General features: G+C 44.3%; 58 protein-coding genes and 3 pseudogenes (1 of these 61 running past the window's edge). 26 read left to right on the top strand and 35 right to left on the bottom strand.

Going from position 1 to position 57,671, the window contains the following annotated elements; all coding sequences use genetic code 11:
* Positions 1–52 precede the first annotated feature (52 nt).
* The 3 genes from AB4405_RS14675 (at position 53) to AB4405_RS14685 (ending at position 3,134) form a co-directional block, all read left to right on the top strand.
* Complete coding sequence (locus AB4405_RS14675) at positions 53–1,492, top strand: hypothetical protein (protein ID WP_372061523.1); 1,440 nt, start codon at positions 53–55, stop codon at positions 1,490–1,492.
* A gap of 175 nt (positions 1,493–1,667) precedes the next feature.
* Positions 1,668–2,576 (top strand): hypothetical protein, encoded by a 909-nt coding sequence (locus AB4405_RS14680; RefSeq protein ID WP_372061524.1) that lies wholly within the window; start codon positions 1,668–1,670, stop codon positions 2,574–2,576.
* A gap of 27 nt (positions 2,577–2,603) precedes the next feature.
* Complete coding sequence (locus AB4405_RS14685; RefSeq protein ID WP_372061525.1) at positions 2,604–3,134, top strand: GNAT family N-acetyltransferase; 531 nt, start codon at positions 2,604–2,606, stop codon at positions 3,132–3,134.
* A gap of 110 nt (positions 3,135–3,244) precedes the next feature.
* Here the strand turns inward: AB4405_RS14685 and gltS are convergent, their stop codons facing one another.
* From gltS to AB4405_RS14700, 3 genes are all read right to left on the bottom strand, one after another.
* The gene (gltS, locus tag AB4405_RS14690) at positions 3,245–4,459 is read right to left on the bottom strand and encodes a sodium/glutamate symporter (protein ID WP_372061526.1); all 1,215 of its coding nucleotides are present in this window, start codon (positions 4,457–4,459) and stop codon (positions 3,245–3,247) included.
* 375 nt (positions 4,460–4,834) lie between these two features.
* Positions 4,835–5,404, bottom strand: coding sequence for a hypothetical protein (locus AB4405_RS14695; protein WP_372061527.1), 570 nt, complete (start codon positions 5,402–5,404; stop codon positions 4,835–4,837).
* A gap of 226 nt (positions 5,405–5,630) precedes the next feature.
* Entirely contained in the window at positions 5,631–6,398 is a 768-nt protein-coding gene (locus AB4405_RS14700) for a lipid-binding SYLF domain-containing protein (protein WP_372061528.1), read from the bottom strand.
* Between the two features lie 231 nt (positions 6,399–6,629).
* On the opposite strand from AB4405_RS14700, the gene AB4405_RS14705 reads away from it, so the two are divergent.
* Positions 6,630–6,713 carry a hypothetical protein gene (locus tag AB4405_RS14705; RefSeq protein ID WP_372061581.1) on the top strand — a complete coding sequence of 28 codons (84 nt, stop codon included), beginning with the start codon at positions 6,630–6,632 and terminating at the stop codon, positions 6,711–6,713.
* Between the two features lie 23 nt (positions 6,714–6,736).
* Here AB4405_RS14705 and AB4405_RS14710 read toward each other — a convergent pair.
* Positions 6,737–7,159 (bottom strand): annotated as a pseudogene (locus tag AB4405_RS14710) (class I SAM-dependent DNA methyltransferase); the annotation flags it as partial.
* Between the two features lie 180 nt (positions 7,160–7,339).
* Between AB4405_RS14710 and AB4405_RS14715 the strand changes: the two are divergent.
* Both AB4405_RS14715 and AB4405_RS14720 read left to right on the top strand, forming a co-directional pair.
* Positions 7,340–8,218 carry a LysR family transcriptional regulator gene (locus AB4405_RS14715; protein WP_372061529.1) on the top strand — a complete coding sequence of 293 codons (879 nt, stop codon included), beginning with the start codon at positions 7,340–7,342 and terminating at the stop codon, positions 8,216–8,218.
* A gap of 392 nt (positions 8,219–8,610) precedes the next feature.
* Positions 8,611–9,339, top strand: coding sequence for a cation transporter (locus AB4405_RS14720; protein WP_372061530.1), 729 nt, complete (start codon positions 8,611–8,613; stop codon positions 9,337–9,339).
* Here AB4405_RS14720 and AB4405_RS14725 read toward each other — a convergent pair.
* Together AB4405_RS14725 and yddG are read right to left on the bottom strand one after the other, a co-directional pair.
* Entirely contained in the window at positions 9,336–9,980 is a 645-nt protein-coding gene (locus tag AB4405_RS14725; RefSeq protein ID WP_157933692.1) for an START domain-containing protein, read from the bottom strand. The two genes, AB4405_RS14720 and AB4405_RS14725, sit on opposite strands and share 4 nt — an antisense overlap.
* An 85-nt stretch (positions 9,981–10,065) precedes the next feature.
* Complete coding sequence (gene yddG, locus AB4405_RS14730) at positions 10,066–10,980, bottom strand: aromatic amino acid DMT transporter YddG (protein ID WP_372061531.1); 915 nt, start codon at positions 10,978–10,980, stop codon at positions 10,066–10,068.
* Positions 10,981–11,185: 205 nt separating this feature from the next.
* Here yddG and AB4405_RS14735 point away from each other — a divergent pair, with 205 nt between their 5' ends.
* Complete coding sequence (locus tag AB4405_RS14735) at positions 11,186–12,718, top strand: phospholipase D family protein (protein ID WP_372061532.1); 1,533 nt, start codon at positions 11,186–11,188, stop codon at positions 12,716–12,718.
* A gap of 126 nt (positions 12,719–12,844) precedes the next feature.
* Here AB4405_RS14735 and AB4405_RS14740 read toward each other — a convergent pair whose 3' ends face one another.
* The 3 genes and pseudogenes from AB4405_RS14740 to AB4405_RS14750 form a co-directional block, all read right to left on the bottom strand.
* Positions 12,845–14,011: a MalY/PatB family protein gene (locus AB4405_RS14740; RefSeq protein WP_372061534.1), complete on the bottom strand. Its 1,167-nt coding sequence runs from the start codon at positions 14,009–14,011 to the stop codon at positions 12,845–12,847.
* Positions 14,012–14,180: 169 nt separating this feature from the next.
* Positions 14,181–14,606: a GNAT family N-acetyltransferase gene (locus AB4405_RS14745; RefSeq protein WP_372061535.1), complete on the bottom strand. Its 426-nt coding sequence runs from the start codon at positions 14,604–14,606 to the stop codon at positions 14,181–14,183.
* Between the two features lie 187 nt (positions 14,607–14,793).
* Positions 14,794–15,033: pseudogene (locus AB4405_RS14750) on the bottom strand (AraC family transcriptional regulator); the annotation flags it as partial.
* Here AB4405_RS14750 and AB4405_RS14755 point away from each other — a divergent pair.
* A pseudogene (locus AB4405_RS14755) lies at positions 15,033–15,467 on the top strand (hypothetical protein); the annotation flags it as partial. The pseudogenes AB4405_RS14750 and AB4405_RS14755 sit on opposite strands and share 1 nt — an antisense overlap.
* A 178-nt stretch (positions 15,468–15,645) precedes the next feature.
* Here AB4405_RS14755 and AB4405_RS14760 read toward each other — a convergent pair.
* The 5 genes from AB4405_RS14760 to AB4405_RS14780 form a co-directional block, all read right to left on the bottom strand.
* On the bottom strand, positions 15,646–16,545 hold the full coding sequence (locus AB4405_RS14760) for a multidrug transporter (protein ID WP_372061537.1): 900 nt from the start codon (positions 16,543–16,545) through the stop codon (positions 15,646–15,648).
* A gap of 132 nt (positions 16,546–16,677) precedes the next feature.
* Entirely contained in the window at positions 16,678–17,382 is a 705-nt protein-coding gene (gene phnR, locus AB4405_RS14765) for a phosphonate utilization transcriptional regulator PhnR (RefSeq protein ID WP_372061538.1), read from the bottom strand.
* A 62-nt stretch (positions 17,383–17,444) separates the two neighbouring features.
* Positions 17,445–19,133: a putative 2-aminoethylphosphonate ABC transporter permease subunit gene (locus tag AB4405_RS14770; RefSeq protein WP_372061583.1), complete on the bottom strand. Its 1,689-nt coding sequence runs from the start codon at positions 19,131–19,133 to the stop codon at positions 17,445–17,447.
* 45 nt (positions 19,134–19,178) lie between these two features.
* On the bottom strand, positions 19,179–20,324 hold the full coding sequence (locus tag AB4405_RS14775; RefSeq protein WP_372061540.1) for a putative 2-aminoethylphosphonate ABC transporter ATP-binding protein: 1,146 nt from the start codon (positions 20,322–20,324) through the stop codon (positions 19,179–19,181).
* Positions 20,325–20,515: 191 nt separating this feature from the next.
* Complete coding sequence (locus AB4405_RS14780) at positions 20,516–21,523, bottom strand: putative 2-aminoethylphosphonate ABC transporter substrate-binding protein (protein WP_372061541.1); 1,008 nt, start codon at positions 21,521–21,523, stop codon at positions 20,516–20,518.
* Between the two features lie 313 nt (positions 21,524–21,836).
* On the opposite strand from AB4405_RS14780, the gene phnW reads away from it, so the two are divergent.
* The 4 genes from phnW (at position 21,837) to AB4405_RS14800 (ending at position 27,018) form a co-directional block, all read left to right on the top strand.
* Positions 21,837–22,940, top strand: a complete 1,104-nt coding sequence (gene phnW / locus AB4405_RS14785) for a 2-aminoethylphosphonate--pyruvate transaminase (protein WP_372061543.1) — start codon at positions 21,837–21,839, stop codon at positions 22,938–22,940.
* On the top strand, positions 22,940–24,313 hold the full coding sequence (locus AB4405_RS14790; RefSeq protein WP_372061544.1) for an aspartate aminotransferase family protein: 1,374 nt from the start codon (positions 22,940–22,942) through the stop codon (positions 24,311–24,313). The genes phnW and AB4405_RS14790 overlap by 1 nt, the downstream gene beginning before the upstream one ends.
* Complete coding sequence (gene phnX / locus AB4405_RS14795; protein WP_372061545.1) at positions 24,306–25,154, top strand: phosphonoacetaldehyde hydrolase; 849 nt, start codon at positions 24,306–24,308, stop codon at positions 25,152–25,154. The genes AB4405_RS14790 and phnX overlap by 8 nt, the downstream gene beginning before the upstream one ends.
* 583 nt (positions 25,155–25,737) lie before the next feature.
* Positions 25,738–27,018 carry a hypothetical protein gene (locus AB4405_RS14800; RefSeq protein WP_372061546.1) on the top strand — a complete coding sequence of 427 codons (1,281 nt, stop codon included), beginning with the start codon at positions 25,738–25,740 and terminating at the stop codon, positions 27,016–27,018.
* Positions 27,019–27,150: 132 nt separating this feature from the next.
* On the opposite strand, the gene AB4405_RS14805 is transcribed toward AB4405_RS14800, so the two are convergent.
* The 6 genes from AB4405_RS14805 to AB4405_RS14830 all read right to left on the bottom strand — a co-directional run bounded on the left by AB4405_RS14805 (position 27,151) and on the right by AB4405_RS14830 (position 31,877).
* A complete protein-coding gene (locus tag AB4405_RS14805; RefSeq protein WP_372061547.1) occupies positions 27,151–27,546 on the bottom strand; it encodes a DUF2061 domain-containing protein in 396 nt (131 codons plus the stop codon).
* A 236-nt stretch (positions 27,547–27,782) separates the two neighbouring features.
* Positions 27,783–28,199, bottom strand: coding sequence for an RbsD/FucU domain-containing protein (locus AB4405_RS14810; RefSeq protein ID WP_102468015.1), 417 nt, complete (start codon positions 28,197–28,199; stop codon positions 27,783–27,785).
* 46 nt (positions 28,200–28,245) lie between these two features.
* On the bottom strand, positions 28,246–29,010 hold the full coding sequence (locus AB4405_RS14815; protein ID WP_102468016.1) for an SDR family NAD(P)-dependent oxidoreductase: 765 nt from the start codon (positions 29,008–29,010) through the stop codon (positions 28,246–28,248).
* 11 nt (positions 29,011–29,021) lie between these two features.
* Positions 29,022–29,984, bottom strand: coding sequence for a TRAP transporter substrate-binding protein (locus AB4405_RS14820; RefSeq protein ID WP_372061548.1), 963 nt, complete (start codon positions 29,982–29,984; stop codon positions 29,022–29,024).
* A gap of 15 nt (positions 29,985–29,999) precedes the next feature.
* Positions 30,000–31,313: a TRAP transporter large permease gene (locus AB4405_RS14825; protein ID WP_372061585.1), complete on the bottom strand. Its 1,314-nt coding sequence runs from the start codon at positions 31,311–31,313 to the stop codon at positions 30,000–30,002.
* Between the two features lie 48 nt (positions 31,314–31,361).
* On the bottom strand, positions 31,362–31,877 hold the full coding sequence (locus AB4405_RS14830; protein WP_241903081.1) for a TRAP transporter small permease: 516 nt from the start codon (positions 31,875–31,877) through the stop codon (positions 31,362–31,364).
* A gap of 452 nt (positions 31,878–32,329) precedes the next feature.
* Here AB4405_RS14830 and AB4405_RS14835 point away from each other — a divergent pair, with 452 nt between their 5' ends.
* Entirely contained in the window at positions 32,330–33,343 is a 1,014-nt protein-coding gene (locus tag AB4405_RS14835) for a substrate-binding domain-containing protein (protein ID WP_372061549.1), read from the top strand.
* Positions 33,344–33,454: 111 nt separating this feature from the next.
* Here the strand turns inward: AB4405_RS14835 and AB4405_RS14840 are convergent, their stop codons facing one another.
* A complete protein-coding gene (locus AB4405_RS14840; protein WP_372061550.1) occupies positions 33,455–33,610 on the bottom strand; it encodes a hypothetical protein in 156 nt (51 codons plus the stop codon).
* Between the two features lie 34 nt (positions 33,611–33,644).
* On the opposite strand from AB4405_RS14840, the gene AB4405_RS14845 reads away from it, so the two are divergent.
* Positions 33,645–34,169, top strand: coding sequence for a gluconokinase (locus AB4405_RS14845; protein ID WP_372061552.1), 525 nt, complete (start codon positions 33,645–33,647; stop codon positions 34,167–34,169).
* A gap of 179 nt (positions 34,170–34,348) precedes the next feature.
* Here the strand turns inward: AB4405_RS14845 and AB4405_RS14850 are convergent, their stop codons facing one another.
* Positions 34,349–34,789 carry a PACE efflux transporter gene (locus AB4405_RS14850; RefSeq protein WP_372061553.1) on the bottom strand — a complete coding sequence of 147 codons (441 nt, stop codon included), beginning with the start codon at positions 34,787–34,789 and terminating at the stop codon, positions 34,349–34,351.
* Between the two features lie 127 nt (positions 34,790–34,916).
* Between AB4405_RS14850 and AB4405_RS14855 the strand changes: the two genes are divergently transcribed.
* Complete coding sequence (locus tag AB4405_RS14855; protein ID WP_372061554.1) at positions 34,917–35,831, top strand: LysR family transcriptional regulator; 915 nt, start codon at positions 34,917–34,919, stop codon at positions 35,829–35,831.
* A 121-nt stretch (positions 35,832–35,952) separates the two neighbouring features.
* On the opposite strand, the gene AB4405_RS14860 is transcribed toward AB4405_RS14855, so the two are convergent.
* The 3 genes from AB4405_RS14860 to AB4405_RS14870 all read right to left on the bottom strand — a co-directional run bounded on the left by AB4405_RS14860 (position 35,953) and on the right by AB4405_RS14870 (position 40,590).
* Positions 35,953–38,175, bottom strand: a complete 2,223-nt coding sequence (locus AB4405_RS14860; RefSeq protein WP_372061555.1) for a heparinase II/III family protein — start codon at positions 38,173–38,175, stop codon at positions 35,953–35,955.
* Positions 38,156–38,728 (bottom strand): acyltransferase, encoded by a 573-nt coding sequence (locus AB4405_RS14865; protein ID WP_372061556.1) that lies wholly within the window; start codon positions 38,726–38,728, stop codon positions 38,156–38,158. Before AB4405_RS14865 ends, AB4405_RS14860 begins: the two co-directional genes overlap by 20 nt.
* Positions 38,729–38,811: 83 nt before the next feature.
* A complete protein-coding gene (locus tag AB4405_RS14870; RefSeq protein WP_372061558.1) occupies positions 38,812–40,590 on the bottom strand; it encodes a sodium:solute symporter family transporter in 1,779 nt (592 codons plus the stop codon).
* 179 nt (positions 40,591–40,769) lie between these two features.
* Here AB4405_RS14870 and AB4405_RS14875 point away from each other — a divergent pair, with 179 nt between their 5' ends.
* Entirely contained in the window at positions 40,770–41,687 is a 918-nt protein-coding gene (locus AB4405_RS14875; protein ID WP_372061559.1) for a LysR family transcriptional regulator, read from the top strand.
* An 87-nt stretch (positions 41,688–41,774) separates the two neighbouring features.
* On the opposite strand, the gene AB4405_RS14880 is transcribed toward AB4405_RS14875, so the two are convergent.
* Positions 41,775–42,155: a hypothetical protein gene (locus AB4405_RS14880; RefSeq protein ID WP_372061560.1), complete on the bottom strand. Its 381-nt coding sequence runs from the start codon at positions 42,153–42,155 to the stop codon at positions 41,775–41,777.
* A gap of 133 nt (positions 42,156–42,288) precedes the next feature.
* Between AB4405_RS14880 and AB4405_RS14885 the strand changes: the two genes are divergently transcribed.
* The 3 genes from AB4405_RS14885 (at position 42,289) to yghU (ending at position 44,647) form a co-directional block, all read left to right on the top strand.
* Positions 42,289–42,699 (top strand): XRE family transcriptional regulator, encoded by a 411-nt coding sequence (locus AB4405_RS14885; protein ID WP_372061561.1) that lies wholly within the window; start codon positions 42,289–42,291, stop codon positions 42,697–42,699.
* A 230-nt stretch (positions 42,700–42,929) separates the two neighbouring features.
* Entirely contained in the window at positions 42,930–43,607 is a 678-nt protein-coding gene (locus tag AB4405_RS14890) for a glutathione S-transferase family protein (RefSeq protein WP_372061562.1), read from the top strand.
* Between the two features lie 173 nt (positions 43,608–43,780).
* The gene (yghU, locus tag AB4405_RS14895; RefSeq protein WP_372061563.1) at positions 43,781–44,647 is read left to right on the top strand and encodes a glutathione-dependent disulfide-bond oxidoreductase; all 867 of its coding nucleotides are present in this window, start codon (positions 43,781–43,783) and stop codon (positions 44,645–44,647) included.
* A gap of 219 nt (positions 44,648–44,866) precedes the next feature.
* Here yghU and AB4405_RS14900 read toward each other — a convergent pair whose 3' ends face one another.
* The 4 genes from AB4405_RS14900 to ulaR form a co-directional block, all read right to left on the bottom strand.
* Positions 44,867–45,682, bottom strand: a complete 816-nt coding sequence (locus AB4405_RS14900; protein WP_372061565.1) for a Cof-type HAD-IIB family hydrolase — start codon at positions 45,680–45,682, stop codon at positions 44,867–44,869.
* Complete coding sequence (locus tag AB4405_RS14905; protein WP_102468032.1) at positions 45,672–45,917, bottom strand: hypothetical protein; 246 nt, start codon at positions 45,915–45,917, stop codon at positions 45,672–45,674. Before AB4405_RS14905 ends, AB4405_RS14900 begins: the two co-directional genes overlap by 11 nt.
* Before the next feature lie 216 nt (positions 45,918–46,133).
* The gene (gene ulaG, locus AB4405_RS14910) at positions 46,134–47,201 is read right to left on the bottom strand and encodes an L-ascorbate 6-phosphate lactonase (RefSeq protein WP_102468033.1); all 1,068 of its coding nucleotides are present in this window, start codon (positions 47,199–47,201) and stop codon (positions 46,134–46,136) included.
* A gap of 123 nt (positions 47,202–47,324) precedes the next feature.
* The gene (ulaR, locus tag AB4405_RS14915; protein WP_102468034.1) at positions 47,325–48,080 is read right to left on the bottom strand and encodes an HTH-type transcriptional regulator UlaR; all 756 of its coding nucleotides are present in this window, start codon (positions 48,078–48,080) and stop codon (positions 47,325–47,327) included.
* 339 nt (positions 48,081–48,419) lie between these two features.
* On the opposite strand from ulaR, the gene AB4405_RS14920 reads away from it, so the two are divergent.
* From AB4405_RS14920 to AB4405_RS14950, 7 genes are all read left to right on the top strand, one after another.
* Positions 48,420–50,210 carry a PTS ascorbate-specific subunit IIBC gene (locus tag AB4405_RS14920; RefSeq protein ID WP_372061567.1) on the top strand — a complete coding sequence of 597 codons (1,791 nt, stop codon included), beginning with the start codon at positions 48,420–48,422 and terminating at the stop codon, positions 50,208–50,210.
* 117 nt (positions 50,211–50,327) lie between these two features.
* Positions 50,328–50,789 (top strand): PTS sugar transporter subunit IIA, encoded by a 462-nt coding sequence (locus AB4405_RS14925; RefSeq protein ID WP_102468036.1) that lies wholly within the window; start codon positions 50,328–50,330, stop codon positions 50,787–50,789.
* A 9-nt stretch (positions 50,790–50,798) separates the two neighbouring features.
* A complete protein-coding gene (locus AB4405_RS14930; protein ID WP_372061569.1) occupies positions 50,799–51,497 on the top strand; it encodes an L-ribulose-5-phosphate 4-epimerase in 699 nt (232 codons plus the stop codon).
* Between the two features lie 109 nt (positions 51,498–51,606).
* Positions 51,607–52,446, top strand: a complete 840-nt coding sequence (locus AB4405_RS14935; RefSeq protein WP_372061570.1) for a Cof-type HAD-IIB family hydrolase — start codon at positions 51,607–51,609, stop codon at positions 52,444–52,446.
* A 5-nt stretch (positions 52,447–52,451) separates the two neighbouring features.
* Positions 52,452–53,099 carry a 3-keto-L-gulonate-6-phosphate decarboxylase UlaD gene (locus AB4405_RS14940; RefSeq protein WP_372061571.1) on the top strand — a complete coding sequence of 216 codons (648 nt, stop codon included), beginning with the start codon at positions 52,452–52,454 and terminating at the stop codon, positions 53,097–53,099.
* A gap of 11 nt (positions 53,100–53,110) precedes the next feature.
* On the top strand, positions 53,111–53,992 hold the full coding sequence (locus tag AB4405_RS14945) for an L-ribulose-5-phosphate 3-epimerase (RefSeq protein ID WP_372061572.1): 882 nt from the start codon (positions 53,111–53,113) through the stop codon (positions 53,990–53,992).
* Positions 53,993–54,165: 173 nt separating this feature from the next.
* Complete coding sequence (locus tag AB4405_RS14950) at positions 54,166–54,597, top strand: hypothetical protein (RefSeq protein WP_372061574.1); 432 nt, start codon at positions 54,166–54,168, stop codon at positions 54,595–54,597.
* 31 nt (positions 54,598–54,628) lie between these two features.
* Here the strand turns inward: AB4405_RS14950 and catB are convergent, their stop codons facing one another.
* From catB to AB4405_RS14975, 5 genes are all read right to left on the bottom strand, one after another.
* Positions 54,629–55,273 (bottom strand): type B chloramphenicol O-acetyltransferase, encoded by a 645-nt coding sequence (catB, locus tag AB4405_RS14955; RefSeq protein WP_372061575.1) that lies wholly within the window; start codon positions 55,271–55,273, stop codon positions 54,629–54,631.
* A gap of 30 nt (positions 55,274–55,303) precedes the next feature.
* Entirely contained in the window at positions 55,304–55,762 is a 459-nt protein-coding gene (locus AB4405_RS14960) for an N-acetyltransferase family protein (protein ID WP_372061576.1), read from the bottom strand.
* An 84-nt stretch (positions 55,763–55,846) separates the two neighbouring features.
* Positions 55,847–56,293 carry a GNAT family N-acetyltransferase gene (locus tag AB4405_RS14965; protein ID WP_372061577.1) on the bottom strand — a complete coding sequence of 149 codons (447 nt, stop codon included), beginning with the start codon at positions 56,291–56,293 and terminating at the stop codon, positions 55,847–55,849.
* Positions 56,294–56,523: 230 nt separating this feature from the next.
* Positions 56,524–57,369: a sugar phosphate isomerase/epimerase gene (locus AB4405_RS14970; protein ID WP_102468044.1), complete on the bottom strand. Its 846-nt coding sequence runs from the start codon at positions 57,367–57,369 to the stop codon at positions 56,524–56,526.
* Positions 57,359–57,671, bottom strand: partial view of a triose-phosphate isomerase gene (locus tag AB4405_RS14975; protein ID WP_372061578.1) — the 3' end only. The gene runs 479 nt beyond the window's last position; only the last 313 of its 792 coding nucleotides appear in the window; its start codon lies beyond the right edge, outside the window — the gene reads right to left on this strand; it ends in the stop codon at positions 57,359–57,361. Before AB4405_RS14975 ends, AB4405_RS14970 begins: the two co-directional genes overlap by 11 nt.

The raw sequence follows: 57,671 nt of genomic DNA on the forward strand, positions 1-57,671 counted from the left end.
CTTCGTAATCTTGCCCTGAAGGGAAGCAGATTACAACGAAGAATGGCTCGTTATGGTGGCACCCGATCATGGATTTAATCGCCAGAAAGATAATGGTTCTGTTGACTGTGCGCATGGTTCACAAGATATCGATGCAAAAAAAATCTGGATTGCTTCTAACCAAAGTGAGCAATTGAATAAACAGTTTACCCGCCCATTGCAACAAGTCGGCGACCGAGATAAAGACGGTATCTACCGTTACCCAGCACAAACCGATGTCGCGCCAACCTTAATGACCTGGCACAATATCACTATGTTGCCGGAGTGGGAGGTTGAAGGTACACCACTTATCGGAAACATCGGGGTTAGAGGGCTGTTTACCGAATATGAGCAAGACTCGAATACCGTAAAAATCCTGTTTACCCCATCCAATAATCTTCCTGTTCAAATATTGGTGAAGGGCGAAGAAATCGCACTACTCGATGATCTTACGGCCGATGAGCTGTATACCTTTGAATACACACCGAGTCATCTTGAACCTGGTAACCATCAAATTGCCTACACCTTAGTTAATAACGCCATTCCTAAAACGACCACCACCAGCATCACTATTATCGACGACTCAGATTTTGATGAACTTCCATTTTCATCAATTGAAGCTCTGTATAGCTTCAACGGTGAACTCACGGAAAATAGCATCACTGGCGGGCATAATTTAGAGAAAACGGGCGATCCAAGCCTATCAAGTGTGACAGGAAAATTTGACACGGCACTTTATCATATTCGCAATTTCAACAATGACTTACTGTTTGATGATTCGATAACAAACACGGATAAGTTTACGATTTCTTTGTGGTTTGCTGGCGATGGAACATCCTATGACCCTGCTATCTTAACCAATAAAAAATGGTCGTCTTCTGCCGACGGCATGATTTTAGCGCAGCTCAATGATAGCTTGAAACTACAAGTTGGAATGGACGGCGAAGGAAGTTGTTGTTTTGTGCAACTCCCCTATGTTCCTACCACAAGCACCGACAACATCCAATGGAACTTACTGGTGCTGAGTGTCGATAAAACCGCGCCATGGACGAATGGTGATGGGTTCGGCGTTATGACAATGGGGGTTTATGGCACAGATGAAAAACTGCAGTACGGAAGTGTCGACTTAACAGGCGACAGAAACAACACCATTCACACTGGCCTACAGTGGTTAATCAATAATGACCATGCACAGTCGCACAATAATGGGCATGCTGCACTTATCGACGAACTGGTCATATGGACCGACACCACGTTCTCTCCTGGTGACGTCGTCGCTCTAGGGTCATCTGAGCTATCCGTCATAGAGAAAATTAAAACACCTAGCTCCCTTGCTTTACCCCAATCTCATCGACTGTCTGATATCGACTACCTAGGTGAAAACCCGAACCTGTCAGAAGCAGACAAGCTGACTGAAGCATTTTGGCAACGCCGCCGTCAAATGGAAGAATTACGCGCTGTACTAAGCCTATAAGATAACATCTCGCACCGCACTCTGCAGTTGGAGTGCGGTGCGTTATTGGTGCACTTTATACCGAACCAAGTAAAGAACTAGAACCATTTCACAAGCTCAGCAGATAATTGATTTACTCAACAAAAATCATCCGTTATGTTGGTAAAACTATGACGTTGTAATGGATGTGAAAGACATGGAAAAAATCACCGCATTATCTCGAATTCTGTTTGCGATCGCCTTGGTTGCACTCGCAGCTTCGATATACACATTTACCCAAGAAGCGAGACAACTTCGCACTGAGCTACCCGCTCTTCTTGCCCAAGTCGATACCACCGCCCAACGTATCACCCCTGTCGTGGAACAAATCAATCAACTTCAAGCCATTGTGCCGTCAATTTTGGCACAAAGCGCCGAATACCAGCGGTTAATTCCTGAAGTATTAACCCGTGTTGATGACATTAATCAGCAACTACCCATCATTATTAAAGAAGTTGAACAAGTCCGTGGTGCAATTCCACCAATTTTGGCACAAAGCCAGTCATGGAATGAATCGTTGCCGAGTATCCTAAAACAAGTGGACAAAACGAACACAACCGTTCGTCAAACAAATCAACAAATCGGTAAAGTAAACCAACAAATCCCAGATATTTTAGGTGAAAGTGCCGCGCTCAGAAAAGAAGTACCCGTGATCATCACTCAAGCTGAAGAATTAGTTTCTCAAGCTGAGCAAGCCGGGCGAGATGCCAGTAAAGGGGCGGTATCTGGTGTTATTGGCGGCATACTTAACTCTCCTTTCCAGTTAGTCGATAGAATTACCGATGTTTCTTCTGAAACCTTAGGGCTTAAACAAGACCAAAGCTATACCGATGAGGACCGCGAAAAACACAAAGTCGCGCTCACACAACTGATGAAAGCCCCAAAAAAAGGACGAACGACAACCTGGTCTAACTCACGATCGGGTAATAATGGTGAAGTGACGATTCAGTCCGTCACACAAAATAACAATACGTCTTGTTATAGCGTGTTAAGCCGCCTTAATATCGCAAGCGGACCAGACAAAGGGACGCACAATGTGGTCACTGAAAAATGCCTTGAGAATTAGACCTAAATGACAGAAGGAATGTAGGCGATGACGGTCTATTATGTGCTAGATAAACACGTCGATGAGGCGTTAGATAAGCAGCTTATCACGTTGCTAGGGACCTGTTTCACTAAGCCCAGTGATGTACGGTTTAAAACACAACGTTATTTCAACGAAATGCCCACCCACCGCTGGTACATCAAAGATGAGGAGGGTAACCGTGTTGTTGCCCATCTCGCCGTTCACGAAAAGAGTGTCTTCGTAAACCAAGAAGCGATTGCTATTTCTGGTGTAGCAGAAGTATGTGTGCATCCTGATTATCGATCACGTGGTTATGTCAAAACCATGCTTGACCATTCCCATCAGGCTATGCAGAAAAAAGGGATGCAATATTCCGTGCTTTTTGGCCGCGATGAGGTGTATTCATCAGGTGGCTATACCCGTGTTACCAATTTATTTCTAATGGATAAATCAAGGTTAACTCCAGGAACCAGCCTATCAGCAATGGTTCGTTCTTTGCGCCCTGATGCACGCCAGTGGCCAATTCAACGCGTTGAATTAACTGGATTAACTTTCTAGCACGGCTGATATTGTGTTGTGCGGCTAAAATGCACCGCGGAGGACGTCGCACTTTAACCAATTCATGGGGTATTAATCAACCGTGGCGGCACTCATCAGCGGTGACGACCCTATAGGCCGACAAAAAAGCTAATGACAAGTGCGTTGATTAAATCGACAAAAAAACCACAGACAAGCGGCACGACAATGAACGCTTGAGGACTCGCGCCATAACGGTTAGTGACGGCGGTCATATTGACGATCGCAGTGGCCGTTGAGCCAAGCGTAATGCCTCCAAAGCCGGAGCTCACCACAACAGAATCGTAATTTCTCCCCATAGCGTAATAGACAACCAACACAGTAAACAGCAGAGAAATTAAGATTTGAATTGTCATGATGACAGAAATATAACCGAATAAGCCGTCTAAGTCCCAAATACGCAAACCCATAAGCGCCATCGTCAAAAACATGCCCAAACAAATATCAGAAATCATCGCTAACCCTTTACGACCTTGCGCGATTTTCTCTTGCGTCCTGCGTTTTTTAAACAAAGCTCGACCAATGTTTCCAACTAATATACCGGAGATCAAACAGCTGACAAACATCGGTAACTTCAGTCCCAAAGCGTCGATGACTTCACTCAAGCTGTAACCTAACATTAAGGTTACGTTGAGTATCAACCACGCCCACAGCACCCCATAATGACTCAACTCACTTCGTGTTTCGTGTTCTTGGAAAGCACCAACGGTGACATCTTGTTCATTAGAGGGCTTAATTTTGTGTTTACTGAGCAAGTAGTTTGCAATCGGTCCACCGATGACACACGCTGCGATTAGACCCACCGTATTAGAGGCTACGCCAAGCTCCAGTGCATTAGTGATACCAAACTCTTCGACAAAGGTTGGCGCCCACGCAAGTGTGGTCCCTACACCACCAATAAGACTGACCGAGCCCGATAATAATCCCGCTTTTGCATCCAAACCAAAGCCAGAAGCAACCGCCATTCCGACCACGTTTTGCAACACAATAAAACTGGCGGCAAGCGCGAGCAGAATGAACAACGGACGCCCACCATTCATCAAGGTTTTGAAGTCGGCTTGAAGCCCAATGCCAGCAAAAAAATACAGCAGTAAAAAATCTCTCACGTCGAGGCTAAACGTAATTTGAATGTCAAAAAGATAGTAAAGCGCTGCAACACTCGCGGCACAAACAAAGCCACCAATAACAGGTTCGGGTAACGAGTACTTTCTCAATATTTCAGAGCGTTCAATCAAGCCCTTACCAACAAACAACAAAGAGATCGCGATGGTAAAAGAAAGTAGGGGAGGAACGAGAGTTTCTGTCATATTACAAAAAATTCCTGATATAAGTTATGAACATAAAATGTGAGCAGTTGTTAAGTTCGTCAACATTAGTGTAGAAGCAAACCGCAAACTATCCATAAGATGAACGCCTGTCTTGGTCATTTTGCGCCAATCGTACTTTTTCTTTCAAATACTTTTCTTTTTTAACAGCGGGCAACAAAACAAGCATCACATTGCCAATACGACGCTTGAGTGTATTGGCAATGCGATAAACTGAGGGATAGGAGGACCATTTGGTAGAAGAAAAGGGACTTTGGAGTAGTGAACTCATAGGTGTGTAACTATGATGAAAAGCTCGATAACGAGATCAATATTTTTTCCAACTCCCTACAAAGCCATTACCCATGTTTGAAGATACTACGGAGTGCCCGGCACATTTCTCATCATTGAGGCGATAATGTCTTCCATTTCATCGCGCTGACTTGGGTCACCTATCCGTTGCTCAGTGGGTCCTTGTGCCAGTACACGCCAGCGAGGAAAATCACCGATAGGAGCAAACGCGGCGATATAAACACTGCCTTTTTCTCCCTTTTCACCTGGCTTGGCATCGACTTGAATACCCGTTGAAATTTGAGTACTTTCGAACACCTCGTCATCGGTCATTTTTGACTCTGTGGCAATACCAAACTCCATCCACATCTGAGGAGATTGTGAGGCCAATACTCTTACAAAGCCTTTTTTAGACAGCTCGTTATCGATAAGTTCTTGGATTACCGCGATGTACTCTCGAGCATCCACTTTAGAAGGGACATGCGCAACGGCAGCATCCGCTTTCCAAGAATAAGTATTAGGTTTGCTTGCTGGTAGAAACGAAAAATCACCCGTTGTCGCTATACCGTACGAGAAATTAGCCTGAGGTGGGGTGACCGTCGTACAACCCATTAGCAATAGACTAGTAATAGCGCTTAGTAGTAATGTTGACTTCATGCTGGTGCTCTTTATTTACCCAAATACACTCTTAATATTAATTCACGTTTCCAGAAGTGCCTAGTAAAAACAATGACTTTGCGAACCAACGTCGACTTATCGTTTGGTAGGCAGTGGTTTAATGAGCAGTAGGTTTAATGGGCATTAGGTTGATAGGCAGCGGGCCCATTAGCATATCGATTGACTCCGTCATGCTAATGCTAATGCTAATGCTAATGGCGTCTGATTACTGGTATACCGAGCGATAGGCAATGCCTTCTAATCGTTTACGGAGTGTTTGGGCATACCCTTGTTCACTCTCAAAGCGATTAAGCACAGCCGACAGATCAGCGCCTTCCCCATACATAGCTCTATTCAGCGATGCATTTAGCTTTAGTTGAAAGGTATCAATACTACCGCCAAAGTAGAGCCCTGTATTCTCAGAAACCATCATGGCAGAAATACCACTCGTGCCGCCAATCACTTTACCACTTATGCCAGAACCAACCGTTAAATCCGCCGTACCTCCGACTTTGATGGGACTGGCGACCAGATCATCAATAACGTCGTCTGATAAAATAACACCAATGCCGCCAATTTTTTGAGCGCCAACCAATAAGCCAAACATCGCACTATTAAACTCAACGAAAATTGGTTCACTCCATTGTTGACCATGCCGGGTCATGAGTATCCCCTCTCCCCATTGAGCGCCCAGTAAGAAACCAACCTGACCACCAGCAGGAAAAATAAGGATCGCTTTTGCTACACCCGTTAATCGCTTTACAGAATCCCAATGTTCAGTAGAGTCAAATTTATCGATTTTTTCTGCCGCATTTTCAATCATGCGAATAGCATCGTTCTTATCCGTTTTCAGCGTCATAGCAGAGGCCGAACTGGTTGTGTTTAAAGGCTCTGTGTGAGTAACAGCCGGTGTTTCTGCGAGTACGACAGAAGAGAAAAGCACAGACAATAAAAGCCAAGTAGCTTGAATGAAAGAGGTAGGAAATAGTCGCATTGATACACTCCATAAAGTTTGAGGTGTATCTTATCAAGAAAAGATGGCGCACGGGGCACCATCTATTGATGAATTAGATAGTTGGTTTTTTCATTACCAGGTGTCGAGCCTGATCACTGGGTTGGCTAATGATTAACGTCAATTGCCATACCGTGATAACCAGAGACAAGTAAAGAGGGCTACTTACGCGCAACTGCCATCAACACAGGACGCACGCCTTTACCAGTATCAATTTCAAAAGGAACGGAAACGGTGACACTTTCAAAACCAGCATTTAACAAGACAGTTTCTGCACGATGCGTCGTCATACCGTAGGCCGCATCATCACTCTCCACAGCCCAGTCCCATTGAATAAACAAGCCGTATTCATCAAGTAATGTATAGATAATATTTGCCGTTTCCTGCAGGTTATCTATGAATCCGCACACGGAAGACGCCACGACAAGATCAAACTGGTTTCTAAATGCGGGATGTTGCGCCACTAAACCACGAGTCAACAGATCAACGACGGGCTCTACGTTATTCAGTGCTTTTTTATCCAGCTCTTCAATCATAGATTCAGAGCCATCAAGCGCAATGATTTGCTTGGCGTGAGGCGACATTAACTGGCTCAATAGCCCTGTACCACAGCCAAAATCCAGCACCGTTTTACGGGTCAGTGAGGTAATGTCCGTCAGTTGTTCAAAACAAGATTGAGCAAAAATGGCCGTCGCTTCATCATGCTCCCATGTCGCTGCGTACTCATCCCAATCGTTTGACATAGTTCACTCCATAATTCATCAGTAACGCTTATAGAATAAGCACTGATTTTAATTCCTTAATAACTGGCCCTAGATTAAACCAGAATGCCCGTCAATTCCTAGTGTTATCTTCGTAATCTTTGTTGTGCGTGCTATGATTTTAACCTACCTTTGTTGCCATAATTTTATCATTGGATGACTATGAATTTTACTCAAATTGAAGCGTTTTGTGCGGTTGCAGAAACCGGCTCGGTTTCTGCTGCTGCCCGCCAAATTGACTGTAATCGCACCAAGCTAAGCATGGCCATCAAAGCATTAGAAAAAGATTTGGGCACCGAGTTATTTGTTCGCACCGGTAACAATGTCGCGTTGTCTGAAACAGGTAAGGCTATTTATAAAGACTGCGAAAACTTACTGATCACATCGGCTCGAATTCGTAAAACCTGCAGTCAGGTTTCAGGTGAGTTTGCTACTGAAGTGTGGATCGCCCATGACGACTCACTTCCAGACACGCTGTGGCAAGATATCACTGTTCAAGTCAATCAGAATTTTCCAGCCATTTCGTTTAATGTTGTGTTGGCGTCGTCCGGTGATCTATCGGCACTTGTCGAGAAGGGGCAAGTCGACTTTGCTTTTGGTGTGGATTATGAACGTATTGATGATCCGAGAATTGTTTACCAACCCTTAGGTAAGATTCGCATGATGTCCGTTTGTCGTTCCGACCACAAACTGTCCAAGCTTCCAAGAGTCTCTGACGAGGTACTTCGTAATTCTATGCAAGTATCGCTGGCCTACCTAAATGAAAAAGCAAACCCTGAATTGCTACCCTTTTCTCTGAAATACATCGGCTTTTCGAGCTTTGAATATATGCTCAGAACCATTATTTCCGAGGGAGCGTGGGGGGTGTTACCCGAGCCTCTTATTCGTCAGTATCTTAGAGAACAAGAGCTCTCTGTTATTAAACATACTTACGGACTCACACAAGAAGATTTTTGTATGTTTACCGCCGCAGGGATGTCGGAACACCCCGCGATGATTTGGACCGCAGACCAAATCAGTGACTATTTGTTCGCGTTCTAACCGTTTTTCATCGTCATACTCTCCATTAAATAGCATAGAAAATGCGGTGTGGCGCGCCCTCTCACCTCACTCTATTCCGATCTAGTTATCCCGAGATCAGCCTCAGCGCCAGAATGAATAATTCAGTTCATTAGTGCCCCTGCCCATATCTAATACATTTAATACATTTAATACATTTAATACATTTAATACATTTAATACATTTAATACCATTGCCGTACCCATCAGTGAGTGTCAATATTAATGACACCTGAAATTACAATCTATCCCATTGATTTAAAACAAAATAAAATTAAAACCGTTTAACCACCACTCCTTAATGTTTAACTATTGTTTGAAATGACATCACATAGAGCAAACAATGGACTTAGAAACTAAATAAGGTAAATGGTATGCGCCCGAACAACGGAAATAACGAAACTCGAACTTTGACAGTCTCAGCCCTTATTGCAACAGTATTTGCAGGTGGCGGACTAGCAGTAGGGATCGTTATGGGCTCTCTTGTCATTGCCTTTGATGGTGTCTATTCGTTAGTCAGCTTGCTGTTAACATTATTGTCACTGGCAGCAGCAAACCAATTAAAAAACAGCAACAGTGTGCTGTCATTGGTAGGTCGCAATCGTGTTGAAGCCATCGTTATCGCTATCAAGGCATCCGTAATCCTGCTTATTGTCTCGGTGTCCTTATACTCAGCGGTCTCTTCTCTGTTTTCGGGCGGCCGTCCTATCGACACCTCAATCGCAACCATATTTGGTGTGTTGAATGTCGTGGGTTGTGGTTACGCTTGGTGGTATATCGAGAAAAAAAACAAAGCCTTGTCTTCCAATTTAATCGATGCTGAGTCAAAGCAGTGGCAAATGGATACGATGTTGAGTGTCGCGGTCACGGCAGGTTTTATTGTGGCATGGTTTGTCGAACAAACTCCATGGTCAGGATACAGCGTGTACGCAGACCCAATGATGATGATCTTGATGTCCGCTTACTTTATCAAAGTACCTGCCGTCATGTTGAAAGAGGCATTCACCGACCTGGCTAAAGAAAAAGCCAAGCGTAAACATGCGCAGCAAAAGCAGAGCAGTACAACACGTTCTCGTAAGCGTATTGCAACCAGCAATGCCTAGTCGGTCACGTGTGGATGAGAGAGATGCTGGTAATGCTGTATTTCTCTTTTCAATCCTTTAAAGGTTTCAATGGCTCCGTCAATGGCCAGTTGATTCACCAACCAGTCAGGTAATGCACCACCGGGATCAGCAAAAGCTGTGTACATGATAAATACGTTGCCGTCCTCCAGCTTCGTTAACTCCCATCGAGACTTTACTTGAGTAATTCGCACAAAACCTTGCTGTTCAGCCAAATAATCAGATGCATCTTTGATCTCAAGTATCAAGCGATTGTCTTGCTGATAGTAACGTGAGTACGTCACCATATCTCGATCAAGTGCTGGCCATGGCGCTAGAAATGTCGTGTAAACAATATTCTCATTGGCCGATATCTGCGATAAGACTTTGGTCTGGTCAACATTGTGTAACCAATTAGGCACATGTTCTGTGTCTTCAAATAACCGCAGGAAAGCACTGAATGTTGTTGTGACATCGGCATGCACCCGTATCTCTACCAATCCGTCCTTGTGCTCTCGTTTATACAAGGTCACCGCATCTTGGTTATAACTCACCAACCACGGTTTTCGAGCCGCATTGACAGGCGGGACAAGCGAAAGGACGAGCGCCGTCGTTACAACCAAACGCAGGATAAAAGCGAACACGAACCACTCCTTGTGTATGATAACTCACTCTATTGGTTACCGTATTACGTTAGTCTACCACCCGACTTTTCGCGAGCTAGAGACATCAAGACTGAGTCTGGCTTTCTTGTGCTGGTTTATCTTTCGTTGCCCAATAACACAGCAACGATCCAATTGTCACCATCGTGACGCCTTGCCAAAACGAGGCACCCAACACCACCGAAAGATAAAATGACGAGAAAATAGTCGATAGCACTGGCGTAAAATACGAAAACGTCGCCAAAAGCATCATGTTGCCCCCTAGGATGGCATAATTCCATAGCGCGTAGCCTGCGCCCATCACAAGACCCGACACGATTAATATCATCACAGAAGACGTAGAAAACGTCATACCTTGCTCATTACTCAACGCATATTGGACCCATAGCGTGACGGCGGTTGCGATAAAAAACAACACAATCGCATTTTTTCCCTGGCTCATTACTGGCGTAATATTGCAGTAAATTGCCCAAATAAAAGCCGCTGTAAATGCCATGAAATACGTGGCTGGATTCGAGGCGATATTTTCAACAATACGCTCAAGTGACAGCCCCTCGTCACCCGAAATGCACCATACTACGCCTACAAACGCGAGTATCACGCTCGGGTACACCAAGACGTTGACTTTACGATAACTTCTGATGACCGCAAAGAGCACGGTCAAAGCAGGCCATAAATAGTTGATGACCGCCATCTCCATCGCTTGATGACGATCGTTTGCCATACCAAGAGACAACGCTAAGAAAATCTCATAGCAGACAAACAAGCTTCCCCCTATCAAGAGATATTTGAGAGAAAAATCTTTCAAACGAGGAAAGCCCATCACTAATACTAATGCTATCGCACTGACGCTATACATCATTGCAGCGCCGCCAATTGGACCAAATAACTCGGCAATATTTCGAGTTAACGCCAGCAAGCAACTCCACAATAAAATGGCTAGCACACCACACAACGTATATTTTTTTGTATTTGAAGCCACGCTCATCCACTCTAATATCTAAAAAGCCAACCTGAAAATAAACCGTTATAAGCCCTTACTATGCAACTTACCTAGCGTACAGTACCCTAGAAAAACTCTTGAGAAAAGAGTGTGTTAAAATCACAATCATCTCGTGATTTTTCGGGCATAAGTGTCTACACTCTTTAAAAAAAATCCGTCCTTAACTGTATTCAACACTTAAATCATGCACTTATTTTTATCTATTAAACACATCTTGTCCGTATTACTCATCCTTATGCTAACAGGGTGTGTATCATCGAGCATCGATCCGAGCCGTTACGATAAAACGGCGTCATACAACATCGTTAACGACCAAGCCACCAAACTGGATGATTATTTTCAAAGGCACGTCCCTTTGCATTCTTTTGATGAAGAGACCGGCTTTTACCCCTTAAATCGAGGTCACGATGCGCTGCTTGCTCGACTGGCAATGATTGAAACCGCTCAATCTAGCATTGATGTGCAGTACTATATTTTTCGAGACGATGAAGCGGGCAATCTCATCGCCTGGCGATTATTTGAAGCGGCAGAACGCGGAGTCCGAGTCAGGGTGCTGCTTGATGACATGCAAAAATATGATGACAATGACCTCGTTCGATTTAGCAGCCACCCCAACATAGAAGTTCGAATGTTCAACCCTCATCACTTAAGAACTGCACGTAGCCTTGCCATGATGAGTGATTTTGAACGCTTAAACCATCGCATGCACAATAAGTCATTTACGGTAGACGGTGTCACGAGCATTGTTGGAGGGCGTAATGTCGGTAACGAATATTTTTCTATTGAATCCCCTGTTGAGTTTTCCGACCTTGATTTGTTATTGGTTGGCAACACCGTCCGGCAGGTCGCTCGCCAATTCGATTTATATTGGAACAGCGATTACAGTATTCCCGTTGAATGGCTAACCGAAATAGACACCCATTACACCGATAACGATATTGATCGATGGGTGGACGAAATTGGGTTACGAGATAAATTTAACGGTGGTATTTACGACTTTTCTCAGTTGCCCATGTATGACGACATGATCAACGGCAAGCTTTCTCTTTACTGGGGAAAAGGCAAGCTTCTCTATGACTTACCCGACAAACCCGACAGCAAACAAAGCACCCTCATCGATAGCCTTGGGGCGGTGGTATTGGAAGGTAAAACATCGTTGGTCTTAATTTCTCCCTACTTTGTTCCAACCCAAAAAGGAACAGAAGAACTGGTGAAAGCCGCAAGCGATGGTCTTGAGGTCATCATTGTGACGAATTCATTAGCATCCAATGATGTGTTCGCAGTTCATGGCTGGTATGCCAAATACCGAGAAGCTCTGGTAAAAGGCGGTGTACAGCTATGGGAAGTCAAATCGTACGCTGAAATCAAGAAGAACTGGAGCCTAACGGGCAGCAGTCGCTCTAGCTTGCATACCAAAGCAATGATCATTGATAAAAAGAAACTGTTTGTCGGTTCAATGAATTGGGATCCTCGCTCAGCATACCTCAATACTGAAATGGGCGTTGTTATCGAACAACCTGAGTATGCACTCAAAGCTTACCACGATATCTTGAACGAGCTGCCAGACACGGCGTATCAAGTCGCCATAAAAGATGGCGATATCATTTGGATTGATCACGCGACGGGTGAGCAGCTCACCAGCGAGCCCGATGCCAGTCTGTGGCTACGCTTCGGTGCATGGTTTAGTGGCGTATTGCCAATTGAAAAGCAACTGTAGCGGCTCTTAATATCAACATTGCCGTCAATAAAAGAATGGATGAGGCCACGAAAGGATACAGGCGTAGCCTCATCTATAAAGCAGGGTATCTGGTCTATATCCTGCTCGAATTACGGATAAATCACTCTAAGAAAAAGCAGCTTGTAAACGCGCCACGGCTTCTTCAACGAGTGACCTTGGCATTGCTAGATTAAAACGAAGAAAAGACTCCCCTCCCGAGCCAAAACTCTCGCCGTGACTCGCGGCAATGTTGGCAACCGTTTGCACACGCTGTATCACATCTTGTGGCGACAACCCAGTTCCAGAGAAGTCTACCCAAGACAGATACGTGGCCTCTAGTTTCATTGACCTCACACCAGCAATAGCATGTACCCCCTCATCGAATATCCTACGATTTTCATCCAGATAGGTCAGCAGCGCATCAAGCCAAGGTTCACCATGTTCGTAGGCAGAAATGGCCATCAACATACCAATTCTATTCGGTCCAATACCCGCGGCGTTCAACACGGTTTGATATTGATTTCGAAGCGTTTTATTAGGAATGATAGCAGCGCCTGTCAGCGCTGAGGCAATGTTGAATGTCTTGGTCGTTGCCGCCAAAATTACCATGTTGTCGATCGCCTCAGGCGCGGCTAAAGGCGCGGCCGTATGCTTCGAGCCTGCGTATACCAAATCATGATGGATTTCATCCACCACCAACACTAAGCTATGTTGTTGACAAAACGTCGCTAATGCTTGGATCTCTTGTCTTGTCCAAACGCGCCCGCCTGGATTATGCGGTGAGCACATCACGACCATTTTTTCATCGCCAGTGAGTTGCCGCTCTAACGCATCTAAATCCATATGGTATTGACCATCACGCTGAACCAGTTCACTTTCCACCACGCGGCGGCCATTGGCCTTAATCACCCGAGAAAATGCATGATATACCGGCGTAAACAAGATCACGCCATCGTTAGGCTCACTATACGCTTGCACACAAAGTGCGGTTCCTTGTACCAAACCAGCACACGTTACCACCCACTCAGGTTCAACAGTCCATTGATGACGACGTTGCATCCAACCCGTCACGGCCTGTTGATACTGTTTATCATCACCATAATAGCCATTTACGCCGTTTTGGGCGGCGGCGAGCAATGCCTCATTGACTTGCGGTGGGGCCTTAAAGTCCATATCTGCCACCCACATGGGTAAGCCATTATCAGCGGACACCCCAAAAATCGACTCCATTTCATCCCATTTCGCGGAGTGGGTGCCGACACGCTCTATCACTTCATCAAAATCAAACGTCATCCCTTACCTCTAATCGTCGTATGTTCTACCTAACCAATGGCGATACCAACATTTTTAATCGCTATTCCAGTGTAAGGCAAACCCAGTAACATTTGATGGCCTGAACCTGATCTATCCTTTGTCATTAACAACACCATCAACTGGTATTTTGCTCTTTAGGCGAATAATATTAGGCGGTGAACCGCATTGAATATTCCGGGTGCCCAGTGTGCTCATCTTCTTGCTCGCTGACTACAATAAATCCCTGAGATAAATAAAACTGAACACTGGCGTTATTGGCCTTATAAACGTTCAATGTCAGTGGCAAACCTTGTTGTTTTGCGTGGTTTATTAACTGCTTTCCTATACCTTGACCCTGTTTTTCTGGCGCGACGAAAATAGCCGCTAATGTATCTTCATACAGTGCATAAAAACCAACGACTTCATCCGCCCATTCATACACATACACTATTGAAACCGGCAAATAAGTATCACGCATAGCATCGACTTGAGATATCCAGAACTCAGGTGGAACAAAATCATGCGCTTTGATGGACGCTTGTAGCCAAATCGCTAGTACAGTGTCGCAATCATTATTGTCATAAGGTCTAATCATTGGTGTTCTCAATTACTATCTATACGTTGCAAGTGAGCGCCCATTATGTACTTATTTCCGAAAGGTTTATTGAAGATTTACGACAAAATGATCACGGCTCTTTACACGACGAACAAAGCACTCGTCTCTGTGTTTTATCTATCATTTTTATCATTAAGACTGTCATCGACTCATTCCCGTTCACCCGTTAAGCTCCCATAACCCCTAATGGACGTTTTCCATCACATGCCCCTTTTTCCAAATCATATAACGGGCTACTGCCATGATTACTCCAACGATGATCTTCCCTCGCTAACTTTCGATACTGCGTTGGCGTCACGCCAATATAAGTTTGAAATGTCTCATAAAACCGGCTACTAGAGTTAAACCCTACCGTCAGTGAAACATCCAGTATGGTTCGATCTGTATCGCTGAGCAGCGCGCGAGATGCAATACATTATGGATATCAAAGATGAGCCGCATGAGCGACCAACGCAAGGCACCAATGGTGACTACCCTGAAATTTCGTTTACCTTTATCTCGAATACCATTGAAGGCTTGATGGGGATTAAGCCCGATGCGGGAAACAATAAAATAATAACAGCATCGCACTTAACCGGTGATATTGATTGGTTGGAAGTGACACAACTCCCTGTAGGTACGCATGAGGTAACCGTTCGCCACGATGGTGTCAATCAAACAACATTCACCAATGATTCAACATTACCATTGCTTTGGGAGGCGTGGTTCTATGGTGACTACGCATCGTTAATCGTAGATGGTCAGTCGGTCACCGCTACGAAAAAATTGATCAACGGGCAAACCGTCAGCTTTGTCCAAATTTCGGTTTCGAGCGAAGAGACACGGGTCGTACAAAAGTAAAAGTGTTAATACCCCCTACAAGCCCAATATGTGAGTATTGGGCTTTAGCAACCAATCACCATGATTACCTCGCCTATTGAGCCTAGTTGATGATCACCTGACTTCAGTTAAAACCCTAAGCCCCTATATCGATACTGTAAAACTATATCGATACCGTGAAACTATCAATCCTGTGAAACTATGCCAGCGCGACTATCAACCCAGCTAGTACAAGCGACACACCAACGCCACGTGTGTAAAACCATCGTTCTTTTAGGAACCAGATACCCATCACAACGCCAAATATAATGCTCACCTGCCGTAAGGCCACCACATAACTCACGTTATCAACCATCGTCATCGCAAACAAAACCATTCCGTAAGTCAGTGCCATCATAATTCCAGCAATGGCGGAACGGTGGCGATGCTGCCAAGTCAACCTTAGCTCATGGCGTTGTTTGGTAATAAGTATCCAACTGATCAGAACCAATGCAATGGCAGCAAATTGGATCCCTAAGTAAAAAATCGCAATCTGATGCTGTGATAGCCCTGTTGTTTCGTGTTGTAACCAGCTTAAGGCTTGTTTATCAACGATAGAGTAAATGGTGGTGCCGACAGCAGCAATACAAGCCCAAAAGACTCCAACATTCGCATACGAGCTGAGCCTAAGGTCTCGGAAGTGCCGCATCGGTATAATCATGCATCCAATAGTCAGTACCGCGAAGCCAAGCCAAGCATTGACACTGAGCGTCTGCCCGATCGCTACGGTTCCAAGTCCGACCATCAGTACTGGTAATGCTCGTGCAATGGGATACATCACACCAATGTCCCCAAGACTGTATGCCTTAAGAAGACCAACCAGATAAATGACCTGGCCAATCGCGCTTAGCAATAGCAGCCCACAAAAATGCATTGAGATATTTTCAAACCCAATGACGGTAAGGCACCATATCAAATAAGGAGAGAGTAAAACCAGTGGGGCCAATGCTGCCCCTAACGTAAACGAATACCCAGAGCCGCCATTGGATTTTCCGAGCACATTCCAGCCTGCGTGCAGTAGCGCCGAGCCGATCACCAGAATCATTGCGTAAAGAGCCACTTGAATCCCTTAAAAGAAAAAGCGGATGATAGAAACATCCGCTATTAAGCGCTTGGTATTTAGCACATCCGATATTACTGTCGGCATGAACATTAAAGCATTTGCATCGAACGAATGACTGGCAAGCCAATATTAACGAGTAAGCTGAGCGACAGACTCAATACTTATCGCATCATGACGCCAATATTCAATATCACAATCTATCAACTCACCGTGTTGGTTATAGTTGATTCTTTCGACCATCATGGCAGGTGTTCCTGAGGTTGCTCGCAATGCTTGTGCCATTTCTCCTAATAGTGAAGTCGTGCTCACGCGATACTTCACTTTGCTATATTCAACCCCATATTTTTCTCGATATATATCTGTTAAGGACTGCGATAAATCATGCTCTAGCAGGTTGGGAAATTGCTCTGTGCGAATGTAATTCGTCACAAACACCACGGGCCTATCTTCTAAGTAGCGAACTCGATCCACACGAAAAATGTCGGAGAAAGGAGGAAGTACCAGCAGCTCGGCCGCTTTCTTCGTCGCCATCATCGCTTTAGCCGACACTAAGCTCGTCTTTGGGCTACGGCCTTGGCTCTGTGCCATATTAGTGAAATTAAGCGTTTGGGTTGGATCGTATTTCAATGGCTCTGGAGAGATAAACCAACCTCGACGATCTTCTCTAAAGATTCGCCCCTCAGCTTCAAGCAACGATAACGCTTCACGTAACGTAACCCTTGTCGTATCAAACGACTCTGCAAGCTTTCTTTCCGCTGGCAGTTTTTGTCTAGGCGTTAACATACCCGACTCTATTTGCTCAACCAGCGCATCTTTTATTTTTACGTATTGCACTTAGTATCCTTAATTCTTATAGACGACATATCGCTTATCGGTGTTTAACAGCACAACCATCATTATCGAGCTCGCCATGCTTGGGTCTTCCCTTCGAGCAACTTACCCACCAGCATATGTAGGAGTTTCGCGGCCGCAGCGGAAAGCATAATCATCACCGCCATGGCAGCTGCCGAGCCTGTCTGACCGGCATCATCCATATTCAAAACCGATACGGACGCAGGAATCGTTTGAGTTGAATACAAGAATACTACTGCGGAAGTCGTTGTTAAAGCATTGATAAATAAATATATGGCGATATCTAATACCGCTGGTAGACAACACGGTAACGTCACTTTAAAAAACAACTTATATTGCGGCAACTTAACGGAAGCGGCCGTTGCTTCAATTTCGCTTGGTAGTTGCTTTAGTGCGGTCAACGCCGTCATATGTCCTACCGTATAATAGTGAACGACCGTGTTGATGACCAAGAACGCCATCGTGCCATAAAGCACTCCGAGCGGATTATTCGCGTCATTAAAATAGAAAATATAGCCTAAACCAAGCACCAAACCCGGTACAGCCATTGGAATAACACTCATCATTTGCATCAACTGACGCAACGGAGCAAAGGCGCGCCCCTTCTCAATACCGTAAGCACCGAGAAAAATCACCACTGAACCGACTATCGCCGTCCATAAACCCAGCTTTAACGAATTGAAATAAGGCGTCCATCCATAGGTGCTCATTTCAGCGAAGTTATAGTTATTAAGCGTCAACGTTTTGTTCCATGGCCAGAACGTGACCAGTGACCCATATACCGCCATTCCCAGCACAGTAATCACCGCAAAAGAAATCACAACACAGTAAATCAAACTGATGTTATCACGTAGTTTATTGGGTTCTGGTTGATACGGCACGGAACGTGAATCAAGCATACTCTTTTGCTTTTTTTGCACCCAACGATCCACAGCAAAAGCCAATATTGCGGGTAATAACAGTAAAATACTCGTCACCGCGCCCATAGAGAAGTTTTGTTGTCCAACCACTTGCTTGAAGATATCCGTGGCTAGTACATTGTAGCTTCCACCGATCACTTTAGGGACGCCGAAATCACACACTACCAGTGTGAACACCACAATTAACGTACTGATCAATCCATACTTTGCGGCAGGCAGTGTCACCATAAAAAAGGTTTTGATTGGAGACGTATTCAGCGCTCTCGCGGCTTCGTAAAGGCGAGCATCTGAGGTGCGTAAAGACGTTGTCAATATCATCAATGCATGGGGAAAGGTCCAAAAAATCAAACCCAAAGAAATACCTATCACGCCATATACTGAGTGACCTTGCAATAGATCCTTAGCAACACCTTGGTTGCCAAACAAATAGATCAAACTGATCGCAGGCAGCAACGAAGGAGCAAGAATAGGTGCCGAGCCCATAAAACGAAATAGCCCTTTAAATGGCATACACGTTCGGGTCAAAGCGTAAGCATAGCCAAAAGCAAGCACCCCAACGACGAGGGTGACAATCAATCCCACCGTAAACGTATTCGTTAACGAGATCCACAGGCTATCTGTGGCAAAATAGGTAGAAAAGTTATCAATACCGACAAACTCGCCATCGCTATTTTGAACACTTTTCTTCATCATCGCCCACAACGGCATAATGATAAACAGCAGCATTGAAACAAAGATAAATGACAACAAACCCAAAAGAATCCAATTGTCTTTACTCATTTTTGCGCTCATTTCCGCCGCGCGTCTTTTCATCGTATCGCCGATAGAGAGCGTCGAAGTTGCGTACATGTCGATCCCCTATGCCGCTTGACTAGAAGCGTGACTAACAGCACTACCGCCAGATATCGACTTAAATACGTGGCTCTCAGGTAAATACCCACGCAAACCAGTCGCACCAAACTCAATATAACGAATATCGTTACGGCGTAAATTAAAGCGCTTCACTTCTTTTACAGGAACATCAATATAAAGGGGCGTGGCCAATGGCGCATTTTGCATGGCAACTTCAACTCGGTAAAACGCACCTTGGAACTCTTTAGCCAAGATCCGCACCGGAATAGCATTGCTCGCACGCTCAACAAATTGAATGTTCTCTGGGCGAACAGCCAACTCAAAGATGTCACCTTGGCTTAGCGTCATATTCTCAAGATCTGGAAGGGGTAACATCGACTCAGCCACCCGCAATGATTGGCTAGACGCCACTGAGGCCTCAATGAAGTTCATACTGCCAACAAAATCGGCGACAAAACGTGTGGCCGGTGCTTCATAGATGTCTTGCGGCGTCCCTACTTGCTCTATCACGCCGTGATTCATGACAACAATACGATCGGCCATCGACAAGGCTTCTTCTTGGTCGTGCGTCACCATGATAGTGGTGATGCCTAAGCGGCGTTGCATCTGGCAAATTTCATCGCGAAGGTGAGTACGCACTTTCGCATCAAGCGCAGATAGTGGTTCATCGAGAAGTAACAACCCTGGAGACAGCGCCAGTGCACGAGCAAGCGCTACTCGCTGTTGCTGACCACCAGACAGTTGGTTGGGAAACTTATTACCAGAGGTAGGCAGTCCAATCATCTCTAACCAGTGTTCGACTTTTTCTAACGCTTCTTTGTTTGATAAGCCTTGGTTTTTTAGTCCTACGGCGATATTTTCTTGCACCGTAAGGTTTGGAAATAACGCATAAGATTGAAAGACAATGCCAAAGTCACGTTTCTCAGGCGGGAGAAATGTCGTCTCCTTATCGTCTTGGCAAATACGTCCAGAGGTAGGAAGATCCAGACCCGCAATCGCACGTAGTAACGTCGTTTTGCCACAGCCAGATGGCCCAAGAAAACACACGAATTCACCACGACTAATCGATAATGAGATCTCTTTTAATGCCGTAAACTGGCCAAATTGTTTTACAACGTTTTGAATATCTAGATAGGGTTTGGATACTGTCATCACTTACTCTCCAAATGGTATATACCAATATTAGGCAGGCAATATTTCATTGGAATGACAGTTTTATATCAGGTTGGTTTCAGTTTCATTGTATGCAGAAAGATGGCCATAAATAGTAAAAGGAAGGCGAGTGCCTTCCTTTCTATTTACGTATTCAAATCCCTATGTCGAACAGGACTCATTCTGAGAATTTACGATTTTGGTTCTGATTTTGCGTCAAATTTTTGCGACCAAGTCTTCAACACGTCGGCACGATCGGTGCCCATTTTACCAAAGTCCATGTCAGCCATCACTTCTTGAACATTTGGGAAATTACTTGCTGTCGCTTTCACGTCTTTGTGGCCAACGACTGGGTACATCTCGATATACAATTCATTGGCCGCCTTTGAGACAGACCAATCAACCACGCGTTTCGCCGCGTCCGATTCTTTCACAAGACCCACCGCTTCTGATTCCCAACCAATACCAGCAGGCACAATCACATCTAATGGTGCACCTTGTGTTTTCAGCTTCGCACCTCGGCTAGCCATGGAGATACCAATAGCTACTTCGCCCATTCCGGCCTGCACACAAGGTTTAGAGCCTGAATGCGTGTAGTGGGCAATATTATTGTCTAGCTTTTGCATGTAGTTCCACGCTTGGTCGTCGCCCATGTTTTGCAGCCATGCAGACACTTGCATGTAACCCGTTCCCGATGAAGCCGGGTTTGGCATGGCGATATGGCCTTTGTAGACAGGCTTAGTCAAATCTTCCCATGATTGTGGTTTCGGTAGGTTCAGTTGTTTCGCGACGACTTCATTAAAGCAGACTGCATTAAAGAACGCATCATTACCAAACCAAGCTTGGCTTGACTGAGGGTCATTTAAGCTCGCGTTTAAATCTTCCAACCCCTTTGGCGTATAGGGCTGAAGAATGCCCTCTTCTTTAAGTAGCGCCATTGATGAGCCCGCAAGCCCCCATACCACTTCAGCGCGAACATTGTTTTTCTCTGCGAGTAATTTTGCCGTCATGATACCCGTAGAATCTCGAACCCAGTTGATCGTGATATCTGGGTTTTCTTTCTCAAATGCGTTCTTGTATTTAGCAAGGATGTCCGTTTCAAAAGCGGTATACACCGTCACTTCCGTTGCGGCAAAAGCATTGGTTGCTAACAAAGAAACCACTGTCGCTAGTGTCCCTTTCATAAAACGGTTTTTCATGTCCATCTCCAGTTTGGTTTATCAGCACACCGGCCACCTTGATATTCACAATAATGATGAGTGCCTAAATACTTAGTAAGATTAATTTCTTGGTATGTACCAGTTTGTGTATACAAGGTAATTCTCATTTGTGACGATTAAATGAACGAAAAATGGCAATTTGAATACGATTGGCAAAAACAGAAAATGGACCTATTTGCGACGAAATGAACTGTGAAACTTTTATTAAATCTAATTTTCACGCTTTACGTGCACGGATTACGATTGGTAGAGTGGTGAAAACTCACTGGTATAGTCCAATAAAGGCCCTATAATGAAAAACGAATACTTGTTGTTAACACCTGGACCACTTTCTACCTCAGAGACCGTTCGTCAAGCCATGCTGAAAGACTGGTGTACATGGGATGATGATTACAATAAAGACATCGTAGAAGTCATTCGAACCACACTAACCGCGCTCGCCACAAGCAGTGCAGGCTATACCAGCGTACTTATGCAAGGCAGCGGCACCGCATCCGTCGAGGCGACAATAGGCAGTGCATTAGGAAAAAATGCTAAATTACTCGTTGTCGACAACGGCGCTTATGGCGCTCGCATGGCACAGATAGCGGAATATTTATCAATTCCTGTCAGTGTCATTGCACCGGGAGAAGTCCACCAGCCAGGCATTGAAGCCATTCAGCAAGCGCTTGTTGACGACTCTTCGATTACTCACGTCGCGATCGTACACTGCGAAACCACCACGGGCATGCTTAACCCCATTGACGCCGTCGTCAGGTTAGCGAAAGAACATGACAAAATCGTCATTCTAGATGCCATGTCGAGCTTTGGTGGCATTCCAATGGATATTGCGCAGCTGGGTGTCGATTTCATGATCAGTTCGGCAAACAAATGTATCCAAGGCGTCCCAGGGTTTGGTTTTGTTATCGCTAAACAAAGCGAGCTGGAAAAATGCCAAGGGCAAGCGCGTTCTCTTACGTTAGATCTTTATGACCAATGGCAGTGTATGGAGAATAACCACGGTAAATGGCGCTTTACCTCTCCGACTCATACGGTACGTGCGTTCTACCAAGCCCTGCAGGAGTTGCACGACGAAGGGGGTATCGCCGCTCGCCATCAACGTTATCAAACGAACCAGAAAACACTCGTTGAGGGAATGCGCTCATTAGGGTTTAGAACGTTACTTAACGACGACCTTCACTCACCTATCATTACGTCGTTCTACTCACCAGAACACAGCGACTATCAGTTCAAAGAATTCTACAACCGCCTTAAAGCACAAGGTTTTGTGATTTATCCGGGCAAGGTGTCCAATGCAAACTGCTTCCGAATCGGCAACATTGGCGATGTATACCCAGACGATATCAAACGACTGATTACGGCTGTGAAAACCGCCATCTACTGGGAGCAGGTGTAATGAGCATTCTATCTTCTCATTTACGCAGCGAAGGCGACGTGAATAACACGCCAGCGCGCCACGAATGGAATAATCAGATTCAAGATGACGCGACACAAGCCTTGCTCAAGCGTGATGCGGATGTGTTTTTGCATCAATCTATGTCCACGCCTTGCTTAGATTCACTGGAAGCAGCGGAAGGCATTTACCTCCAAGACACGCGTGGTAAACGCTACATGGACTTTCATGGAAATAACGTGCACCAACTTGGTTACGGTCACCCCCACGTGATTAAACGCGTCACAGAACAAATACAAGCTTTGCCCTTTTCTCCACGTCGCTTTACTAATGATACGGCGGTGAGATGCGCGGAAAAACTCACCGAGATTTGTGGAGGCGACCTAGATCGCGTGTTATTTGCACCTGGCGGCACGTCAGTCGTGGGGATGGCGCTCAAACTGGCTCGATATATCACTGGCAGCCATAAAGTTGTGTCGCTGTGGGATTCATTCCATGGTGCGTCACTCGACGCCATATCCGTTGGTGGCGAAGCGTGTTTTCGTGAAGGCATGGGGCCGTTAATGGCCGGGGTTGAACGTATTCCACCCGCGGTGTCATACCGAGGTGCACTGCCCTCTCAAGACGGAAGTGATGTGCATTACGCCGACTACCTCGAGTATGTCATCGAAAAGGAAGGCGGCATTGGTGCCTTTATCGCTGAAGGCGTTCGTAATACCGACGTTCAGGTGCCAAGTAAGGCTTATTGGCAACGTATCCGTGAAATCTGCGACAAACATAATGTCATGCTCATCATCGATGATATCCCGAATGGCATGGGACGAAGTGGAGAATGGTTTACGTATCAGGCCTTCGATATCGAACCGGATATTTTGTGTATCGGCAAAGGGTTGGGTGGCGGACTCGTCCCCATCGCCGCCATGGTGACCAAGGAGCAATACAACACGGCTGCTGATATTTCATTAGGTCACTACACACATGAAAAAAGCCCGATTGGCTGCGCCGCAGCGCTCGCCACTATGGAAGCCATCGAACAAGAGCAATTACTAGAGAAAACACGCGCAGACAGTAAGTTTGTTCAAGCTCGCTTAGCGCAAATGAAAGCAACCTATTCGGTGATCGGTGATGTACGAGGAATAGGCTTGTTGTGGGGCGTTGAGTTAGTCACTAACCATGTGACCAAACAGCGTGCCTATGACGAGGCAGAATCTGTGTTGTATCAATGCCTCAATCAGGGACTGAGCTTTAAAGTCTCGCAAGGTAACGTTATGCAGTTGAGCCCACCGCTCATCATCACTCGTGAAGAATTAACAAAAGCACTCGATATTTTCGAACACGCCATCGCAACCGTATGCAAGGATTTCAATTATGTCTAATCACTCTTTAGCAACACCAAATACCGCCACGCCATCACCGATTCAAGCCATTGTTTTTGACTGGGCGGGCACCATTGTCGATTTCGGTTCGTTTGCGCCAACCAGTATCTTTGTGGAAGCGTTCAGACAAGGCTTTGATTTTGATATTACGCTTGCTGAAGCTCGTGAGCCGATGGGCATTGGCAAATGGGACCACATTAAAGCTGTCGGTCTTTTGCCTGCTGTCGATGCACGCTGGAACAAGCAATTCGGGCGCTCAATGACGAACAACGATATTGACGCAATCTACGCCGCGTTTATGCCACTGCAAAAAGCTAAGGTCGCAGACCATGCCGAGCCAATCCTTAATGCGATTGACATCGTCAACGGACTCAAGGAAAAAGGTATCAAGATCGGCTCTTGTTCTGGTTACCCGAGAGAAGTCATGGATGTGCTTGTCCCCGCAGCCAAAGACTACGGGTATGAACCTGACTATGTGGTGGCGACAGATGATCTCCCTCAAGGTGGTCGCCCAGCACCGTTTATGGCGCTCAAAAACATGATCGAGCTTGAGGTCAGTGCCGTCGGTGCTTGTATCAAGGTCGACGATGCCGCTCCAGGTATCGAAGAGGGGCATAATGCGGGTATGTGGACGGTTGGTTTGTTGCTATCAGGCAATGAAGCGGGCTTGACGTTCGAGGAATATCAAGCCGCGGATAACGCCACATTAGACGCCGCTCGCGACCGCGCTCGCACGAAACTTGGCCAAGCCTCACCACACTACTTAATCGACACCATTGCCGATCTACCTAACGTAGTCGCAGACATTGAAAAGCGTCTTACTGCAGGTGAAAGACCGTAATTAATGATCACGCTGTATCAACATAGTGATTAATAGGGGCAATCCTATAGGCACTTTAGGAATAAAGGTCTATAAAACTATCCGCTCCTGATGATTTAGGATTTTGAGAGTATCGGTAGCCAATACGATCAGTAACCGAATATATTGGCGTCACCTATTTACCAAAAGCTAGCAAGCTTACCCTTGCTAGCTTTTTTGTTTACTTAACGCTTTAATTCCAATATTTATCTCCACGTCACCAACTGTTCTTCAAAAGTTAAATTACATACTAACGAATAAAGTCTGTATTGGAGCATAAAGACATCGTTCGATTTAACTCCCAAATACGCCTCAGCATTAAATTGATTTATAAATACCCGGAGACACAATCCGCCATAACAAAATCAAATACATCACAATCAAAACAACAACCGAATGAATGATAAGTCATATATATAAGTAGTATTTGGTGATTGACTCGATATAACATGAAAAATAATTTCAACATATATTTATAAAACTAATGGGTATCTATACAATACCTTAGCTCGCTATCACCAACAGCACGAGCACATAACATTAATAATAATTCTAAGGATAGATAATGCAACAACGTATCAAGACGCTGGCCTGCCTTGCATTGGCAACCAGTCTATTCGGCTGTGCGTCCACTTCGTCAGATGAACCACAACACACTGCAACAACCAACATTCAGCTGGAGCTGTTTGATAAGCTCAAAGCACAACTAAACACAGCCTCCGCTCAATACAAAGATGAGGAACTGGAGTGGTTTGCGGCCAAAGCTTATGCCTCAATGGGTAAATCGTTAAATACTGCTCAGGAAGCTTATTCAGAATTTGAACATGACCCAAAGCAAATCAATGATTCCGATCTTTTTTCTAGCCAAACGTACGGGCAAGAAATGACAGAATCATTAGATGCTTTTGAAGCGGCGCACCGTAATGCATTAGAAACAAAACAACGTGTATTATCAGTGATGGCCATTTCATTTGAGAACCGACAATATTTGAAAACAGCCAAAGCCGATACACTTTTCCCATCCGAGTTCAAACGCGTCGAGCAGCAACTCAAAAAAACCGTCGATTACGTGGCTAATAACGTAGAAATAGATAATGAAAGGTTAGTTTCTCTAGAAAAAAATCAGCATCAACTCGAAGCTAAATCTGTCACCAAACATTATTTGGGCGAGTCTCTTCAGCAATTCAGCAATCAAAAAAAACAACGTTACTTTATTGATGCACCTTTAGTCATGGCTCGCTCTGAAGCAGCTCTGAATAAAGCCGAAGCCTTTATTCAATCTTCTCCGCGTAATCACGAAGAAATACAAATTCGTTCTGATGCCGTTACATTTGCTCTGCAACGTGCTGACAAAATTGCTCAACAGGTAAGAGACCTGAAAGCATTACCAGAAAAGCAGTACGAACGCTATATTTTGAATCTAGAAGATGTACTACGAAATATTGCCGTTGCCTCAGCCGCTGGAGATTATAGAAACCAAACGCTCATCGATCATGCCAAACAAATAGAACATTCAATGATGAGCAACCAGCAAAGCGATCAAGAGAAGTGGCAAGCGCTCACCGTTGAGCTCAGTCAAGTAAAACAAGACTGGCAGCAAGACATTGAAACGTTTACTGCCCAATCCAACGCCTTATCTGCTGAGAAACAGACACTAGAAAACCAAATCATTGAACTACAAACACAGCGCTCTGCTACGATGAGTAACAATGATGTATTAGAAAAGCCACAAACTGAATCGGTCGTTGTGCCAGGAGATCCCGCTGATATCTCCTCTCAAGATACAGAGATTACTGAGCCTATTGCGCCCAAGACGATGAATAACGAGGCTCAAGCCAATACATAATCACGAACAGTAAAAATACAATAGCCAGAGGCGACGCTCTGGCTATTTAATCTCATTGTACGCACGACAAGCAAACGCCCACGGCCTGAAACCTACAAACGACTCTAAGATTGAGCATGGCGACCTAATCAATCATACCGCTACACAATGTGATGCAATGGCTTGATTCTCATTACGTCGATTCCAAGATTTTTCATGGAAAAAGTAAGCAAGCGTATTAATGGCAGGCTCCAACAAGGCAACAGCTCCTCCCGCTAACATATCTCCAGTTAACGCATAGACGACAAGGAAAGCGACACTGTAGTGCACCGCGGCAAACGACGCCGTTTTGACTCGGGCATTTTTGCTTAGCTGCTGTAAGAACCGGTATTTTCCCCATGCTTTTTCATGGAAGTAAAATGCGACGGTATTTACAGCGGGTTCTAGCATTGCAATCATGCTACTTAGAATGAATTCACCCGTAAAAATATACGCAACGCTAAACGCTATTGTGAAGTGTATCGATGCAAATCGTAGTGTTTTTGTCATGGGTGAATGCCTGTTAGTTGGAATACAACAACTATATCCAAAACAGATAACCATTAAAAATCAATTGATTTTATTAATTCGATAGCCAAAAGCTATTAAAAAATTATCGTTCTTTCCTATGCCCCATCGAGTCCGATGGACTAATAACGACCTCATAATGAAAAACACGCCAAGTAAACTTAGGCGTGTTTTGATTAGGTGTGCTTAATTAACTCATGACACAGTGTACGCTCGAACTAAAATACAGCCCCAACGGTCAGTAAGATGTTCGCAAATCGTCTCTGCTCACCGGTTGCAATCACCAACAATGTATCGTCCGATTTTACTGCAGAGTAGAAATCTGAACGTTCTAAAAAAGACATTGGTGTGTCGGCAGGCAGATAGGATTGATATTGTTCCACAATCGTATTGTCGAAGTCAGACGGCCATGCCATCATTTCTGCACTTTCGATGTTCAACATGTCAACGACACCCGCTAAAACATCAGTACTTGGAAGCATTCCTGGCGCGAAGTTTAAATAGACAACATTCGCCTTTGGTGATGCATTAGTCACAAATGAATAGTTTGAATCTGCGATCAACACTTTAGTTTTGTGGCCGCACTTGGCTAAATGACACAAAAGCTCAGGGTGAATAATTTTTGTTTTAAGCATAGCTACTCCTAAAAGTGGTACTGACGAATCAGTACCACTAACAACGTTACATGCGGTAAACGCCGCCATTTACGTCAATCGTAGCGCCCGAGATAAAGCCATCATACTCAGAAGCCAAGAACGTAATCGTACGAGCAACATCTTCTGAAGTTCCAGCTCGGCCCAGTGGGATGCCTTTGACGGTATCGTCAGCCGATGCCTTCGTTGTATGTTGGTTGTGGAAACGAGTGCCAAGGATCAAACCTGGCGCTACCGCATTCACTCGGATACCAAACTCACCAAGCTCTGCCGCTAAAGAGCGAGTCCATGTCAGCACTGCCCCCTTTGTCATAGAATAAGTTAATGAACCAGAGTGTCCGCCCGAACGACCTGCAAGTGAAGCAAGGTTAACAATACTCGCGCCTTCTTCCGCACTCTTCAGGTGAGGCAATGCTGCTTGAGTCACGTTAAGCATTGTCGTCATGTTGACGTCAATGACCGTTTGCCAATAATCTTGCTCGATTTCGCCTAGCCATTTTCTTGCTATGATTCCACCAACGTTATTGACTAGGATGTCAATTCCACCCAAGAACTCAACAGCTTGGTTAATACACTGTTCCGTTTCCGTGCGATCCGTTAAGTTTGCAAAACCGAATGCGGCACGTTGGCCTAAAGATTCCGCCAGCGCAACCAGTTTTTCTGGTCCTTCCGTGCCACTAAAGTAATGAATGAATACGTCACAACCCGATTCAATAAGTGTTTTTGCTGTGTAATATCCAATACCTTGCTCAGCACCTGTGATAAACACTTTTTTGTTTGTTAATTTTCCCATTTCTTAAATCCTTAGTAATTTTGTAGATCGTTAAGCAGCGACGCTAGCTTTGGGTTGTCTTTGATAAATTTTTCGTACACAGGTTGAACTTGTTCTTTAAATGAGTTGACGTCAGCAGGAACGATTTCGCCACCATTTTTCTCAATTTCGACGGTTGCTTGATCGACGTAGGCATCCCAGTATTTATCATGAACATCCAGAACCTCTGTTGAGATTTCAAGGATCGTCGCACGATCTTCTTCAGACAATCGCCCCCAAACTTCAGTCGATACCGCTAAGATATCTGGGATCATCGTGTGGTGGTCAAGAGCAAAGTACTTAGCAACCTCATAGTGGCGGTTAGCAAAATACGTCGGGATATTATTTTCTGCGCCGTCAACAACACCTTGTTGTAGAGCTGAATACACCTCAGTAGAAGAAATCGGAACAGCACTCGCTCCCAAGCTACTCATCGTATCGATATCAATTGGAGAGTTTTGAACTCGAACCTTTAAGCTTTTCAAGTCACTCGCTTTTTCAATCTTATGGTTAGAATAAAAGCCACGTGAACCACTCGATAAATACGCGAGTCCGATAAAGCCATCTTTCTCTGATGACTCAAGAATACCTTGACCTACTGGCCCACGAAGTACTCGCTTCGAGTCATCTTCATCTTTGTATAAATAAGGCAATGAAAGTACTGAGTACTGTTCAGAGAAAGAAGCGGTAAGCCCTCCGCCTACTTTCGTAAAGGCTAGCGTGCCATTTTGAAGCATTTGTAGCGTTGACTCTTCACGGCCTAAAGTTGCATTAGGGTAAACTCTTACGCGCAATTTCGTTCTATCAGTGACTTCTTCAGCAAACCAGCTCAACGACTGATGTACCGGATGGTCTAGAGGCATAGCGTGTGCCAGTTTCATGTTACGCGCCGAAGCGTTAAACGCTAAAGTTGAAGAAATTAAAGTAACGGCTACTGCTAAAATTGTCTTTTTCATAATTAATATCCCAGTTTATCCATTATAACCAGCTAGTCTCGGTAACCACATCGAGAGACTAGGGAAAGCAACGACGACCGTAAGTCCTAAAAGAATCAGCGCATATAGCGGGATTAACTTAGGGACAACTTCGCCCAATTTACTACCTGAAACACTACAACCAACAAATAACGCGGTTCCTACTGGTGGTGTACATATTCCGATAGAGAAATTAAATACCATCATTACGCCAAAGTGGATTGGGTCCATTCCAATAAATGTCGCGATTGGAAGCATAATTGGTGTAAAGATTAATATTGCAGGAGACATATCCATGAATGTTCCAACAATTAAAAATATAATGTTAATTAAAATAAGTATCGCAATCGGGTTATCCGAAAAATTAAGTACAAAGTTTGCAATAAACGTTGGTATATCAGAGTAAGCCATCGCCCAAGACATTGCACTTGAGGTCGCTATCATGAACAAAACAATAGCAGTGATGATGACGCTGTTAACAACAATATTCGATAAATCTTTTACTTTAATTTCACGATAAGCAAAGCCAAGAACAAGACTATAAACTACCGCAATTGCAGAGGCTTCTGTCGCGGTAAAAATACCACCAACAATGCCACCCATGATAATAACAAGCATTAATAAGCTAGGTACAGCGTCAAAAATCGTTTTCAGTACGGGTTGTTCTAGTTTAATAGTTTCCGCTGGAACACCAAAGCGCTTGCCAAAGAAGTACACACCAAGCATGACACACAAACCCATGATAATGCCAGGGATGTAACCTGCTAGAAACAAATACTGAACTGAACTTGTGCTAACCAAAGCGTATAAAATAAGAACATTAGAAGGCGGTATCAGTAGTCCCGACGGACATGATGCTATATTAACCGCACTTGAAAACGCCTTAGGGTATTTCTTTTCATCTTGCATTGGTCCCATCAAGCCACCCACTGCAGCAGCAGAAGCTGTCGCCGAACCGGACAAAGAACCAAACATCATATTTGCAATAACGTTTACATGACAAAGAGAACCTGGAAGTTTTCCACCTATCAACATTGCGAAATTAATCAGTCGCTTAGCAATGCCTCCAGAGTTCATCAAATTACCGGCAAAAATAAAGAACGGTAGCGCAAGCAAGCCAAAGTTATCTAATCCGCCAAGCAATTGCTGACTTGTTAATATTGCCGCTTTATCAATAGAAAAATGAAGAAAAATAGTTAATAGTGACGACAAACCAATAGAGAACGCAATAGGAACGCCTAACACTAAGAATACAAACAAGGTTCCGAATAAGACCACAACAGGTAACATGTCGTAAACTAGATCTGGCATGTTCATCAAATAATTTTCTGTAAATAACATATCCATTAAAGTCATGACTTATTTACCTCCTTGAGTTAATAACCTTTGAATTGTTTGCAATATATCGGCAACAGCACACATAACAATAATAACTCCAGAGATAGGGGCTGCCATATAGACATATCCCATAGGCAAGTTACTGCCAAATAAGTATAAACTTGGCGATACTTGATTAAATCCTAATGTTGTATTGACGACGCTACTACCACCGTAAACCAATACAATTGAAGAAAACAAAATTACAATCAAACTTACTGTTATTGCTAATATTTCTTGTTGTTTCGGTGATATCTTGGTGACAAGAAGTTCTATTGCTAAGTGCCTTTTTAGAGCGTAAACATAAGCCCCTCCAAGCACACCAACCCAAATCATTAAGTAACGAGATAACTCATCGGTAAACGTTGATGGTGAGTTGATAACGAATCGAGTAAATACTTGCCACACCACGGCAAAAACCATCACCCACATAATCAGAACTAGCAGCTTTTCTAATATCTTAGTAATTAATGCAACACCCTTGAAATAAACATCCATATGGCTACCTTTGGAGCTACGTGTTATATAAAATGTTACCCGAAACATGTTACTGGTAACTCTTGATGTAATGAGTCTATCTAAAAGGATAAATAATACAAATATCACTGTGTGAAAATGTGTTCTGGATCATAGGTCAACCCATCACATCTGTGACTAATATCTCATTAAAGCTGTTTATCGTTTTAGTTTTACCTTTTATAAAAACTCACTAACATTTAACCAAATGCCATACAATTCTTTTAAAAACAGCAATTTACACAAACAATGTTATTAGTAGTATTTGCAAGGGCATTATTTGGTGACACACATCACATTTTAATGGTGATATTCCAAATTGATTTTAAATTTTTAAAACGCAATCACAGAAATTAGTATAAATAACGGTTTAATGAACAAAAAAGCAATGTTACAGTAACAATTAATTATCCAATAATAATGAGTACATTAAGATGGTTATAAATAAGAAAAATACTCGACCTTCTTTGAAAGACATAGCAGACCTTGTTGGTGTAACAAAGATGACTGTCAGCCGGTTTTTACGTAACCCAGAGTTAGTTTCAGAACAAACTCGAAACAAAATCGCGAATGCTATCGAAGAAATTGGTTATATTCATAATCGTGCACCTTCAATGCTGTCAAAGGCTTCGAGTAAAGCGATTGGAGTATTACTGCCTTCATTATCGAACCAAGTTTTTGCAAACTTTACCCAAGGAATAGAGTCGGTAACAAACAAGCATGGCTATGAAGTGCTGATATCTCATTTTGGTTATAGCGATGAAATAGAAGAGCGTAAAATTGCAATGATGCTGTCTTACCACGTTGATGGCATCATTTTAACCGGTACCACCCATACCAAACGAACGCTACAAATGTTGAAAACCGCCAACATACCCGTCGTCGAATCAATGGAACTGACTGACAACCCTATCGACATGGTCGTTGGTATCGATCATGAGCACGCGTCTTATACTGCAGTTAAAGCTATGCTTTCGAGCGGTAAACGTAATGTTGCTTATTTCGGTGCTCGTTTGGACCGAAGAACCAAGTTGAGAATGGAAGGGTATGACAGAGCCATATTAGAATTTGGCTTAAAAAAACACCACTTTCTAACCCATAAACACTCCAGTTTTACACTGGGGCGAGACCTTCTTGAGCGGGCGCTAGCAGACTGCCCAGATTTAGATGGTGTTTTTTGCACCAATGATGATATCGCAATCGGTACCATTCTCGCTTGTTTAGAAAAAGGGATTTCAGTGCCTGAGAAGACCAGTGTCATTGGATACAATGCCTTAGATATTGGACAAGCGATTTCACCAAAATTAACCAGTATTTACACACCTCGCTATGAAATGGGCGAAAAGAGTGCTGATATCCTTTTAGACAGTATCGAAGGTAAAAGAAGCCAACAGAACGTCTATGACCTTGGATTCACCCTCACTAAAGGTGAAAGCTTCATCAGCTAGCGCTGTTTCTGTGCACAATCCGCCCAACACTAGATAGTTTTAGTATGGGCCTTCATATCAATTCTCATCCCCTATTTTACTCAGACGAATAGAAACTCAGCGTTCGCTTTTTTATTCGTCTGCAGTCACTTTTTCGTTACTTTGTCCAACCAGTAATGTGATTAAGCGCTCTAAAATGAACAGGCCTGGTGTTCGACTGTTCACTTTAACTGCAGTTACGGGTAACATGTTACCAATAACATAACTACTATGACTTTTGCAGTCCATCACAATGGTCACTGCAATCACTTAAGGAAGTCTTATGGCAGGAAAAAGTATTATTGTAATGGGCGTTTCTGCGTCAGGAAAAAGCACTGTCGGTGTAAAGCTTGCTCAGGCTTTAGGGGCAAAATTTATTGATGGTGACGATCTTCACCCTAAAAATAATATTGTAAAAATGGCCTCTGGTGCTCCGCTGAATGACGAAGATCGCGCACCTTGGTTGGAACGAATAAATGATGCGGCATACAGCCTAGAAAGTAAAAATGAAATCGGCGTGATTGTTTGCTCGGCATTAAAGAAGACGTATCGTGATCGTATTAGAGAGGGTAATCAACACGTTAATTTCTTATTTCTCGATGGTACTAAAGATATCGTGATAGAGAGAATCCGGCAGAGAAACGGGCATTTTTTTAAAGAAGAAATGATTAATAGCCAATTTGAAGCGTTAGAAAGACCAAGTGGTGAAGTAGACGTCATTATTGTCGATATTGATAATACGGTAGACGCTATCGTGAGCCAAGCTATCAGTCAGCTCGATAGCCTTAGACTAGTGGCAACCCATTAACCGACAAACTAGGCATGGGTACTTGCGGATTAACCTACCTTTAAGCTGGGGCCCATCACCACTTTTATTATCACACCAAGCAATATCAGGCCTTTAATACACGATACATTTGGTATTCTGTACTAAAGGCCTGATAGAATTCGTATCTAAACATTCAATCTATCAATAAACATCGTTTACTATGCGATTGCTTTATTGACACTTTTTGACCTGCGTTGCAGTACAATAACCCTTAGATGGTCGTAAATGAGATTAAACGTAAAAGCGTAGAACGTTATGAAGATCGTGACACCCAGATCCATAATAAATGCCTGCCATAAGCTGACGCCGAGAATAGCGGCCATGACCGGAACCGTGAACAACAACAAACCCGCTTCAAAAACAATAACGTGTACAACCCGCAAGGACAATGAACGTTGTGTCTTTTCTCCAGGTACAACACGATCAAAGCCCAGATTAAACAAATAATTCCAGAACATTGCTATCGTCGCGATAACTATCATTGTTCCTGATAGTGCGGCGACGTTATGATCAGTAAATAATGACAATCCAATAATGGACAGTGTCACGGCTAATGCTTCAAACAAAACTGAATGAAATATGCGTTCTGGTGTTCTCATCTCTCTACTCCGATACCCTACTTAAATAACTGAAAGCGCAATTATGACAGGGCGTACATAGAGTAAAAGTTAACAACCATCACGTTTAGTGATAGCTTTATATTTTGATATCGCAAGAGAACGCCACATGTACAGCTTTGAACAACTCAAGGTATTCGTCACCGTCTGTGAGAGTGGCTCTTTTTCTGCCGCAGCTCGTAAGTTGAAAAGAGCGCAATCCGGTGTGAGCCAGGCGATTTCTAATCTGGAGATCGCCATCAACCAAGACTTGTTTAATCGTGATAAGAACACACCAACCTTAACCACCAGCGGTCAAGCACTGCTGCCGATCGCGCGTTCGATTTTGAATCAACAAACCTATTTTGACCAAAAAGCGGAATCACTGACCAAAGCGTACGAACATGAAGTCGTTATTGCGGTCGACGAAAGCTTGATAAGCGATGATTTTTTTAACATTTTGACCCCTCTCGCCGATCAATTCCCTATTACCCATTTTGAGGTCATCACCGCTTCAACCTTTGATGTGGAATCTCTCGTTCGCTCGGGCAAAGCGCAAATTGGCATTGTCTATTCTGACGGTGAATTAAAGGTTGATATGGATTTTTTCGTTGTGGGTCATGCTAAGTTCCTCACTATCGCATCACCGCAACATGAATTGGCGATGCTCCCTATCGTGCAAGACTCGGATTTGAAAAGACACCGTCAGTGTGTTCATCGTAGCATTCAACAAAAAGAGTTGTGGTTCAGCTACGGGATCAGCTCAACATTTTGGTACGCCAATACGCACCAGACCTTGATTGATTTGGTACAACAGGGCATCGGATGGGCCGTCGTGCCTGAATTACTGATTAAAAACCAACTGCAAACAAAGACGCTCGTTTCATTGCCTGTCGCGCATGAATTTAACGGTTGGCTCACCGCTGTGGGCTGCTTGGTGTCACGTAGCCATTCTTCAGGGCCGGTGTTAGAAAGTGTTGTCGAAAGGCTCAAACAACATCGCTTCAACGAAGAACGTTGGATGCCAGAAAACAGAAAGCCCTAGAACGAGTCTGGGGCTTTCTGTTCATTGAAACCCGTCATTGAAACAAGCGTTATTGACTCAACGGTTACGGTACTCCGTCGCTCACGCACTGGCGCACTTTGCCACCTTTGAGCGCCAGAGGTTACCCTACTTTCTCAAATGGCTGCATAACACGTAGCTCGTGAGTTTGGTGATTCAGCTCAAGGGTATCTTGATTAACATGAACCTGAATGCGTCCCGAAACATCAAGTGACGTAGAGATGGCCTCTTTACTGCAACATGCTAATACATGATGCTGTTGTTTTGATTCAAGCGTCCACTGCGCGTGACATATGTCTTCACTTGCATCAGACACCACAACGTCGGTGTGGGACCTCTCCATGTCATAGCCGTGAGAGAGCAGTGGAGCCACACTTTCATGCGACAACATATTGATGTCGTATTGATACCCTTTGCCCATTAGTTGGATCTGATTCTCCACACAGTCACCTGATAACGCACTATGAAGTCGCCATTGCACAGCGGCCGCTTGATGCAAATCCAATGTGTCACAGACCAATACACCTTTATCAGCAACAAATACCAAGGTTCGAATGAATCGACTCACTGTTTCATAAGCATTGGACAAATCGAGTTGTACAACACTCCACCCTGTTCCAGACTGTTGATTGATCACCTTCGCAGTTGCCGCTTCGTCATCTAAAGTTTGGCCGACCCCCGCAATTAATGGCAAATTATGCGCTTGGGTTGTCTGTGTCCATTCACTATGATGTGCACTACCATAACGATAGCCATAGCTACCACTTGGTGTTAAGACATTCAATCCATTATCCATCAGAGCAAAATTACCCTGATCGGCATGGCGGTGAGAGCTATTACCAAACTGGCTCGCTCGGTAGAACACACTCATGTTAGGGCTCATCATTTTACCTAAACCGGCAAAACCATAAAATTGACCACGCACACTCTTTTCGTATTCCAAGTCAATATCCGTCGTGTTTAATGGTCGATTAGCATGGTTGATCTGACTGACCGTCGGAATCACATCGAGTAAATGCAATGCATAGGCCTCTATGTCTAGCTCCAACTTTAAACTCATTTCACGCGTTCTCGTATCACCGAAACGATCAGCGTAGATCCGCAGTGGGTTCTGAGCAAAAAATCCAGGCCATTCTGCACCGTCCCGCTTGCACCAAAAGCCATCGCCAAATGGGTGAATCACGTCGTCTGTTGCAACAAAATCCTTAGCGAATTTGCTGTAGTTCTTATAGAAAGGATGGTTATAGAAAGAAAACCCACTAAGACGTTCTATCGATAAGAAAAATGGGTGATGCCACTTAGTATAAGACGAAGAATAAAATGGCCCTTCAGCCCAACTACCATCTTCACCACCATAAAACGGTAATACACTTTGGTATATCATTAGCGCGTAGTTTAACCAACGCTCACAAACAACTTGATCGAACTCCTTGTGCAGCACCATAGCAGCCACACCAAGGTACGACGGTAATCGCGATGTATGAGAGTGACCAGGAAATTGTTGAAACTGATCCTGCTCTAGGCGTTCTTCCATTTGAAAAGCAATACGTACCAACATTGGGCGCACAAATGCTTTTTCGCTGTCAGTCATTAGTGGACTTAGCCAGTGGTATGCAAGGTATAAGTTTCGAGCGAGGGAAAGACCAACCTCATCCCCCCACGTTAATGGGCGTACTAAAGAAGCGGGCCCTTCAGGGCTCCACTGCGCCAATTTCAACAACAAGCATCTTGCTTTGTCGCCACTTTGCTCGTCACCCCAAATCTTATAAAGCAAGGTCAATGACACAAGATCTCGGTCAATCCAGTTCCTTACGTTAGCGATGGCAGTACGTTTGCCTTCCTCTTTACCTCGTCGATAATGATCAGGGTAGGTAACTGCGTCGATATCAACTTTTTCTGCTGTCGCCTGTAGCTTATCAAAGGCGGTCCATGACGCGATTCGAACCGAGTTAATATCTTCATCAAAATACATTAAAAACTGATCACGATGCTCACACAGCTTAAAGATATCTTGAGCGCTAGGTGGAAGATAACTGGTTGACGCCTGATCAATAGTGAAAGTAAACCACTCCGATAAAGCACCAGTATCTTTTGATAGACGCCATCTATACCCGCCTTCAACCAACAAAAATGGCAGACGAAATGGGGAGCGGACGTCTTTCCAACGCCATTGTAAAGGCTTATCCACGTGTTCTAGTTCAATCGTATACGTGTGTTGATAATCAGATTGTGGCCAGTTAAAACTTGGCGGGTTCAGCGTGCTCGTGGTTTGATCTTGTGGAGAAAGAAAGACTTGAAAGTCATGGTTACGCTCGAGATTCAGCATCACTACGCTCCTTTTCAAACCAAATGTATTCGCCCGTTTCAGCGTTTATTTCCCCAATTGGCTTAGCCGGTGAACCAGCGACAATAGCGTAAGGCTGGACGTCTTGGGTGACGACTGCATTGGCGCAAACCAGCGCGCATTTACCAATAGTGACACCAGGGGTCACCACAACACCCGAGGTCAACCATACCCCATTGTTGATAACGACTTGGCCTTTTGTAGGACACGTCCTAAGCCCAAACGTCTCTGTCTGTGGGTCATAAAGATGATTACCTGCCACAATCGAAACATGAGGACCGATCAATACATGATCCCCAATAATAACGTCGCCATTAATATAGCTATACAAGCCAATGTAAGAATGATTGCCAATCTGATTGTCATTGATTCTTACAATCGCGCCCGGTGCAATTCTTACATTGTCACCGTCGAATCCTAGAATACGGGCACGCGCCGTATCATCTTCAAAGTTATTGCTCTTAGCCGTATAAAGTGTGAACTTTCGGAACTCTTCGTCCGTTAATTCACCACCAAATTTTTGTTGTACCGACATAAGTATCCTCACAAACGGGGGACAGGAAAATAGCCCTGTCCCTTAAAAAATTATTCAAATCTAAATTTAAAACAACGCACGTGTTAAGCGGTCGCCTTTACAATCTGTGGTTGTTGAGCTCGCTTCTTGGTTCTAAGTAAAATGAAGCCAATCAATCCAACTACACCTGCAACGATTAGGAACAATGAACGCCCCCACATTGGGTTAGGCACCAAAGCAAGAGATGCTAAGAAGACCGATGCAGTAATAAGCATTTTCCCGAGCATATCGTGTTGTTTGTTATCCGCTAAAATACTGGTTTCTGTCTCTTCAACCACAACCTCAGTATCAACATTGCTAAAGAACTTGTTGATCTCGGCAGCACGCTCTGCAGACGGCTCTTTATAAAAGAACTGAGATAATACGAAGAACGGTAAGGTGATACCCATGTGGCCGATTACACCAAGCGTCACCGACTTCATTTCTGAGAATTCACGTGCACTCAATGGTGTATCTAGACCTAACACTGATTCGATAAGTTGCGGTGTAATCCCAAACGCAATGAATGCGGATACGCCCATACCAACGAGAATCGTTCCCCAACCGGCCCAATCCGGTGTTTTACGAATGAAGAAACACATGATTGAAGGAATCAAGACAGGGAAGCCAACCAATGTCCCAACAAGCATCATCAAGTCAAACAAACCAAAGTTTTTCAAAGAGGTTAAAAACAAACCGGTAATGATAATCACAATACCAAACACAGCGGTCAGTACTTTACTGGCCATCATCAGGTGTTGTTCAGAGAAGTTTTTGCAAAAATACGGTTCGTAAACACTTTTCAAGATGATGCCAGCGTTACGGTTTAGAGCTGAATCCATAGAAGACATGGTGGCAGCAAACATCGCCGCGAGCATTAAGCCGACCATACCCACTGGCATTTCGCGGCTAACAAAGATGTAATACGTCGCATCAGCAACTTTATCGCCTAAGCCATCCAAGCCCCATGTGGTTACATCTGGGTAATTACCCGCAACATACCAAGCCGGTAAGAACCAAATCAGTGGACCAAGAATCATCAAAGAACATGCAAGCAATGCGGCTTTTCGGGCATTCTTAGTGTCTTTAGATGCAATGAAACGATAAGAGTCGACCATGTTGTTGGTGCTAAAAAACTGTTTAACAAAGATACAGATAAACCAACCGAAAAATAGGTAGCTGTAGCTATATCCGTCACCGATCAATTGCTCGGTTGGCAGACCAACCTCAAGCAGGTTACCCACGCCACCCGATTTCCAAATCGCCACCATTGCCGCGACAAATGTCATGACTGTGATGATGATCATCTGCATAAAGTCAGAGGCAATCACCGCCCAACTTCCGCCTACTAGGGACATAAATAACACCACCAAACCAGCGCCAATTATAGTCTGCTCTAATGGCACCCCTACCACTGCGCTGGTAAAAACCGCAAGGCCATTCAACCAAATCGCGGCTTGTAATACGCTAAGAGGTACATTCGCCCATGTGAACACTTGTTCGTTCACTTTACCCAAGCGCATTCTCACCCCTTGTAAAGGACTGATCACTCGCATTTGACGTGCTTTCGCGGCAAAGAAAAGGTAGTTACAAAAATAACCGAGCGCGTTAGCAAAAAAGACGATGGCAACCGACATACCGCTCGTCAGTGCTTTGCCCATTAACCCAGTAAAGGTCATCGCACTCAAAGCCATCATGAAGGCGCTTGAACCCACCATCCACCAAAGCATGCGACCGCCACCCCGGAAATATTCACTGGTATTCGACGCAGCAGAGCGAAAAACCCAGCCTAGACTAATTAAAAACAAAAAGTAAACGAGTACAACGATAATATCGATATCCATGTGCAATCCTGTAGTTGTAGAGTACGTGCCATATCTCGCCTTATTGGTCACTGTTATGCGGCGATGGCGTTACTTAAAAAGTATGAGACTTGATGCAAGTTTCACTATACTCGCGCTTACATATGGCTGGAAATGATAATACTGTATAACAATAATACATAATGAGAATGACTAGACAAATGGACATAAAAACACTGACAACTTTCGTGTCAGTCGCTAAGCATAAGAACTTTTCGGCGGCGGCAAGAGAACTGCATAGCGTACAGCCAACGGTTTCTAGGCATGTCTCGGAACTTGAAAGCGAGCTCGGTTTAAAACTCTTCTTACGTACGACTCATCAAGTTGAACTGACTCAGGCTGGTGCGGTATTACTGCCTGAGGCGCAAGCGATATTAGCCAATGACAAACGAGTGAAAACCCTGGTTCAGAACACGCAAAAAGAAGAAAAGAATCACCTTAAAGTCGGCTATTTAGCCACAGCATGTTCCTTTTTCTTACCTAATCTTGTCGGACAATTTCTGCTCAATCATTCCGATGTCACGACCAGTCTTCATGAAATGACCGGACAAGAACAATTTGAGGCGCTGACACAAAATAAAATCGATGTCGCCTTTTCACGGCGCCAACCAAAACTCGATGAGAATTTGTTTTCGGTAGAAGAAATATACGCTGACAAAATGGTCGCCATTGTGCCGGCGCAACATCCGCTTGCTAACCAGACGGAACTCTCGATGTCTGATCTTGAAGGCGAACCGTTTATTTTGTTTCAACGATCTGAATGGATAGAGATGTATGAGCATATTTTATCTTTAGCGCAAGAAAGTGGCTTTACGCCCAATGTGACTTTTCACCCCGAAAACATGAGGCATCTGGTGACATCCGTGTCTTCAGGACTTGGGATTTCGATTGCCCCACAATGCATCAAATTCATCGCAGACAATAACTGTGTTTGTATCCCCATTAGCAACGTGAATCTGGTGCTTCCTCTTTATATCTACTACAAACGAAGTGGCGCTAGTAGCGCGTTAGAAAAGTTTGTCAGCACGTGCTCAAGCATCAAGCCTGATGTACAAAACGCGATCTGCTCAACGCATTAATTGCCATTGGGCAATCGGTAATAGGTAATAGGTAATAGGTAATAGGTAATGAGCTAATAGCGAAATCCGTGGTCGTTCTCATATTGTTTACTGCACGCTACGCTTTAATATCGCTGAAAAATGGTCCGAAGAAGAACTTGCAGACACTAATACCCAACCTTTTGAGTTCAAGAAATTCACGGCATCAATTGGCGAGTTAAAGGAGACCGTATTACCAGACTCATCGCGAAGAAGGCCTTTATTGCGAATACTTATTTCAACTTCTTGCCCAAAGTCGACTTCGACTTTCCATTTGGTCAAGCTCAGCAGCTTTCCGCGTGCCACCACGCGGGCATACTGTTCCGTTTGCCCACTCGCGACACTTGCCTCTGGACTATTGATGGCCATACTGGCTGGTGATAGTGCGAGCATAGACATTATGAACAACACCATCAACTTAGGGTAATGACGCAACGAGTATCTTTTCATTTGTAACCTCTATCTTTACTTTCTGTGAACGTATTCTTGAGGTGTAAGCATACGGTTATTTCTTTTCATAATTTGAAAACCGTCTTATCATTATTTTTAATATATGAAAACAAGCAATGAGTGAGTTAATAATATGGCCCAACTAGAAACCAAAGGATTTGAGTTTTTTGGTGAACAAGAGCACCGCTTTCGAGCCATGTTAATTGAACGTGTTGAGACCTATATGGTCCACAGTCAGTTAACAAAAAATCAGTTGGCCGACAAAGCTGGCATTGGAAAAACCTCGTTTTATAGCAAAATGGACCGAACTCAAGAGAGTCAATTTACTACCTTGGATTTATTTCGCCTTGGCAAAGCCATGGACGTCAGTATCTTGCAGTTTTTCCCCGTAGAAGAGATCGATCGTGAACATGGTGGGCAACTGGCGGTTCCGGCCAGTGTATTGCATATGATGGACATGATGATGTCGATGAGTAATACCGATATTGCGATGCTTTACGACATGATAGAAACGTTAAAAAAACACAATAAGATCAATCAATAACCCCCTAATCAACGCCACAATCAATGGTTCACATTGCCTGCAACTCACGCATAGAGCCCCCCTCTTTTCTTCTTAAGTAGATGTTCAATACCTTTTGTTTTTCATAAAATTGAACATTTGTTCAAGTTAACCTTGAACGATCGTTCAATTGATCTTATAGTAATGTTGTTCGCATGGAGATGACCCCTCGCGACTTTTTTAATTTCAGGCCCAATTCAAAGGAAAATGACATGCTGAAGTTCTATTTTCACAAAACCCCAAACCCAATGAAAGTCGCGTTATATCTTGCCGAAACTGGACTTCCTTACGAGCTCGTCCCAGTCGATACATACAAAGGAGAGCAACACCAACCTGAGTACCTGGCCATCAATCCCAATGGAAAAGCACCGGCACTTGAAGATGACGGCGTTAGAGTCTTTGATTCCAATGCGATACTGCTTTATCTATCAGAGAAAACCGGTCTACTCGCGGGTAAGCCAGAACACCGAGGTGAGTTGTTGTCGTGGATGATGTTTATCGCCTCTGGTCTTGGGCCATTTTCAGGTCAATCCGTGCACTTTCGACATGCCGCGCCTGAGAAGCTGCCGTACGCCATCAATCGTTACTTACGAGAAGCTCAACGCCACTACGACGTACTCAATAAGCACCTTGAAGGTAAGGAATACCTGGTTGGTGAAGAATACAGTATTGCCGATGTCGCAGCCTGGGGTTGGATCGACAAAGCAGCCGTTGTATTAGGAGAAGAAGGCCTAGCCCCTTATCCGCACCTACAACGTTGGTTTGAAAATATTAACAGCCGCCCAGCCGTTGAAGTAGCGCGTAACATTGGCAGTGATGTGGCATTTAAATCTGAGCAAGACGAAGTCACTAAACGAGCATTGTTTCCACAAAATTATTCGAAAGATTAGACAATGACCCGAACCTCATGTTGAATGAGAATAAGTGGGCGATGGTCAGCCCCTAACCCACTTTGTGCTTGGCCTTCTATAATGTTCATGGCAGACGCATTTTCATTATGCTTGTGGTGGAATAAAAAAATTAAGCAGGCGCAGAGTTTTCTAGTTTGAATTTAGGAGTAAGTATGGACAACAAATATACACCACCAAAAGTATGGGTAGACAATACGGATGGTGGAAACAAATGGGCCAGCATCAATCGTCCGGTATCCGGTTCAACACATGAGAAAATCCTGCCCGTTGGTGAACATCCACTGCAGCTCTATTCATTAGGTACGCCTAATGGACAAAAAGTAACGATTCTTTTAGAAGAGCTTATCGCGCTAGGGATCCAAGAAGCCGAATACGATGCTTATCTTATTAACATTGGTGAAGGGGATCAGTTTTCTTCTGGCTTTGTCGGCGTTAACCCTAACTCGAAGATACCCGCACTGGTTGATAAATCCGGAGCAGAAGACATCAATGTCTTTGAATCGGCCTCTATCCTTGTCCATCTTGCTGAAAAATTTGGTCAATTCTTACCAAAAGAAGGGGCAGCACGTACCCAAACTCTCAATTGGTTGTTCTGGGCTCAAGGTTCAGCACCGTTCTTAGGGGGTGGTTTCGGCCATTTCTATGCGTACGCCGATGAGAAATTTGAATACCCAATTAATCGTTTTGCTATGGAAGCAAAACGTCAACTCGACGTTCTAGACAAGCAACTGGCCAACAATACCTTTGTGGCGGGTGAAGAATACACCATTGCCGACATGGCTATTTGGCCATGGTATGGCGCCGTCGTGTTAGGTCGATTGTATGATGCTGCTGAGTTCTTACAAGTTGAGAGCTACCGTCATGTTATGCGCTGGGCCAATATGCTTGACGCCCGAGAAGCGGTGCAACGCGGGCGTATCATAAACCGCTCGTGGGGCGAAGAATGGGAACAAGTCCCTGAGCGCCATAGTGCCGTGGATATAGACAACGTACTCGCGCTCAAGCCTGACGCGTCGTAGGCCACTACAGTAAAAACGCTTAAGGTTTGAACACGAATGGTGGGTTATAACCAGCACGCTTAACATTATACCCTAAGCACCTAAAAAGCCGAGAATCCTAGTCTCGGCTTTTTTGCTTCTGTACTATTTGCTTCTGTGCTTTTGGCTTTTGGTTCTTGGTTTTTAAATAACGATTTCAACGCCAAGCCCTGATTGTTATTCAACGTTACTTCATACCAATTATTTCGATAGTAATGCTAGGGCTTCAAGCAATCCCGTATCGTTATTGCTGCCTTGCGTCAGGTAATTCGCTCGCGCTTTTAACTTTGGAGTCGCGTTGCTCAACGCGACCCCCATGCCCGCCAAATCAATCATAGAGACATCATTATCATTATCGCCTATCGCAAGTACTTCATCAGGGTGAATCCCCTTATGAACAAGGTATTGTGACAATAAGTTGCCTTTGCTGTTGCCAATCTTGTTAAAACCAATGCGATTGAACCAAGAATGCTCGTAGCAAAAGTTCTGTTGTAGATGAGGCAGAGAGATCAGCGCTTCAATATCACTTGAATCCCCTTCGGTCACAAAAGTCCAAACATGTTTCGATTGTGTTAGCGCTACATTTAAGTCATCAACACGCTCAATTTTAGGACGAATAGAAATCGGCAATGTCTGCGCCCACTGCTCTAGCGTAGTGATGTAATTCGCAGGATGAGTGTGCTTTAAAATAATGCGATCATCCACATAGGCGATGAGATCAAGCGTTTGGGTATGTTCAATGAAAAACGCTACGTCCTCCATCGCGATAGGCTGCTTGTACTGATAATCCTTCGTTTCGGGATGGTATAGATATGAACCATTACAGCATATAATCGGCGTATCAAGCTCCAATTGCTGGTAATACGGCAGCACGGTCGTATGATGACGGCCTGTCGCTAATACCACGTGATAGTGCTTGCGTAAGCCATGCAAGCACGACAGTACGGCAGGGGTGATATCACCTTGAGCATTGAGTAGCGTGCCATCAATATCAATCGCAATCAGTTTATAAGCCATGTTGCACCTCAACATGACGGGGAGAGAGACCAATATGCTCTACAGTATTCATCAGAGCGTGGATGGTTTTAAATATTCGAGGCTTGAGTGTTTTCCCTGTTTCTAAAAAGCTATTAACACCCCATTTATTGCTGACCACCAGCAAATAGTAATGGTCATTATGTTCAGATTTTATCGCAATGGCCCCATCAATATCACCGCGAGCAAAGTGTGCTTTAAATTCTCTTAGCAGCATAAGGGCATACCCTCCATGATAATTACATCGGTAATAAACATAGCCAAATCATAATAAATATGTGGCTACGAAATAAACGGGTTAATTAAATTTAATAACACCGTTAACTAACATATTAATAAGAAGTTTATTGGCTCATTTTCAATGACTAAAGTTAGCCTTCACAAAATAAAACACGCAATAAAAAGGGACGATAAATCGTCCCTTTCTTACTTGTTATAGGAAGGCTCGGTATGGCAATTCTGGGTCATTCTTAAAGACGTCAGCAAAACCACGGAAATGTTGGTAATGCATACGACCTTTATCGGTTGGGTAAGTATAGCGACCGCCGACTTGCCAGAAGAACGGCGCAAAACCATATTGAAGACGCTCTTTTTTCATGTTCCACAGCATTTCGATTTCACGTGGGTCATTTTGGAAGTTAGCCCAAATATCATGGTGGAATGGCACGACCACTTCACAATCTAATGATTCTGCGGCACGTAAGATATCTGAAGACGTCATTTTGTCTGTCACGCCACGTGGGTTCTCACCAAATGATAACAACGCGACATCGATCTTATGGTCATTACCGTGCTTAGCGTAGTAGTTTGAGTAGTGAGAGTCACCAGAGTGATACACAGACCCACCCGTTGTTTCTACCAAGTAGTTAACGGCGCGATCATCCATGCCATCTAAGATGTCTTTATCCGTAGATGACGTGCCTTCTGGCAGTGTAACAAGCGCCGTACGGTCAAAGGCATCGAGTACTTTAATCGTCACATCTTTAATCGTAATCTCGTCACCCACTTTAGCAATAACACAACGATCTTCTGGTACGCCCCATTTCATCCAAAGGTCGACACAGGCTTTAGGACCAATGAATTTCACATGGTCACCACAGTTTTGTAGAACCGCTGCAGCAACATTGATATCAATGTGATCGCCGTGGTCATGAGATGCCATCACCGCATCAATTTCTTTAATCGCAAATGGGTCAAGTGGGAAAATCGCGGTACGTAGGTTAGGTTGTAATGCTTCAACACCGCCCATACGCATCATTTGGTGTTGGTTCTTCATTTTTTGAACCGCTTGTGTTTTCTTACCCGTACCACACCAAAAATCCATAGATAGGTTCGCACCGCCCTCAGATTTTAACCAAATACCAGTACAGCCAAGCCACCACATAGAAAATGTATTCGGTTGAACAACCGTCTGTTCAATTTCTTCATTTAACCATGTGCCCCACTCTGGGAATGTATTTAGGATCCAAGACTCGCGAGTGATTTCATTTACATTGCTCATGATAATACCTTTTATTTCACAAATTTAAATTTATTTAGGATGCAGGGAGCCAAGTGCCTTATTTTAAATTAAGGCACTAAAGCTATTTTTATTATTTATTTATCGAGCATTGCGCTCTATATTTTATACCAGAATAACTTGCGTTCCTTGAGCTTCTATCAATTTCACCACATCAGGGTTCGCATCTTTTCCTGTAATAACGATATCAATATGCTTAGATTCACAGAATAGCATGCCCGTACGCTGGCCTACTTTCGAGCTATCAACCACAACGACCAGTTTATCGATTTGCTCTAACATTTGTTGCTCTGCTACGGCCGTTAACATATCCGCTTTGTACAAACCGACCTCTGTAAGTCCTTTTCCTGACGTAAACATCCAATTCCCAGCATAGCCACCTAAAGAATTAGGGGCCGGGTTCAAAAAGATGTTTTGCGCCTTATTATATTGACCACCAATAATGATCACATCGTCATGATCTTCATTGATTAGGTAACTCGCCAACGGAAAATAATTGGTCACAATCTGCACATCACTCCCGCACAGCTGCTGTCCAAGCAAGAAGGCGGTAGAACCACAGTTGATCACTACGCTGTCGCCGGAATGACAAAGGTCGGCGGCGGCTTGCGCAATCGCGGACTTTTCCTCATAAAACTCGGTGCTGTTGATATTCAGCGGTGACCACTTTCTCTTTTTATTCTCAACCCGCTCCGCGCCATTACGTACCTTTCTTAGCTTACCTAATTCATCTAACTTGGCGATATCACGCCTTGCGGTCGCAGGAGAAACGTTAAAACTATCAATAATATGCGCCACATTAATCGTCTGCTTATCTTCTAACAGCGACAAGATGTTGTTGTGCCTTTGTAATTCGTTCATATCGATCACTCTCTGGGTTGCCGTGACAACTTTGTGATTGCTTGTGATTTGTTATGATTCTAATAATCACCGTTATGATTGTCAAACCTATCCCTACATAAAATAAGAACTGAATCACACTATTTCATAAGTCATTGTTTTAATTGAAAATATACAAAATATCGTGATCAACTCCCCAATTGAGCGCATTCACAAGGTCAATAATTGATATAAATCAAAATAGTCACAAATGAGCATTGAATGATTACTTATGATTGTTAAAGTTTATCCCGTGAGCAAAACAAGATAGCAATACATCCTACAAATCATTAAAACTACAAATTATATAAGGGTAAAGATATGGAGTTCTTATACGACATCTTCTATATTTTTTACAGTCAAGTAATGACCAAGGCACCACTGCTACTCGGTCTCGTTACTTGTCTTGGGTACATTCTTTTAAAACGAGACGCAACAACCATTATTTCTGGCTCAATCAAAACCATCGTTGGTTTCATGATTGTGCAAGTCGGCGCGGGTACACTGGTCGCTGGCTTCAAACCTGTTATTGAAAAAATGAGCGAAATCCATGGACTAACGGGCTCAGTTATTGACCCGTATACCTCCATGATGGCAACGATGGAGACCATGGGTGACAACTATTCATGGGTAGGCTATGCCGTTCTTCTCGCGCTTGGACTGAATATTCTACTGGTGGCCTTCCGCCGCTATACGGGCATTCGCACCATCATGCTGACGGGACACATTATGTTCCAGCAAGCAGGTCTGATTGCAGTGTTCTACTTTGTGCTTGGCGCAAGCATGTGGGAAACGATCATTTACTCAGCAATCCTAATGGCATTGTACTGGGGTATCTCGTCCAACATCATGTTTAAGCCGACCCAAGAAGTCACGGGCGGTGCCGGTTTCTCTATTGGTCACCAGCAACAGTTCGCTTCTTGGATTGCCACCAAAGTCGCACCGAAACTCGGTGATAAAAACGACAGCGTTGACCATGTAAAACTGCCTAAATGGCTACACATTTTCCACGATAGCATCGCAGCAACAACGTTAGTTATGACGGGTTTCTTCGGTATTATTCTGCTTTCTTTTGGCCTTGATAATCTTCAAGACATGGCAGGAAAAACTCACTGGTTTATCTATATCTTTGAAACTGGCTTGAAATTCGCGGTTGCGATTCAAGTTATCGTCACCGGCGTGCGTATGTTCGTTGCCGAGCTGTCCGAAGCATTCAACGGTATTTCACAACGCCTGATCCCTAATGCAGTACTCGCGATTGACTGTGCAGCAATTTATGCCTACTCACCAAACGCAATGGTATTTGGTTTCATGTGGGGCGCAGTTGGTCAGTTTACCGCTGTACTAGCCATGTTAGCGTTTGACGCGCCAATCATGATCATCCCAGGCTTTATCCCAATGTTCTTCTCAAACGCGACCATTGGTGTCTTTGCTAACCACTTTGGTGGCTGGAAAGCGGTCATGAAGATTTGTTTCGTCATGGGGATTATCGAAGTCGTCGGTTCAGCATGGGCAATCAACATCTTCGCTCAATCTGGCACTGAGTTTAACGGCTGGATGGGCATGGCTGACTGGGCATTAATCTTCCCACCTATCATGCAAGGTATCTCTAGCTCTAGCTTGTTCTTCTTCGTTATCGTGGCACTGTCTGGCGTATACATGTATTTCGCTTCTAAAACACTACGTGCTGAAGAAGATGCGATGGAAACCGTCACAGCGGTTACACCTGAAGGCATCGAAATTGAGGTCGCTGCACCGGCTCAATCTACCGCTACCGCCGACGCTCCACAAGCCAGCGGTAATGCGACACAAAAACCCGTTCGTGTCCTCGTGTGCTGCGGCTCTGGTCAAGGCTCATCAATGATGTGTTCGAAAAAGATTAAAGAGTACCTAGATAAAAGAGGCATCCCGAGCTCGACCTTCAACAGCGCGATCACCGATTACAAATCACACCTAGGCTCGTTTGACATCATCGTGACCTCTGTAGCTTTGGCAGAAAAGATTACCGGTCTACCAGAAGGCAAACAGCAACTAGCCGTGAAGAATATGATCATGGTGAAAACCTTTGGTGACGAGCTGGTTTCAATTATTGAAAACAACTTCCACAAATAAATGACAATACGAAACGCTACAAAATAACGATTAACGATCATGTTCTAACCATAATAAAAAAAGACTCGGAGACACCGTCTCCGAGTCAATAAATACTCTGTCTAAGTGAGGCAAGCAATGAACTTAAAAGAATCTTTACTTCAAAATAATTCCATCATCTTGAATGCAAAAGCCAACGATTGGGAAGCCGCTATCAAGCTAGGGACCGATGCCCTCGTTAAAGCCGGTATTGCAGAAGCACGTTACTACGACGCCATCATCACGGCGATACAAACCGAAGGCCCATACATCTGTATTCACGATGCATTCGCACTGCCACACTGTCGCCCTGAAGACGGCGTCATTAAAACAGGATTCGCACTCACAGTACTGGAAACCCCCATTACGTTTGATGGTGTTGACGATCCCGTTGACGTATTGATTACCTTAGCAGGCAAAGACTCCGACGAGCATATTGAAGGCACCATGCAAGTCGCGAACCTTATCGAATTCGACGAAGATTTTTCTAAACTTCGCGCCTGTAAAACGGCCAATGATGTGGCTCAGTTGATTGATGCGGCGCTCGCAGCCGCAGATTAAGGAGACGTTATGTCACACTATCAAGCATTAAAGCAACGAGTGTTGGACGCTAACCTACAGCTTCCAAAATACGGTTTGGTCACCTTCACGTGGGGAAATGTGTCAGAGATTGACCGAGAACTCGGTGTTATTGCGATTAAACCATCTGGCGTGGAATACGATGACATGTCAGTAGAAGACATCGTCGTTATTGACCTAGAAGGCAACACATTAGAAGGGGCATTAAACCCATCGAGTGATACCGCCACTCATATTGAGTTATACCATGCCTTTCCTCAAATTGGCGGTGTGGTACACACGCACTCAAGAAGCGCGACCATTTGGGCGCAAGCTGGGATTGATATTCCGGCACTCGGCACAACTCACGCCGATTATTTTTATGGCGATATTCCTTGTACACGCAATCTATCTAGCCAAGAGATTGCTGGTGAATACGAGAAAAACACCGGCCTTGTCATCATTGAAGAGTTTCAAAATCGCCGTATTAAAGCAATGTCGATTCCAAGTGTTATCGTCGCTGGACATGCCCCGTTTTCGTGGGGAACAAACGCCACTGACGCGGTACACAATGCGGTTGTACTAGAAGAGGTCGCGGCGATGGCACTGGCCACTCGTTCACTAAATAGTGGCATCAAGATTCAGCCAGAGCTGTCCGATAAGCATTATCTCCGAAAGCACGGTGAAAACGCGTATTACGGCCAAGGGTAACTAAACCGAAACACGCTCGAATGCACCTAACAAACCAAATTACTAGCTGAATCGATGTCTCTAAGAGACGTTAATACATCTAGAAGGCGTTATGAATCTAGGAGACGTTATGAATGTAAGGGAACCTGAATATAAAGTCCTTGCTCTCGACTTAGACGGCACAGTATTGACGGATGACCACACGATTCACCCAGCGGTTAAACTTGCGATTCACGAGGCGCAAAAGGTCTGTCATGTCGTCATCGTGACGGGTCGCCACCATACTGCAGCAAAGCCTTATTATGATGAACTCGGTTTAACCACCCCCATCATTTGCTGCAACGGAACCTACGTGTATGACTACCGCACCGATCAGGTCCTTGAACACAATGCAATAAGCAAAGACGACGCGTTGCAATTTATTGAGCTGGCCACTGAGTTTCAAATGGCGTTGGTCATGTACGTCACTAATGAAATGACGTACAGCAAGAAAAGCCCTATTCATTATATGCAAGCACTGGAAGCCTGGGCGAAGCAATACCCCAAAGACAAGCAACCTCAGATCCGCCAAATTGACTCGTTCAATGCGCTCGTTGAGAAAACGGATTATGTCTGGAAGTTTGTCGTCGAGGGAGAGCCAAGCTCAGTGCAACGCCTCTCCGACCACCCTTGGATACAGCAGCGCTTTAATGGTGAGCGCTCTTGGTCAAATAGAATTGATTTCGCCGCCAAGGGCAATAATAAGGGTGCACGCCTTGCAGACTATGTTCAACAACAGGGTTACGACGCCACACAAGTAATGGCTGTCGGTGATAACCACAATGATATTTCAATGCTTGAATATGCAGGACTTGGGGTTGCGATGGAAAATGCCGACGATACGGTCAAATCTAACGCCCAAGTAACCTGCCCTACTGATAACAACAATGACGGGCTCGCCCGTCTCATTCGTGAAAAAATTAAAGGATAAGTAAGATGACTAAACCAATGATCCAGATCGCCCTAGACCAAACAGACCTTAAATCGGCTATCGCTGTTGCGAAAAACGTCGAAAGCTTTGTTGACGTCATCGAAGTCGGTACCATTCTCGCATTTGCTGAAGGCATGAATTCGGTCAAAACACTGCGAGCTAACCACCCAGACCATATCTTAGTCTGTGACATGAAAACCACGGATGGCGGCGCGATTCTCGCTAAAATGGCCTTCGAAGCTGGTGCTGACTGGATTACCGTCTCTGCGGCCGCGCACATCGCCACAATTGGCGCCTGTAAGAAAGTGGCGGATGAGCTGAATGGCGAAATTCAGATTGAAATCTATGGCAACTGGACCATGCAAGACGCACAAGCTTGGGTTGACCTAGGCATTAGCCAAGCCATCTATCACCGCTCTCGTGATGCGGAATTGGCAGGCGTGGGTTGGACAGAAGAAGATCTAGTGAAAATGCGTCAGCTTTCTGAGCTCGGTATCGAGCTCTCTATCACGGGCGGCATTGTACCGGAAGACCTGTATCTATTTGAAGGCATTAAAGCTAAGACCTTTATCGCAGGCCGCGCACTGGCTGGCGACAAAGGCAAAGAAACGGCTGAAGCACTACGTACACAAATCGATCGTTTCTGGAACTAGGAGAAGACTGCATGTTTGAGATGTTGCAACGACACCGCGTGGGGTTATATGAAAAGGCATTGCCTGATCATTTCTCATGGGAACAGAAACTCAAAGAAACCAAAAGCCTAGGCTTTGATTTTCTAGAAATCTCTGTGGACGAGTCCGATGAAAGACGCAGCCGGTTGGATTGGGATGATAAGACCATCTATGAGTTAAGGCGGTTGTGTGAAGACAACGCTCTGCCGTTGCAATCCATGTGCTTAAGCGCGCATCGCAAGTTTCCATTTGGTTCCGCCGACGCGGCCATTCGCCAAGAAGCGGCGGTTCACATGGAAAAAGCCATCACGCTGGCCTACAAATTGGGCATCCGGACGATTCAACTAGCGGGTTACGATGTTTACTATGAACCGGCTAACCAAGAAACGCACCAACGCTTCATTGATGGAATGAAGTTAGCGGCGAAGATGGCGGAACGGGCTGGAGTGATGCTGGCCGTAGAGATTATGGATACCGACTACCTCAACTCACTCAGTAAATTTGAAATATTGAATAGGGAGATCAATTCTCCGTATTTTACCGCCTACCCCGACGTGGGGAACATTTCAGGCTGGAATTATGACATTTGCACTGAGCTTGCCTTGAGCGTGCCGCATATTGTACAAATCCACCTAAAAGACACCTATAAGGTCACCCCAACTTATCAAGGCCAGTTTCGAGATCTCGTTATTGGTGAGGGTGAGGTTGATTTCAATGCCATTTTTGACACGCTAAAAACAACACAATGCGTGGTCCCACTGGTCATAGAGATGTGGGCCAAAGATGACCAATGGCGCACTAATATTCAGCAAGCACAGGTTCGCCTCAATGAAGCCTGCTGCCATGCTCAATTACCGCTGTTATTTAACCAATAACTCTTCGATCGCGCATTTTAACACTGGATGTTATTGGTATTATTTTCATTTAGCGCAGTAACACCACTCCCCCAAAGCAGCACTTTTATCGGTGCTGCTTTTTGTCATCTATTGACAACGTAATATCAAAGCCTCAGAGTGAAGCCCCTAAATTCTCCGATGAGCTGTTACGTATGAAATCACTTTATTTTCAACTATTTTGGCGTGAGAAACATGGCGTCATGCTTGAAGTAAACGGCGTACCTGATCTCCCTAAAAGACTGGAGGATGAGTTCACTCAGTGGATAAATAACCGTAAAAAAATCATGAGCTTTGAAGTCAATCTACAGTCTTGGGTTAAGGTTAATGAAGATGGCTCCAGTACACACATCGAATTAAAGCCCAACGGCACATTGACCGAGAAAGACCTATTTACTGAAAAAAATCTCGTTGGACAGTGGAAGGTCGTGGATGGCGTATTACTGATGAGAATCGCCGATAACGCGACCGTCGTTGAGTACCAAGTGGTGGGTAACCGGAGCCACAACATTCACTGTGGCGTGGTGCACATCGACGGGGTTGTGAACAACTACTGCAAGTTTGTTCAAGTGAAAAACTCGCAATAGCGTTAGTCGTTAGTCTCTGGTGGTTGATGGTTTAAATCGAGTGTTGTACACACACTACCGTTTTCCAGTAATCATAAAGACCCTCGATATTAGAAGAGCACATTAAGCGCATTGCGCCCTTAATTTGTTCTTCACTCCACGCCCACCATTTCATCTCTAAAAGTTGAGATATCTCAGCGTCCGTGAATCGGTAACGTATGTGCTTCGCGGGGTTAGAGCCCACAATTGAGTATGGTGCGACATCTTTAGTCACGACAGCGCGGCTCGCAATAATGGCCCCATCTCCAACGGACACACCACTCATAATCATCGCTTCTGTGCCAATCCAAACATCATTACCAATGACGGTATCACCGGAACGCTCAAAGCCATCTTTCGCATCAGCAAAATTTTCGTTGTCTTGATAAAAGAATGGAAAGGTACTTACCCAATTATTTTGATGCCCTTGATTTCCCGCCATCATAAACACCGCACCAGAGCCGATTGAGCAGTAGCTTCCGATAATCAACTTATCAATATCCGTTCTATCTGCAAGTAAATAGCGCGCGCAATCGTCGAAGCTATGATTGTGGTAATAACCGGAATAGTAGCTGTGCTCTCCCACAATAATGTTGGGGTTCGTCACTTGATCCTTCAGTGGTTTGCCCACAAAAGGGCTTTCAAAATAGTTGTCCAAGTTAACGCCTCTTGTCTGCTTACAACGTTATTATGCGCGCTTGCTTAAGTAACTACGCACAAACCCAAACGCTTCGTCTTTCTCTTCTTTGTCGATTGACCAACCATTTTTTAGATAGAATTGGATGGCTTGTTCATTGTTCTGAAATGTCTCAAGGCGGTAGTGTGAGTGGCCAAGTAAAGACATTTCGTGTTCCACATAACCAAGGAGCATAGCACCAAACCCTGACCGTTGAATTTGAGGCGAAACCATCAGAATATGAACAAAATCGTGTTCAAACGCGCAATAGCCTTGGACAGTATCGTTCGATTCTAAGACGACACAATTCAATAATTGTTTTTCAACTTCTTTGTCTGACTCACCACTGTTAATAAACCAATCCACCCCTTCGTCACCTAAAAACGAGCGGTAACAGGTATTAATCGTGTCTCTCGCTAATTGTTGAATAGACGCTAAATCCGATCGTTGAGCTTTTCTAATGTTTGCCATGTTGCTTTTCCTTTCGTAGTGCATAACGAATGCAGTTGCCATTAAACGAAATAATCCGCCTTAACTTCCTGATACTGCTTTTCATTAAAGTAACTTATAGAGCCTAAGACTATCTTGATGCTGGATACCGTTTTCATAAATAGGCTCGGAATAGTGGCGTAGAAAGTAGTCTTTAACCACAGACTCAACACGAAAGCCAAGACGCTGATAATAGGTTAGCTGGTAACCAAACGTACCCGTGCCAAGCTCGACGCGATTTATCCCTTTGTTTGGTAACTGAGATAACACAAACGTAAGCAGCTCAGAACCAAGACCCTGACCTTGATACGCTGGATAGACGGAAACATTATAGATTTCAGCAAGCGTTCGACTTTGCGGCTTCACCACACAAGCCGCAATGATTCGTCCGTTATCAGATGCAACAAAACACCATGAATCAGACAGATACGATAAGATGCTCGCTTCAGAAGGGTCGGCTTCGAGGAGCAGACCCAACGGGATGTCATTACTTTTGACTTCGATATAGTTCATTTCATATCCGGACATGTAGCGCTTAGCTCTGCTAATCTATGATCTAAGGTAAAAATATCACCGAGACCCGTTTTTTATTCGATTATAACAGTCCGCATAATTAATGCTGCGAGTACAAACGACTCTTAAGTGTGGCTCTGTTTGACACATTGGCAGCTATCAAATACTAAACAAAGAGGGCTAAGCAGCGCTTAACCCAGTACTTACCTCCTAATCGACTGAGAGTCTACTTATAACAATTGCTGCTTAATAAAGCGCACTGATTTAGACAACCTCGCTTCTATTTCCTTTAGCGATAACAGGTCGGCTTTAGACTTGAGTCTTGTAGACCCACAAGTCAAACGCTCTAACGCATAAGGCGATTCAATACTAAAGAATGGAATGCTCTGCTGCTGTTTGGCAAATTGTAAAAGCTCTTTGTACTTTCCACTGCCTTCACCCAGCTCGCAACAACACCAAACGTTATTGCGTTGAGTTAGATCTTTCAGATGAATATGCTCGGCAAAGTCCAAGCTCTTAACGGCATGCTCTAACACGTCTAAATTGGGCCGATGAGATAGGAAGTTACCAGGGTCAAAGTTTATGCCCATCCCCTCCGCTCCCCACTCTACGACAATCGATTTACCATCATCTGCATCGTTAAGCACATAAGGCTGAGTGTCACCGACGTTTTCGAGTAGTATCTTGATTCCTGATAGCCGCGCTAAATCAAATGCTTGTTTTGCAGCCTCTTGGAATTGCCTCAAGCTCGCATCTCGGGGCGCGTATAAGATAAGCCTTGGACACGGTAATTCTGCGCAGAACTGAACACGCTTAAGAAGTCGCTCAGCGCAATTATCTAAATTCAACTCACAATGTGCTGCCAGTGATGTACATCTCATCTGTTTGTTTGCCAACAGTTCTCTAATCCGCTTAGCCATCTCAGGTGAGAGGTCACCTTCAAGTAAGTCATAAACTGCACCTTGAATGAAGGCCAGTTCAATGTTTCTAACCCCAATGTTCGCTATCGAATCAAGAGCTTGATCAAGGTCATACCCCGCATAGGCCACCGTACTAATAGAGAAATCATAATGCATATTCCTCTCCTTTTACCTGCTCGCTCACGATGGTTACCAGTGCGAGGTACCCTTCTGGTGTCCATGCTGCCCGCCCAACAAATAGCCCGTCGATGTTAGGTTGATTAATGAGAGAACGGGCGTTTTCTTGATTAACGCTGCCTCCATAGAGCAACACCATTTGTGATGCCAACTCGCTGCCATAAAGTTCAACTAACGCTGACCTTATTGCTGCAATGCCTTCCTCCGCTTGCTGTGTCGTCGCTGGAATACCCGTATCACCGATAGCCCAAACGGGCTCATAGGCGATAAGAAGGTTAGAC

It is taken from the genome of Vibrio sp. 10N.261.51.F12 (genome assembly GCF_041471725.1).
Taxonomy (GTDB): domain Bacteria; phylum Pseudomonadota; class Gammaproteobacteria; order Enterobacterales; family Vibrionaceae; genus Vibrio.

Coding starts and splice junctions, on each gene's coding strand:
- AB4405_RS14745 (WP_372061535.1), bottom strand. CDS start 14,606: ATGATTAGACCTTATGACAATAATGATTGCGACACTGTACTAGCGATT.
- AB4405_RS14970 (WP_102468044.1), bottom strand. CDS start 57,369: ATGCATTATGATTTCTCTATTAGTACGGTGGCCTATGCGGGGTATGAC.
- AB4405_RS14905 (WP_102468032.1), bottom strand. CDS start 45,917: ATGCTGCTAAGAGAATTTAAAGCACACTTTGCTCGCGGTGATATTGAT.
- AB4405_RS14845 (WP_372061552.1), top strand. CDS start 33,645: ATGGCAGGAAAAAGTATTATTGTAATGGGCGTTTCTGCGTCAGGAAAA.
- AB4405_RS14925 (WP_102468036.1), top strand. CDS start 50,328: ATGAACTTAAAAGAATCTTTACTTCAAAATAATTCCATCATCTTGAAT.
- ulaR (WP_102468034.1), bottom strand. CDS start 48,080: ATGAACGAATTACAAAGGCACAACAACATCTTGTCGCTGTTAGAAGAT.
- AB4405_RS14880 (WP_372061560.1), bottom strand. CDS start 42,155: ATGAAAAGATACTCGTTGCGTCATTACCCTAAGTTGATGGTGTTGTTC.
- AB4405_RS14870 (WP_372061558.1), bottom strand. CDS start 40,590: ATGGATATCGATATTATCGTTGTACTCGTTTACTTTTTGTTTTTAATT.
- AB4405_RS14920 (WP_372061567.1), top strand. CDS start 48,420: ATGGAGTTCTTATACGACATCTTCTATATTTTTTACAGTCAAGTAATG.
- AB4405_RS14965 (WP_372061577.1), bottom strand. CDS start 56,293: ATGAACTATATCGAAGTCAAAAGTAATGACATCCCGTTGGGTCTGCTC.
- AB4405_RS14810 (WP_102468015.1), bottom strand. CDS start 28,199: ATGCTTAAAACAAAAATTATTCACCCTGAGCTTTTGTGTCATTTAGCC.
- AB4405_RS14890 (WP_372061562.1), top strand. CDS start 42,930: ATGCTGAAGTTCTATTTTCACAAAACCCCAAACCCAATGAAAGTCGCG.
- AB4405_RS14790 (WP_372061544.1), top strand. CDS start 22,940: ATGAGCATTCTATCTTCTCATTTACGCAGCGAAGGCGACGTGAATAAC.
- AB4405_RS14780 (WP_372061541.1), bottom strand. CDS start 21,523: ATGAAAAACCGTTTTATGAAAGGGACACTAGCGACAGTGGTTTCTTTG.
- AB4405_RS14720 (WP_372061530.1), top strand. CDS start 8,611: ATGCGCCCGAACAACGGAAATAACGAAACTCGAACTTTGACAGTCTCA.
- AB4405_RS14950 (WP_372061574.1), top strand. CDS start 54,166: ATGAAATCACTTTATTTTCAACTATTTTGGCGTGAGAAACATGGCGTC.
- AB4405_RS14695 (WP_372061527.1), bottom strand. CDS start 5,404: ATGAAGTCAACATTACTACTAAGCGCTATTACTAGTCTATTGCTAATG.
- AB4405_RS14805 (WP_372061547.1), bottom strand. CDS start 27,546: ATGACAAAAACACTACGATTTGCATCGATACACTTCACAATAGCGTTT.
- gltS (WP_372061526.1), bottom strand. CDS start 4,459: ATGACAGAAACTCTCGTTCCTCCCCTACTTTCTTTTACCATCGCGATC.
- AB4405_RS14830 (WP_241903081.1), bottom strand. CDS start 31,877: ATGGATGTTTATTTCAAGGGTGTTGCATTAATTACTAAGATATTAGAA.
- AB4405_RS14825 (WP_372061585.1), bottom strand. CDS start 31,313: ATGCCAGATCTAGTTTACGACATGTTACCTGTTGTGGTCTTATTCGGA.
- AB4405_RS14735 (WP_372061532.1), top strand. CDS start 11,186: ATGCACTTATTTTTATCTATTAAACACATCTTGTCCGTATTACTCATC.
- AB4405_RS14815 (WP_102468016.1), bottom strand. CDS start 29,010: ATGGGAAAATTAACAAACAAAAAAGTGTTTATCACAGGTGCTGAGCAA.
- AB4405_RS14715 (WP_372061529.1), top strand. CDS start 7,340: ATGAATTTTACTCAAATTGAAGCGTTTTGTGCGGTTGCAGAAACCGGC.
- AB4405_RS14945 (WP_372061572.1), top strand. CDS start 53,111: ATGTTTGAGATGTTGCAACGACACCGCGTGGGGTTATATGAAAAGGCA.
- AB4405_RS14770 (WP_372061583.1), bottom strand. CDS start 19,133: ATGAAAAGACGCGCGGCGGAAATGAGCGCAAAAATGAGTAAAGACAAT.
- AB4405_RS14935 (WP_372061570.1), top strand. CDS start 51,607: ATGAATGTAAGGGAACCTGAATATAAAGTCCTTGCTCTCGACTTAGAC.
- AB4405_RS14865 (WP_372061556.1), bottom strand. CDS start 38,728: ATGTCGGTACAACAAAAATTTGGTGGTGAATTAACGGACGAAGAGTTC.
- phnX (WP_372061545.1), top strand. CDS start 24,306: ATGTCTAATCACTCTTTAGCAACACCAAATACCGCCACGCCATCACCG.
- AB4405_RS14850 (WP_372061553.1), bottom strand. CDS start 34,789: ATGAGAACACCAGAACGCATATTTCATTCAGTTTTGTTTGAAGCATTA.
- yghU (WP_372061563.1), top strand. CDS start 43,781: ATGGACAACAAATATACACCACCAAAAGTATGGGTAGACAATACGGAT.
- AB4405_RS14740 (WP_372061534.1), bottom strand. CDS start 14,011: ATGACGTTTGATTTTGATGAAGTGATAGAGCGTGTCGGCACCCACTCC.
- AB4405_RS14800 (WP_372061546.1), top strand. CDS start 25,738: ATGCAACAACGTATCAAGACGCTGGCCTGCCTTGCATTGGCAACCAGT.
- AB4405_RS14775 (WP_372061540.1), bottom strand. CDS start 20,324: ATGACAGTATCCAAACCCTATCTAGATATTCAAAACGTTGTAAAACAA.
- phnW (WP_372061543.1), top strand. CDS start 21,837: ATGAAAAACGAATACTTGTTGTTAACACCTGGACCACTTTCTACCTCA.
- AB4405_RS14680 (WP_372061524.1), top strand. CDS start 1,668: ATGGAAAAAATCACCGCATTATCTCGAATTCTGTTTGCGATCGCCTTG.
- AB4405_RS14840 (WP_372061550.1), bottom strand. CDS start 33,610: ATGGACTGCAAAAGTCATAGTAGTTATGTTATTGGTAACATGTTACCC.
- AB4405_RS14685 (WP_372061525.1), top strand. CDS start 2,604: ATGACGGTCTATTATGTGCTAGATAAACACGTCGATGAGGCGTTAGAT.
- AB4405_RS14860 (WP_372061555.1), bottom strand. CDS start 38,175: ATGCTGAATCTCGAGCGTAACCATGACTTTCAAGTCTTTCTTTCTCCA.
- AB4405_RS14885 (WP_372061561.1), top strand. CDS start 42,289: ATGGCCCAACTAGAAACCAAAGGATTTGAGTTTTTTGGTGAACAAGAG.
- AB4405_RS14675 (WP_372061523.1), top strand. CDS start 53: ATGGTGGCACCCGATCATGGATTTAATCGCCAGAAAGATAATGGTTCT.
- AB4405_RS14930 (WP_372061569.1), top strand. CDS start 50,799: ATGTCACACTATCAAGCATTAAAGCAACGAGTGTTGGACGCTAACCTA.
- AB4405_RS14855 (WP_372061554.1), top strand. CDS start 34,917: ATGTACAGCTTTGAACAACTCAAGGTATTCGTCACCGTCTGTGAGAGT.
- AB4405_RS14820 (WP_372061548.1), bottom strand. CDS start 29,984: ATGAAAAAGACAATTTTAGCAGTAGCCGTTACTTTAATTTCTTCAACT.
- AB4405_RS14875 (WP_372061559.1), top strand. CDS start 40,770: ATGGACATAAAAACACTGACAACTTTCGTGTCAGTCGCTAAGCATAAG.
- AB4405_RS14900 (WP_372061565.1), bottom strand. CDS start 45,682: ATGGCTTATAAACTGATTGCGATTGATATTGATGGCACGCTACTCAAT.
- AB4405_RS14700 (WP_372061528.1), bottom strand. CDS start 6,398: ATGCGACTATTTCCTACCTCTTTCATTCAAGCTACTTGGCTTTTATTG.
- AB4405_RS14940 (WP_372061571.1), top strand. CDS start 52,452: ATGACTAAACCAATGATCCAGATCGCCCTAGACCAAACAGACCTTAAA.
- ulaG (WP_102468033.1), bottom strand. CDS start 47,201: ATGAGCAATGTAAATGAAATCACTCGCGAGTCTTGGATCCTAAATACA.
- AB4405_RS14835 (WP_372061549.1), top strand. CDS start 32,330: ATGGTTATAAATAAGAAAAATACTCGACCTTCTTTGAAAGACATAGCA.
- AB4405_RS14960 (WP_372061576.1), bottom strand. CDS start 55,762: ATGGCAAACATTAGAAAAGCTCAACGATCGGATTTAGCGTCTATTCAA.